Annotated in this window: 53 protein-coding genes and 1 riboswitch (2 of these 54 running past the window's edge); of the genes, 28 read left to right on the top strand and 25 right to left on the bottom strand. The window is 72.5% G+C overall.

What is annotated here, in order from left to right; all coding sequences use genetic code 11:
• The 6 genes from dgoD to ACGFIQ_RS06575 form a co-directional block, all read left to right on the top strand.
• Positions 1-1041, top strand: the 3' portion of a protein-coding gene (gene dgoD / locus ACGFIQ_RS06550; protein ID WP_393240037.1) for a galactonate dehydratase. The gene continues 105 nt to the left of window position 1, outside the view; the window shows 1041 of its 1146 coding nt (coding positions 106-1146); its start codon lies beyond the left edge, outside the window; the stop codon is at positions 1039-1041.
• Entirely contained in the window at positions 1035-1874 is an 840-nt protein-coding gene (locus ACGFIQ_RS06555) for a hypothetical protein (RefSeq protein ID WP_393240040.1), read from the top strand. Before dgoD ends, ACGFIQ_RS06555 begins: the two co-directional genes overlap by 7 nt.
• A gap of 11 nt (positions 1875-1885) precedes the next feature.
• Positions 1886-2506: a bifunctional 4-hydroxy-2-oxoglutarate aldolase/2-dehydro-3-deoxy-phosphogluconate aldolase gene (locus tag ACGFIQ_RS06560; protein WP_393240043.1), complete on the top strand. Its 621-nt coding sequence runs from the start codon at positions 1886-1888 to the stop codon at positions 2504-2506.
• The gene (locus ACGFIQ_RS06565) at positions 2503-3444 is read left to right on the top strand and encodes a sugar kinase (protein WP_393240045.1); all 942 of its coding nucleotides are present in this window, start codon (positions 2503-2505) and stop codon (positions 3442-3444) included. The genes ACGFIQ_RS06560 and ACGFIQ_RS06565 overlap by 4 nt, the downstream gene beginning before the upstream one ends.
• A gap of 20 nt (positions 3445-3464) precedes the next feature.
• The gene (locus ACGFIQ_RS06570) at positions 3465-4346 is read left to right on the top strand and encodes an SMP-30/gluconolactonase/LRE family protein (RefSeq protein WP_393240047.1); all 882 of its coding nucleotides are present in this window, start codon (positions 3465-3467) and stop codon (positions 4344-4346) included.
• A 94-nt stretch (positions 4347-4440) separates the two neighbouring features.
• Positions 4441-5544 carry an L-dopachrome tautomerase-related protein gene (locus ACGFIQ_RS06575; RefSeq protein ID WP_393240050.1) on the top strand — a complete coding sequence of 368 codons (1104 nt, stop codon included), beginning with the start codon at positions 4441-4443 and terminating at the stop codon, positions 5542-5544.
• 60 nt (positions 5545-5604) lie between these two features.
• Here the strand turns inward: ACGFIQ_RS06575 and ACGFIQ_RS06580 are convergent, their stop codons facing one another.
• Entirely contained in the window at positions 5605-5946 is a 342-nt protein-coding gene (locus tag ACGFIQ_RS06580) for a hypothetical protein (RefSeq protein WP_393240053.1), read from the bottom strand.
• Positions 5947-6318: 372 nt separating this feature from the next.
• On the opposite strand from ACGFIQ_RS06580, the gene ACGFIQ_RS06585 reads away from it, so the two are divergent.
• On the top strand, positions 6319-7068 hold the full coding sequence (locus tag ACGFIQ_RS06585) for a GntR family transcriptional regulator (protein ID WP_393240055.1): 750 nt from the start codon (positions 6319-6321) through the stop codon (positions 7066-7068).
• 99 nt (positions 7069-7167) lie between these two features.
• On the opposite strand, the gene ACGFIQ_RS06590 is transcribed toward ACGFIQ_RS06585, so the two are convergent.
• Entirely contained in the window at positions 7168-7923 is a 756-nt protein-coding gene (locus ACGFIQ_RS06590; RefSeq protein ID WP_393240058.1) for a dienelactone hydrolase family protein, read from the bottom strand.
• A gap of 144 nt (positions 7924-8067) precedes the next feature.
• Here ACGFIQ_RS06590 and ACGFIQ_RS06595 point away from each other — a divergent pair, with 144 nt between their 5' ends.
• From ACGFIQ_RS06595 to ACGFIQ_RS06610, 4 genes are all read left to right on the top strand, one after another.
• A complete protein-coding gene (locus tag ACGFIQ_RS06595; RefSeq protein ID WP_393240061.1) occupies positions 8068-9021 on the top strand; it encodes an SDR family oxidoreductase in 954 nt (317 codons plus the stop codon).
• Between the two features lie 106 nt (positions 9022-9127).
• Positions 9128-9538: a hypothetical protein gene (locus ACGFIQ_RS06600; RefSeq protein WP_393240063.1), complete on the top strand. Its 411-nt coding sequence runs from the start codon at positions 9128-9130 to the stop codon at positions 9536-9538.
• A complete protein-coding gene (locus ACGFIQ_RS06605; RefSeq protein ID WP_393240066.1) occupies positions 9535-10038 on the top strand; it encodes a universal stress protein in 504 nt (167 codons plus the stop codon). Before ACGFIQ_RS06600 ends, ACGFIQ_RS06605 begins: the two co-directional genes overlap by 4 nt.
• Positions 10035-10520: an SAV_915 family protein gene (locus ACGFIQ_RS06610; protein ID WP_393240069.1), complete on the top strand. Its 486-nt coding sequence runs from the start codon at positions 10035-10037 to the stop codon at positions 10518-10520. Before ACGFIQ_RS06605 ends, ACGFIQ_RS06610 begins: the two co-directional genes overlap by 4 nt.
• Here the strand turns inward: ACGFIQ_RS06610 and ACGFIQ_RS06615 are convergent.
• The 8 genes from ACGFIQ_RS06615 to ACGFIQ_RS06650 form a co-directional block, all read right to left on the bottom strand.
• On the bottom strand, positions 10421-12430 hold the full coding sequence (locus ACGFIQ_RS06615; protein ID WP_393240072.1) for an FAD-dependent oxidoreductase: 2010 nt from the start codon (positions 12428-12430) through the stop codon (positions 10421-10423). The genes ACGFIQ_RS06610 and ACGFIQ_RS06615 overlap by 100 nt on opposite strands.
• Positions 12431-12533: 103 nt before the next feature.
• The gene (locus ACGFIQ_RS06620) at positions 12534-13214 is read right to left on the bottom strand and encodes a response regulator (RefSeq protein WP_393240075.1); all 681 of its coding nucleotides are present in this window, start codon (positions 13212-13214) and stop codon (positions 12534-12536) included.
• Positions 13211-15763, bottom strand: a complete 2553-nt coding sequence (locus tag ACGFIQ_RS06625; protein ID WP_393240078.1) for a DUF4118 domain-containing protein — start codon at positions 15761-15763, stop codon at positions 13211-13213. Before ACGFIQ_RS06625 ends, ACGFIQ_RS06620 begins: the two co-directional genes overlap by 4 nt.
• A 73-nt stretch (positions 15764-15836) precedes the next feature.
• Positions 15837-16718 (bottom strand): potassium-transporting ATPase subunit C, encoded by an 882-nt coding sequence (locus ACGFIQ_RS06630; RefSeq protein WP_393240081.1) that lies wholly within the window; start codon positions 16716-16718, stop codon positions 15837-15839.
• The gene (gene kdpB, locus ACGFIQ_RS06635) at positions 16718-18913 is read right to left on the bottom strand and encodes a potassium-transporting ATPase subunit KdpB (protein ID WP_393240084.1); all 2196 of its coding nucleotides are present in this window, start codon (positions 18911-18913) and stop codon (positions 16718-16720) included. The genes ACGFIQ_RS06630 and kdpB overlap by 1 nt, the downstream gene beginning before the upstream one ends.
• Before the next feature lie 20 nt (positions 18914-18933).
• On the bottom strand, positions 18934-20589 hold the full coding sequence (gene kdpA, locus ACGFIQ_RS06640; RefSeq protein WP_393240086.1) for a potassium-transporting ATPase subunit KdpA: 1656 nt from the start codon (positions 20587-20589) through the stop codon (positions 18934-18936).
• A complete protein-coding gene (gene kdpF, locus ACGFIQ_RS06645) occupies positions 20589-20678 on the bottom strand; it encodes a K(+)-transporting ATPase subunit F (protein WP_036410889.1) in 90 nt (29 codons plus the stop codon). The genes kdpA and kdpF overlap by 1 nt, the downstream gene beginning before the upstream one ends.
• A gap of 432 nt (positions 20679-21110) precedes the next feature.
• Entirely contained in the window at positions 21111-22151 is a 1041-nt protein-coding gene (locus tag ACGFIQ_RS06650; RefSeq protein ID WP_393240089.1) for a TRM11 family SAM-dependent methyltransferase, read from the bottom strand.
• 72 nt (positions 22152-22223) lie between these two features.
• Here ACGFIQ_RS06650 and ACGFIQ_RS06655 point away from each other — a divergent pair, with 72 nt between their 5' ends.
• Positions 22224-23111 (top strand): zf-HC2 domain-containing protein, encoded by an 888-nt coding sequence (locus tag ACGFIQ_RS06655; RefSeq protein WP_393240092.1) that lies wholly within the window; start codon positions 22224-22226, stop codon positions 23109-23111.
• Between the two features lie 10 nt (positions 23112-23121).
• On the opposite strand, the gene ACGFIQ_RS06660 is transcribed toward ACGFIQ_RS06655, so the two are convergent.
• Positions 23122-23763, bottom strand: coding sequence for a TetR/AcrR family transcriptional regulator (locus tag ACGFIQ_RS06660; RefSeq protein WP_393240095.1), 642 nt, complete (start codon positions 23761-23763; stop codon positions 23122-23124).
• A 263-nt stretch (positions 23764-24026) separates the two neighbouring features.
• Between ACGFIQ_RS06660 and ACGFIQ_RS06665 the strand changes: the two genes are divergently transcribed.
• The 6 genes from ACGFIQ_RS06665 to ACGFIQ_RS06690 all read left to right on the top strand — a co-directional run bounded on the left by ACGFIQ_RS06665 (position 24027) and on the right by ACGFIQ_RS06690 (position 31376).
• The gene (locus ACGFIQ_RS06665; RefSeq protein ID WP_393240097.1) at positions 24027-25187 is read left to right on the top strand and encodes a peptidoglycan recognition family protein; all 1161 of its coding nucleotides are present in this window, start codon (positions 24027-24029) and stop codon (positions 25185-25187) included.
• A gap of 141 nt (positions 25188-25328) precedes the next feature.
• Positions 25329-26495: an acyl-CoA dehydrogenase family protein gene (locus ACGFIQ_RS06670; RefSeq protein ID WP_393240100.1), complete on the top strand. Its 1167-nt coding sequence runs from the start codon at positions 25329-25331 to the stop codon at positions 26493-26495.
• Complete coding sequence (locus ACGFIQ_RS06675; protein ID WP_393240103.1) at positions 26485-27699, top strand: acetyl-CoA C-acetyltransferase; 1215 nt, start codon at positions 26485-26487, stop codon at positions 27697-27699. The genes ACGFIQ_RS06670 and ACGFIQ_RS06675 overlap by 11 nt, the downstream gene beginning before the upstream one ends.
• 14 nt (positions 27700-27713) lie before the next feature.
• Complete coding sequence (locus tag ACGFIQ_RS06680) at positions 27714-29870, top strand: 3-hydroxyacyl-CoA dehydrogenase NAD-binding domain-containing protein (protein ID WP_393240106.1); 2157 nt, start codon at positions 27714-27716, stop codon at positions 29868-29870.
• The gene (locus ACGFIQ_RS06685) at positions 29867-30997 is read left to right on the top strand and encodes a CaiB/BaiF CoA transferase family protein (protein ID WP_393240109.1); all 1131 of its coding nucleotides are present in this window, start codon (positions 29867-29869) and stop codon (positions 30995-30997) included. The genes ACGFIQ_RS06680 and ACGFIQ_RS06685 overlap by 4 nt, the downstream gene beginning before the upstream one ends.
• Positions 30998-31088: 91 nt before the next feature.
• Positions 31089-31376: a hypothetical protein gene (locus ACGFIQ_RS06690; RefSeq protein ID WP_393240111.1), complete on the top strand. Its 288-nt coding sequence runs from the start codon at positions 31089-31091 to the stop codon at positions 31374-31376.
• Here ACGFIQ_RS06690 and ACGFIQ_RS06695 read toward each other — a convergent pair whose 3' ends face one another.
• Both ACGFIQ_RS06695 and ACGFIQ_RS06700 read right to left on the bottom strand, forming a co-directional pair.
• Positions 31377-32219, bottom strand: a complete 843-nt coding sequence (locus ACGFIQ_RS06695) for a cytochrome c oxidase assembly protein (RefSeq protein WP_393240114.1) — start codon at positions 32217-32219, stop codon at positions 31377-31379.
• Positions 32216-32689, bottom strand: a complete 474-nt coding sequence (locus tag ACGFIQ_RS06700; protein ID WP_393240117.1) for a DUF2243 domain-containing protein — start codon at positions 32687-32689, stop codon at positions 32216-32218. Before ACGFIQ_RS06700 ends, ACGFIQ_RS06695 begins: the two co-directional genes overlap by 4 nt.
• Before the next feature lie 277 nt (positions 32690-32966).
• Between ACGFIQ_RS06700 and ACGFIQ_RS06705 the strand changes: the two genes are divergently transcribed.
• The 3 genes from ACGFIQ_RS06705 to ACGFIQ_RS06715 all read left to right on the top strand — a co-directional run bounded on the left by ACGFIQ_RS06705 (position 32967) and on the right by ACGFIQ_RS06715 (position 36037).
• On the top strand, positions 32967-34229 hold the full coding sequence (locus tag ACGFIQ_RS06705) for a DUF2786 domain-containing protein (RefSeq protein ID WP_393240119.1): 1263 nt from the start codon (positions 32967-32969) through the stop codon (positions 34227-34229).
• Positions 34230-34406: 177 nt separating this feature from the next.
• On the top strand, positions 34407-34763 hold the full coding sequence (locus ACGFIQ_RS06710; protein ID WP_355027449.1) for a YciI family protein: 357 nt from the start codon (positions 34407-34409) through the stop codon (positions 34761-34763).
• A complete protein-coding gene (locus ACGFIQ_RS06715; protein WP_393240122.1) occupies positions 34760-36037 on the top strand; it encodes an RNA polymerase sigma factor in 1278 nt (425 codons plus the stop codon). Before ACGFIQ_RS06710 ends, ACGFIQ_RS06715 begins: the two co-directional genes overlap by 4 nt.
• 24 nt (positions 36038-36061) lie before the next feature.
• Here the strand turns inward: ACGFIQ_RS06715 and ACGFIQ_RS06720 are convergent, their stop codons facing one another.
• The 7 genes from ACGFIQ_RS06720 to ACGFIQ_RS06750 form a co-directional block, all read right to left on the bottom strand.
• Positions 36062-37510, bottom strand: a complete 1449-nt coding sequence (locus ACGFIQ_RS06720) for an alpha/beta hydrolase (RefSeq protein ID WP_393240125.1) — start codon at positions 37508-37510, stop codon at positions 36062-36064.
• 120 nt (positions 37511-37630) lie between these two features.
• Positions 37631-37900 carry a hypothetical protein gene (locus ACGFIQ_RS06725; protein ID WP_393240128.1) on the bottom strand — a complete coding sequence of 90 codons (270 nt, stop codon included), beginning with the start codon at positions 37898-37900 and terminating at the stop codon, positions 37631-37633.
• Complete coding sequence (locus ACGFIQ_RS06730; RefSeq protein WP_393240131.1) at positions 37897-38244, bottom strand: ArsR/SmtB family transcription factor; 348 nt, start codon at positions 38242-38244, stop codon at positions 37897-37899. The genes ACGFIQ_RS06725 and ACGFIQ_RS06730 overlap by 4 nt, the downstream gene beginning before the upstream one ends.
• 165 nt (positions 38245-38409) lie before the next feature.
• Complete coding sequence (locus ACGFIQ_RS06735; protein WP_110564605.1) at positions 38410-38583, bottom strand: CsbD family protein; 174 nt, start codon at positions 38581-38583, stop codon at positions 38410-38412.
• Positions 38584-38657: 74 nt separating this feature from the next.
• Positions 38658-40907 carry a heavy metal translocating P-type ATPase gene (locus ACGFIQ_RS06740; RefSeq protein WP_393240134.1) on the bottom strand — a complete coding sequence of 750 codons (2250 nt, stop codon included), beginning with the start codon at positions 40905-40907 and terminating at the stop codon, positions 38658-38660.
• 13 nt (positions 40908-40920) lie between these two features.
• Positions 40921-41877: a hypothetical protein gene (locus ACGFIQ_RS06745; protein WP_393240137.1), complete on the bottom strand. Its 957-nt coding sequence runs from the start codon at positions 41875-41877 to the stop codon at positions 40921-40923.
• A 14-nt stretch (positions 41878-41891) separates the two neighbouring features.
• Positions 41892-42101: a copper ion binding protein gene (locus ACGFIQ_RS06750; RefSeq protein ID WP_357072518.1), complete on the bottom strand. Its 210-nt coding sequence runs from the start codon at positions 42099-42101 to the stop codon at positions 41892-41894.
• A 96-nt stretch (positions 42102-42197) separates the two neighbouring features.
• Between ACGFIQ_RS06750 and ACGFIQ_RS06755 the strand changes: the two genes are divergently transcribed.
• From ACGFIQ_RS06755 to ACGFIQ_RS06765, 3 genes are all read left to right on the top strand, one after another.
• Entirely contained in the window at positions 42198-42494 is a 297-nt protein-coding gene (locus ACGFIQ_RS06755; RefSeq protein WP_030329541.1) for a metal-sensitive transcriptional regulator, read from the top strand.
• Between the two features lie 300 nt (positions 42495-42794).
• Positions 42795-44165: a YibE/F family protein gene (locus ACGFIQ_RS06760; protein WP_393240141.1), complete on the top strand. Its 1371-nt coding sequence runs from the start codon at positions 42795-42797 to the stop codon at positions 44163-44165.
• Between the two features lie 166 nt (positions 44166-44331).
• Positions 44332-44462: riboswitch (cyclic di-AMP (ydaO/yuaA leader) on the top strand.
• A gap of 4 nt (positions 44463-44466) precedes the next feature.
• On the top strand, positions 44467-45486 hold the full coding sequence (locus tag ACGFIQ_RS06765) for a coiled-coil domain-containing protein (protein WP_393240144.1): 1020 nt from the start codon (positions 44467-44469) through the stop codon (positions 45484-45486).
• Positions 45487-45613: 127 nt separating this feature from the next.
• On the opposite strand, the gene ACGFIQ_RS06770 is transcribed toward ACGFIQ_RS06765, so the two are convergent.
• On the bottom strand, positions 45614-46321 hold the full coding sequence (locus tag ACGFIQ_RS06770) for a carbonic anhydrase (protein ID WP_393240147.1): 708 nt from the start codon (positions 46319-46321) through the stop codon (positions 45614-45616).
• A gap of 228 nt (positions 46322-46549) precedes the next feature.
• On the opposite strand from ACGFIQ_RS06770, the gene ACGFIQ_RS06775 reads away from it, so the two are divergent.
• Positions 46550-46885, top strand: coding sequence for a helix-turn-helix transcriptional regulator (locus ACGFIQ_RS06775; protein WP_393240150.1), 336 nt, complete (start codon positions 46550-46552; stop codon positions 46883-46885).
• Between the two features lie 50 nt (positions 46886-46935).
• Entirely contained in the window at positions 46936-48177 is a 1242-nt protein-coding gene (gene mycP / locus ACGFIQ_RS06780; RefSeq protein WP_393240153.1) for a type VII secretion-associated serine protease mycosin, read from the top strand.
• A 129-nt stretch (positions 48178-48306) separates the two neighbouring features.
• Here the strand turns inward: mycP and ACGFIQ_RS06785 are convergent, their stop codons facing one another.
• The 3 genes from ACGFIQ_RS06785 to eccCa all read right to left on the bottom strand — a co-directional run bounded on the left by ACGFIQ_RS06785 (position 48307) and on the right by eccCa (position 53264).
• Positions 48307-48585 carry a WXG100 family type VII secretion target gene (locus ACGFIQ_RS06785; RefSeq protein WP_357072537.1) on the bottom strand — a complete coding sequence of 93 codons (279 nt, stop codon included), beginning with the start codon at positions 48583-48585 and terminating at the stop codon, positions 48307-48309.
• A 25-nt stretch (positions 48586-48610) separates the two neighbouring features.
• A complete protein-coding gene (locus ACGFIQ_RS06790) occupies positions 48611-48919 on the bottom strand; it encodes a WXG100 family type VII secretion target (RefSeq protein WP_088986628.1) in 309 nt (102 codons plus the stop codon).
• A gap of 379 nt (positions 48920-49298) precedes the next feature.
• The gene (eccCa, locus tag ACGFIQ_RS06795) at positions 49299-53264 is read right to left on the bottom strand and encodes a type VII secretion protein EccCa (RefSeq protein ID WP_393240156.1); all 3966 of its coding nucleotides are present in this window, start codon (positions 53262-53264) and stop codon (positions 49299-49301) included.
• A gap of 165 nt (positions 53265-53429) precedes the next feature.
• Between eccCa and eccD the strand changes: the two genes are divergently transcribed.
• On the top strand, positions 53430-54827 hold the full coding sequence (gene eccD / locus ACGFIQ_RS06800) for a type VII secretion integral membrane protein EccD (protein WP_393240159.1): 1398 nt from the start codon (positions 53430-53432) through the stop codon (positions 54825-54827).
• A gap of 9 nt (positions 54828-54836) precedes the next feature.
• Here the strand turns inward: eccD and ACGFIQ_RS06805 are convergent, their stop codons facing one another.
• Complete coding sequence (locus ACGFIQ_RS06805) at positions 54837-56024, bottom strand: type VII secretion protein EccE (RefSeq protein ID WP_393240161.1); 1188 nt, start codon at positions 56022-56024, stop codon at positions 54837-54839.
• Between the two features lie 161 nt (positions 56025-56185).
• Here ACGFIQ_RS06805 and eccB point away from each other — a divergent pair, with 161 nt between their 5' ends.
• Positions 56186-56357: the beginning of a type VII secretion protein EccB gene (gene eccB / locus ACGFIQ_RS06810; RefSeq protein WP_393240164.1), read on the top strand. The gene runs 1343 nt beyond the window's last position; 172 of the gene's 1515 nt are visible here — the first part of the coding sequence; it begins with the start codon at positions 56186-56188; its stop codon lies beyond the right edge, outside the window.

A 56357-nucleotide genomic window follows, 5' to 3' on the forward strand; every position in this document is an offset into this window, starting at 1 on the left:
GGGCGCGCCGAGGTGGTGCGCAGTGCCGTCGAGGTGCTCTCCGAACACCTGATCGGTGCCGATCCGCTGCGGATCGAGCAGCACTGGCAGGTGCTCACCAAGGGCGGCTTCTACCGGGGTGGCCCGATCCTCTCCAGCGCGGTCGCCGGCCTCGACCAGGCGCTCTGGGACATCGCCGGGCAGGCGTACGGCGCGCCGGTGCACGCGCTCCTCGGCGGGCCGGTGCGCGAGAAGGTGCGGATCTACTCGTGGATCGGCGGGGACGAGCCCGGCGAGGTCGCCGACGCCGCCGCCGCGCAGGTCGCCGCCGGCCTCACCGGCGTCAAGATGAACGCCTGCGGGCGACTCTCCCCCATCCCCACCTCCGCCGAGGTGGACGAGGTGGTCGGCCGGGTCGCCGCCGCCCGCGAGGTGCTCGGCGGAGACCGGGACATCGCGGTGGACTTCCACGGCCGGGCCGGGCTGGCCGCGGTCCGCCGGATCCTGCCCGAGCTGGCGCCCCTGCGCCCGTTCTTCGTGGAGGAGCCGGTCCTGCCCGACCAGGCCCACCACCTGCGCGACATCGTCGCCAGCACACCGATCCCGGTGGCCACCGGCGAGCGCCTCTACGGCCGCTCCGAGTTCCTCGGCCCGTTGCAGGCCGGGGTCGCCGTGGTCCAGCCGGACCTGTCGCACGCCGGCGGGATCTCCGAGGTCCGCCGGATCGCCACGCTGGCCGAGACGTACGGCGCGCTGCTCGCCCCGCACTGCCCGCTGGGACCGATCTCCCTGGCGGCCAGCCTCCAGGTGGCCTTCGCGACACCGAACTTCCTGATCCAGGAGCAGAGCATCGGCATCCACTACAACGCCGGCTCGGAGTTGCTGGACTACCTGGTCGACCCGGAGCCGTTCCGGTTCGTGGACGGGCACATCGCCCGCCTCGACCGACCCGGCCTGGGCATCACCGTGGACGAGGCCGCGGTCCGCAAGGCCGCGCAAACACCGCACGCCTGGCGCAACCCGGTCTGGCAGCACGCCGACGGGTCGTTCGCCGAATGGTGACCGGCGCGACGTCGGTGCCGCTGCGGGTGGCGTACGACGCGACGCACGGCGGCCGGTGGACCAGCCTGCGCGGCGGTGGCCGGGAGTGGCTCTGGCGCGGCCCGGAGCCCGGCCGAGACGAGGTACGCCCCGACGACGCGTTCGTCGACGCCGGCGGGCTGGAGGAGTGCCTGCCGACCGTGCGCGGGTTACCCGACCACGGCGAGGTGTGGTCGCGGCCGTGGCGCAGTGCCGGTCCCGGCACCGTGGTGATCGAGCGGCCGACGTTCACCCTGAGCCGCCGGATCACCGACTCCGGCGGTGTGGTGGTGGCCGACTACCGGCTGGCCGCCGAGCCCGGGCATCGGTTCGTCTGGGCCGCACACGCCCTGCTCGACCTGTCCCCCTCGGCCCGCCTCGACGCACCCGCCGGCACACCGACCCGGTTGCACCCGGAGGCCGCCGCGTTCCTGCCGCCGGGCACCTGGCCCACCGGCGAGCCGTGGTCGACCGGGGCGTGGCCGGCCCCGGCCGGGCTGACGCTCGACACGTTCGGCCCGGACGACGGGACCGCACTCGGCGCGGTGCTGCTCGACTGCCCACGGGTCCAGGTGCGCGACGGTGCCGACCGGCTGACCATGGCGCTGGAGTGCGCGGGCCAGCCCCGCAGCACCGCGCTCTGGCGCAACCTGGGCGGTTGGCCGGACGGCCGCCCCTACCGCAGCGTCGGCGTCGAACCGATGCTCGGCGCGGCCTTCGACCTGGCCGACGCCGGCCCCGCCGACGCGGCGACAGTTCCGCCCGCCGGTGAGGTCACCTGGCGACTCACCATCTCCGCCCACCGCATCCACTGAGGACATTCGCGATGAACCTGCTCGACGAGCTGCGTACCCACCGGCTGCTGGCCATCGTGCGCGGCCCGGACCCGGCCGCCGCACTGGCCGCCGTACTCACCCTGGCCGAGAGTGGCGTCGCCCTGGTCGAGGTCTCACTGACAGGTGCCGACGCGCTCGGCGTCATCCGACGCGCCCGGGCCGCCCTCGGGCCGGACCACGCCCTGGGCGCGGGCACCGTACTCAGCGCCGAGGACGCCCGCGCGGCGGCGGACGCGGGCGCCGGTTTCCTGGTCACCCCGGCGATCGCACCGAGCCTCGCCGAGGGTGGCCGGCTCGGGCTGCCGGTGCTGGCCGGGGCACTCACCCCCACCGAGGTGGTGCAGGCCACCGCTGGCGGGGCCACCGCCGTCAAGCTCTTCCCGGCCTCCCTCGGCGGGCCCGACTACCTCGGCGCGCTGCGCGACCCGTTCCCCGGCACCGCGTTCGTGCCGGTCGGCGGGATCGACGCGGACGGCGCGCGGCACTACCTCGACCGGGGCGCCGTCGCGGTCGGCGTCGGCTCGCCGCTGCTCGGTGACGCCGTCCGGGGCGGCGACCTGGCGGCGCTCCGCGAGCGCGCGGCCAGCTTCCGCGCGGCGGTGCAGCGGTGACCGACCTGCTCACGCTCGGCGAGACGATGGCGGCGTTCCGCAGCAGCGGCCCGCTGCGGCTGGGTGGCACCGCCGGGATCTCCGTCGCCGGCGCGGAGTCGACGGTGGCCATCGGGGTGGCCCGGCTCGGCCACCGCGCCGCCTGGGTCGGGGTCACCGGCGCCGACGAGCCCGGTGAGCTGGTCCGCCGTACGCTGCGCGCCGAGGGTGTCGACCTGACCTGGTCCCGGATCGACGCGACAGCGCCCACCGGGCTGATCCTCTTCGAGAACCGGGTCGCCGACATCAACCGGGTCACCTACCACCGCGCCGGATCGGCCGGCTCCCGGCTGCGCCCGACCGACGTGACACGTGCCTTCGACGCGCCCGGGTCACCACCCCGGCTGCTGCACGTCACAGGCATCACCTGCGCGCTGGGCGCCGAGCCGTACCAGGCGGTGGTGGAGGCCGTGCGGCGTGCCCGCGCGGCCGGCAGCACCGTCTGCCTGGACGTCAACCACCGGCAGCGGCTCTGGTCGGTCGCCGAGGCCGCCGCCGCGCTTCGACCGCTGCTGCCCGCGCTCGATCTGGTCGTCGCCTCCGACGACGAGTTGGCCGTCCTGACCGACGCGGCCGACCCGGTCGCGGCGCTCCTCTCGGCCGGCGTGACCGAGGTCGTGGTCAAGCACGGCGCCGACGGGGCGACCAGCCACCACGCGACCGGCACGGTGCACCGGCCGGCCCGGACGGTGCCGGTGGTGGACACCGTCGGCGCGGGCGACGCGTTCGTGGCCGGGCTGCTCTCCGCCTGGCTCGACGGTGCCGACGCGCCGACCCGGCTGGACCGGGCGGTCACCACCGGCGCGTTCGCGGTGGCCACCAGGGGCGACTGGGAGGGCCTGCCCGACCGGGCCGAGCTGGCGCTGCTCGACCACGGCCCCGGCGGTACGGTCCGCTGACGATCCCTTGGAGGAGCACCATGGAGCTGACCGAACCGACCGTCTGGAGCGGTGACCGGCTGGAGCTGGGCGAAGGGCTGCGCTGGGTCGACGACCGGCTGGTCCTCGTCGACCTGCTGGCCGGACGACTGCTGGAGACCGGCGGCGACGCCCCCGCCCCGCTGCGGGAGGTGCGCCGCCTCGACGTACCGCTCGGCGCGGTCGCCCCGGTGGCCGGCTCACCCGGTGACTGGCTCGCCGCCGCCGGCACCGGCGTCACGGTGCTGCCCGCCGGCGACGCCCCCCGGCCGGTCGCCGACCTGGTCGCGGACGCACCCGAGCCGACCCGGATGAACGACGCGGTCGCCGACCCGCACGGCCGTTTCTGGGCCGGCAGCATGACGTACGCGATGGTGCCGGGCGCTGGCACGCTGTTCCGACTGACCCCGGGCGCCGAGCCGGTCCCCGCGGTGACCGGGTTGACCATCCCGAACGGACCGGCGTTCGACGCGGCCGGCACCACCATGTACCTGGCCGACACGCCGCTGGGCGAGGTCGACAGGTTCACCGTCGACCCGGGCACCGGTGACCTGCACGGGCGGGAGCCGTTCCTGCGGTTGTCCCCCGCCGACGGCGCCCCGGACGGCATGACCGTCGACGCGGCGGGCCACCTCTGGATCGCGTTCTGGGGCGGCTCGGCGGTTCGCCGCTACCGGCCGGACGGCACCCTGGACCGGGAGATCCGGCTACCGGCGACGCAACCGGCCGGCATCTGCCTGGGCGGCCCCGACCTGCGCCGACTCTTCATCGGCACGGCTCGGGTGGGGCTGGACTCGGCGGCCCCGCAGGACGGCGCGCTGTTCGCGGTGGACGTCGAGGTCCCCGGCCTGCCCGCCGCGTACGCCGCCGCACCGGTGAGCTGACGGAGGCATATCGGACGCCAGGGCGGGAACAACCGCACCGGAGCGCGCAACCGACGGCAGGAGGCGAGACGGTGGGCATCGTGAGGTGGGCGTCATGAACGGGCCGGTGGGCGACGAGCCGGTGGGCGAGCTGGAACTGGTGCACACCTTCACCGGCCCGATGCCGACCGGGGTGAGCGTCTCGCACCGGGGCCGGATCTTCGTCAACTTCCCGAAGTGGGGCGACAAGGTGCCGGCCACCGTCGTGGAGCTGCGCGACGGCCGGGAGGTGCCCTACCCCGACCAGGCGTGGAACACCCCGTCCGGTGACGACGACGCGGGCGCGTTCGTGTCGGTGCAGAGCATCGTGGTGGATCCGGCCGACCGGCTCTGGGTGGTGGACACCGGCAGCCCGATGTTCCAGCCCACGAAGCCGGGTGGGCCGAAGCTGGTGCGGATCGACCTGGACACCGACACGGTCGCCCAGGTGATCACCTTCCCTCCGGACGTGGCGCTACCGACGACGTACCTCAACGACGTCCGCTTCGACCTGCGGCGGGGCGAGGCGGGGGTCGCGTACATCACCGACTCGGCGGACTCCGGGCCGAACGGGATCATCGTGGTGGACCTGGCCAGCGGGGCCTCCTGGCGGCGGCTGCACGACCACCCGTCCACGAAGGCGGAACCGCTGAAGAACTACCGCCCCTTCGTCGAGGGCCGGCCGCTCCTGACCCGCCCGAAGGACGGGCCGCCGAAGCCGCTGGCGATGGGCTCCGACAGCATCGCGATCTCGGCCGACGGCAGCCGGCTGTACTACTCGCCGCTGATCTCCCGACGCCTGCACAGCGTGTCCGCCGAGGCGCTGGCCGACCCGTCGGTCACCCAGGAGGCGGTGGCCGCCACGGTCGTGGACGAGGGGGACAAGGCCACCGGGTCGGACGGCTTGGAGTCCGACGACGCGGGGCGGCTCTACCTCACCTCGTACGAGCACAACGCGGTGCTGCGGCGGCACCCGGACGGCCAGTACGAGACCCTGGTCCACGACCCCCGACTGCTCTGGCCGGACACCATGTCGGTGGCCACCGACGGGTACCTCTACGTCACCGCCAACCAGCTGCACCGGCAGCCGCAGTACCAGCGGGGTCAGGACCTGCGACGCAAGCCGTACGCGCTGTTCCGCACCCGCATCGACGCCGGCCCGGTGCTGCTGCGCCGCTGACCATGGCGCCCGCCCCCACCGCGAGCGAATGATGAAAGGCAGCCCCACGGAACCCCAGACCTACCTCTCGTCACCTGGAGATGATGCCAGGTGGGATGAGGTGTTCGAGGTGATGAAACGTCGGACCCAGCCGACGATCCGCTCGTACAACTCACCGGGGTCGTCGGCAGGCCGCTCGGCGACGGCCACGTAGTAGAGGGTGCCCGCGTATCCGGCGAGTCCGACGCGATCCGAGCCGTACGCCTCGGCGATCTGGTTCTGGGCCGGTGCGCAGGGCCAGTACGCGCCGGGCTCGCATGCCTGGCAAGTCCACGACGGCCGGTCGGGCAGGTGCCCGTCAGCTCCGATGCGCTGATGCATCTCCGCGACGTCGCGGGTCGCCCGGATCTGTGGAGTGCTCACTCGGCCGGCAAGCCGTCGAGGTGCCAGGCCCGGCGCCGTCGCGCCGACTCGGGTTGTCGTCGGTCCTCGACGGGTTGGCCGGCTACTACCCGCCGGCGAGCTGAAGCGTGCATTGGGATGCGCGCTCGATGGGGTTGGCGATCGATCGGTCTGGGCCACATCGACATCCTCAGAAGACGGTGGATCGCGGCGAAGGCCTTCTGCCTGCGGCGATGGGACTTCCTGCTGACGCTTGCCCTTGGATGCTGACCGGAGCCAGGCGACGACGGGGAGCTAACCAAAAGCTAGTGCACTAGCTCTGCCTGAGCAAGGAAACTTGGCACACCAGGTTGTGTGTGATCGACTGGTCGGGCTGACCGGAGGTTCATTTCCATGCCGAAGAAGCCTGCCTACCTGGCGATCGCGGCACATCTGCGTGCAGCGATCCAATCCGGCAGCCTCCCCGCAGGAGCGAAGCTGCCCAGCGAGACGCAACTGATGCGCCAGTACGAGGTCAGCCGGACTGTCGCCAAGTGGGCGATCAGCGTCCTCAAGGGCGAAGGAGTCGTCGAAGGTCGGGCCGGCTCGGGCGTCTACGTGCGGGCTGCCCGTCAACTGGTACGCCAAGCGCCAGGCCGCGAGCTGCGAACGACATCGGGTTCGACGTCCCCGTTCGCCCGGGACGCGGGCCGTGCCGGGCAACAAGCCACCTGGGAGCACGACAGCCGCCACGACCTGGCCGATGACCGGATCGCTGCTCGGCTGGGTGTGGAGCCGGGCGCACCAATCATGCGGACGACGTACCGCTTCCTGGCTGACGGCGAACCGATCCAACTGTCGACGTCGTATGAGCCGCTGAACATCACCGGGGGCAGCCCCGTGGAGTGGCCGGAGGCCGGGTCCGCCGTCGGCGTGGTGGCCCGGATGGACGCGATCGGGATCCGAATCGACGAATTCGTGGAGCGAGTCACCCTGCGGGCGGCGCTGGAGGCCGAGGCAGAAGCACTTGCCCTGCCCGCGCGAGCCGCGTTCGTCCACGTGATCGAGCGGACCTACTACGCCGGTGAGATGCCCGTCGAGACGGCGGACATCGTCCTGCCGGGCGGCCGGTACGAGTTGGTGTACCGAATTCCGGTGGAGTAAGCCCGCCACCCCGATATCCGACGCAATCTTGGACAGTTTCCGTTACGCGTTAACGGAAACTGTCCAAGATTGCCGGAGTGGAAACGGTCAGCCGACTTGTCAGGTAGCCGGCAGGGCGCGGTCCAGGAGGTCGAAGAGGGCGGCCCAGTGGCGTTCGGCGGCCTGCTCGTCGTACGCCGGGGTGTCGGCCATGGTGAAGCCGTGGTGGGCACCCTCGTACACCTCGGAGCGGTAGCGCACGCCGGCGGCGTCCAGGGCCTTCTCCAGCGTGGCGATCTGCTCGGGTGTCATCGACCGGTCGGCGTCGGCGTGCCCGAAGTACACCTCGCCGGTGATCGAGCCGACGCCCAGGTGCGGGCTGTCCGGCGCGTCGGTGGCGAGGTACCCGCCGTGGAAGCTGGCGATCGCGGCGATGCGGTCCGGGTGCGCCTCGATGGCCCGCAGCGCGTTCGTGCCACCCAGGCAATAGCCGGTGATGGCGACCGGGCCCGGCCGGACGTCGTCGCGGGCGCCCAGGAAGTCGAGGTACGCGGTGGTGTCCCGGTCGAACACGTCCGGGGTCAACGCGCCGACCAGCGGCATGATCTTCTCGAAGAGCGCGCCGCGCTGGTCGGCCTCGCCGAGGCGGGACAGGTCGAACAGCGGTGCCCGGCCAGCCCGGTAGAAGAGGTGGGGTGTCAGCACCAGGTAGCCCCGGGCGGCGATCCGCTCCGCCATCTCGACCAGGCGTGGGCGCGGCCCGAAGGCGTCCATGAAGAGCAGCACCGCCGGGAAGGGGCCGTCGCCGTCCGGCCGGGTCAGGGACGCGTCCGCGACCCCGTCGCCGGTCGGGATGTCCACAGTCGTCGTCCGCACCGCGCCTCCTCGTCCGAAAGTCCTTGATCGTCGGGAACGTTACCCGCCGGGCAGCCGACCCGTCCGCCACCCAGGGACCGCCGATCCCTGGATAAGACGGCCCTGGGTGGTCGTCGGCGACCGACCCAGGCTTGGCGGTGACCGATGAGGGACACCGTCGACCTGGGAGATGTTGTGCTCGACCTGACAGTTCCGAACCTGACCGGAAAACTCGCAGTCGTCACCGGCGGCAGCGACGGCCTGGGCCTCGGCCTGGCCACGCGGCTGGCGCGCGCCGGGGCCGAGGTGGTGCTGCCGGTCCGCAACCCGGCCAAGGGCGCCGCCGCGCTGGACGCCGTCCGGGCCGCCGCGCCGGGTGCCGTCGTCTCGACGCGGGAGCTGGACCTCGCCTCGCTGGACTCGGTGGCCGCGCTGGCCGGCACGCTGCTCGCCGAGGGCCGACCGATCCACCTCCTGATCAACAACGCGGGCGTGATGACGCCGCCGACCCGGCACGCCACCGCCGAGGGCTTCGAGCTGCAGTTCGGCACCAACCACCTCGGGCACTTCGCGCTGACCGGGCGGCTGCTGCCGCTGCTGCGGGCCGGACGGGCCCGGGTCACCACCATGTCGAGCAGCGCCGCCCGTTCCGGCCGGCTCGACTGGGACGACCTGCAGAGCACCCACCGGTACGCGGCGATCCGCGCCTACAACGCCTCCAAGCTGGCCACCCTGCACTTCGGGTTGGAACTTGACCGACGCAGTCGGGCCGGCGACTGGGGCATCGTCAGCAACGTCGCCCATCCGGGCACGACGATGACCAACCTGTACGCGTCCGGTCCCAACCTGGGTCGCGGCCGACCCTCGCCACACCACTCGATCATGAGCCGGCTGGCCCGCTGGGGCGTCCTGGTGCACTCGGTGGACGCCGGCCTGCTCCCCGCCCTCTACGCCGCCACCAGCCCACAGGCGCAGGGCGGCCGGTTCTACGGCCCGGACGGGCTGGGGCAGTTCACCGGCAAACCGACCGAGCTGGCCGTGTACCGCTCCGCGCGCGGCACTGGTGACGCGGCACGGCTGTGGACGGTGTCGGAGCGGCTGGTGGGCGTCGAGTTCTGAGCCGGAAGCGCCCCAGCGTGAACGGGGCGTCAAGAAATGGCGGCGGCCCGTCGAAACGGCGTATCGAGGGGGTGCTGCGGCGTCGCCCGGTGGTGACGATGGGCCCATGAGTCCTTGGCGGATGACACGCTGGGAACGCGGAGACCTCCCACCCGGCAGCGACACCGACAGCAGCCCCAGCGAACCCGCGACCTGGGCGGACGAGCCGGAGCGTCGGCACGAGGCGCTGGTCAGCGTCCGGCTCGGCCCGTCCGCGCCCGGCAGTCACCTGGTGGAGTACCTGCGGCACGAGCCGTGCGCCGTCGCGGCGTGGTGGATCGCCGCCGACGTCGACGCCGTGGTCCGCCTCTCCGCCGGCAGCATCACCGTGCTGCACCGTGCTGTGGCCGATCTGCGCCTGCGCGCCGGAGTGGAGGTGGCGGAGGCCAACTACGTCCTCCGCGCGCTCGACCTGACCACGCCGGCCGGCCCGCGTACCGCGAAGGGCACCTCGGCCTGGGTGGTGTCCGCCGCATGAGCCGCCCCACCGGCGCCCGCCGGGTCGTGGTGGGAGTCGACCGCTCGTTCGCCGGGATGCAGGCGCTGCGCCGGGCCATGCAGCTGGCCCGCCGTGACGGCGCGCAGCTGGACGCGGTCCGCGCGTGGGTCTTCGCGCCGACATGGCGGCCCGGCACCCTGACCTGGCGCTGGCAGGACGAGTGCGACAAGGCGGCCCTGGTCTACCTGCGCGGCGTCTTCGACGCGGCGCTTGGCGGGATGCCCCGGGACGTGACCGTGCGGCTGGTGGCGACCCAGGGGTACGCCGGGCAGGTGCTTGTCGACCACGCGCACCGGGACACCGACCTGCTGGTCGTCGGCAGCCCGGATCGCGGCCGGTTCGGTCGGTCCCGCGGCCACGTCACCCGGTACTGCGTGACGCGTGCGGTCGTGCCGGTCGTCGCGGTGCCCGCGCCGTCCTGGGCGCGGGCCGCCACGATCCGCCGCTTCGCCCGCGACCTCGAACAGTTCAGCCGATGACCGCCGCAGCCGCGGCCCAGCCGGCATTCGCCGCAACCGCGACACCTGTGGAAAGGACCAACCCGGCCATGGATGAAGTCCCGATAGTCTTTGCCGTTCCGGTGCGCGATCTGCCGGGACGGCTGGTGCGGACGGTGCGAACCGGCCGTTCGCCGCAGGGGCAGCGGGTGGGCATCGCCTTCACCCGACCGGAGCTTCTGGTCGCCGCGATGGGCGCGGATCAGCACTGGGAAGAGCTGTGCGAGTCCGCGCTGCGCGGCATGTTGCGCCCGCTCGGCATCGACGTGATCCAGGTCGATCCGCTGCTGGTGGCACCGCCGCTCGACCCGAGCAGCGGCGACCGGGCCGCGCCGACAGTGCCGGCCCGCGCACCGGCCGCCGGTCAGGCGCGGACGAAGCGCACCGCGTCCGCGACCACGTGGCCGTCGGTGTCCTCGGTGCGGATCAGCACGCTTCCGTCGCTGCCCGCCGTGAACGGGTAGGTGCCCAACGCCACCCACTGGCCGCCGGCCTGCCGCTGGTCCACCGTGCGGGTGACCAGCCCGCCGGAGTATTCGATGTCGACAGGCACGTTCGTCGCCCGGTTCGGGTTGGCGGTCCAGCGTAGGTGTACGGTCCACGACCCGGCGGCGGGCAGCGTCGGGCGGAACCGCAACCGGTTGACGCCCTTGGCGGTGTTGCCGTCGTGCTCGTAGTCCGGGCCGTAGTAGCCGCCGACGCTCGTGCTGCGCAGCCACGTGCCGGCCCGGGTGATCCCGCTGCTCGCCGCGTTGTCCAGGATCACCTCGCTCGTCGAGCCCCACTCCAGCACCGCGCCGTCCTGCCGCAGCCGGGCCTGGAGGGTGGGCACGGGCACCTCCTGCACGGCGAGGTTCCCGGCGAGGGCCAGCGACGCGGCGGTGGCCGCCGCCTGGCCGAGGATCATGAACACGGGTTCCATCCGGATCGAGCCGTACGCGATGTGGCTCGCCGAGAGACAGACAGGCACCAGCAGGTTGGCGCACTGCGCCTGGTGCGGCACGATCGCCCGGTAGCTCACCGGGTACGGCGCCGGCACGCCGATCTGCACGTCCCCCTCGTTGCGGACCCGACCGTTGACGACCACCCGCTGGCAGTTGTGCGAGTCCATCGTGTAGCTGGCCAGGCCCACCGAGTCGGTGGCGCGTACCCGGCCCCGACAGTCGGCCTCGGTCAGCACGTACGCGGAGACCATCCGGCGGGCCTCGCGGATGTAGAGCAGCGGCGGCCAGCCACCGGTGGAGGTGAACTCGTCCACCGGCAGCCCCCACCGGGCGGTCGAGTCACGTACCGATGCCGGCAGCCGGGGGTCGTTGGCCAGGAACCACATCAGCCCCTGCTGGTAGGTGCGGTGTTCGGCGATGATGCTCTCCCGCGTGGCCCAGCTGGCCGTCGGGTACGCGTGGTTGAAGCCGATGTTGTCGGTGGACACGGCACCGTTGTTGTTGGAGTCGGTCTTCCCGCCGCCGATCGAGTGCGTGGTGAAGTACGGCCCGGCGTAGCCGGCCTGGATGTGGCGCAGCAGCAGCTCGTACCGGATCGGGTCGTAGCCGGACGGTTTGCCGAACGGGATCCGGTTGGCCGCCTGGGTCAGGCACATCCGGAAGCAGTACGCCTGGATCCGGTCGTCGGCGCTGCCGCGCGGTGCGAGCGGCGTGGCGGAGATGCCCGGCAGCAGGCCGCTGGCGGGCGAGCCGGCAGTCACGTACGGGTCGACGGGGTAGGCGAACTGGTGGGTGTTGCCGGACTGCACCCCGTTGATCGTCTCGCCGTACGTGTCGTTGGACTCCCGCCCGACGGTGAAACTCACCCCGGCCATGGCCAGCAGGTCACCCTCGTAGGTGGCGTCGACGAACGCCCCGCCCCGGTAGATCGACCCGTCCTCGGTGCGCAGCTCGGTGATCCGGTCACCGCTGCGGCCGACGCCGCTGAGCCGGGCGTCGACGATCACCGGCACGCCCGCCTCGGCCAGCAGGTCGGCGAAGACCTCGGCGGCGACGTGCGGTTCGAAGGTCATCCGCAGCGGTGACGTCGGTGTGAGGGTTCCGCCGTGGTACTTGACGTACACCCGGCGGTAGAACTCGGCGGCAAGCCCGCCGATGGACGCCTGGACGCCGGTGTCGGTGGCGCCCAGCCCGGCGGTGCTCAACCCACCGACGTGGCTGGTGGGCTCCACCACCACTGCGGTGCGGCCGAGCCGGCGCATGGTGACCGCGGCGGCCAGTCCGCCGGAGGTGGCACCGTAGACGACCAGGTCGGCGGTGGTGACCGCGGCTCGGGCGGGGTCGGCCCGGAACGGGTCGGTGAGACCGGCCAGGACGAGGCCGGCACCGCCGGCGGTCAGCAGCCGACGACGGGACAGGGGAAGGGACACGGCGGAGCTCCCGAGGGGTAACCGGTGGAGGGGACGGTTACAGAAGCACGCCGCTGCCGCTGCTAGCGAAATTCTTCAATCTCTGCCGGCGGGTGTCAACGGGTCAGGGTCGGTAGCGGTAGCCCATTCCGGGCTCGGTGATGAGGTGGCGGGGGCGGGCCGGGTCGTCCTCCAGCTTGCGCCGCAGCTGGGCCAGGTACTGCCGCAGGTAGTTGGTCTCGTTCTGGTATTCCGGCCCCCACACGTCCTGGAGGAGCTGACGCTGGCTGACCAGCTTGCCGGGGTGGCGCAGCAGCTTCTCCAGCACGCTCCACTGGATCGGGGTCAGCTTGACCTCGGTGCCGTCGTCGCGCCGTACGCGGTGGTCGGCCAGGTCGACGGTGTGCTGGCCGATCCGCAGCGCGGGCAGCGCCTCGCTGGGTCCGCCGAGCCGCCTGGTCACCGCGCGGATGCGGGCCAGCAGCTCCTCCACCCCGAACGGCTTCGTCACGTAGTCGTCCGCGCCCGCGTCCAGGGCGGCGACCTTGTCCTCGCTGCCGGCCCGGCCGGAGAGCACGATGATCGGCACGGTGGTCCAGCCGCGCAGGCCGCGGATCACCTCCACGCCGTCGATGTCGGGCAGGCCGAGGTCGAGGACCACGAGGTCGGGCGGGTGGCTGGCGGCTGCCTTCAACGCGGCGGCGCCGGTCGCGGCGATGTCCACGTCGTACCGGCGGGCTCGCAGGTTGATCCGCAGCGCGCGCAGGATCTGCGGTTCGTCGTCGACGACCAGGATGCGCGTCATTCCCGCGGCCCCTCCGAGCTGGTCTGCGCGGCGGCCGGCAGCCGCAGCACCATGGTGAGGCCACCGCCGGGGGTGGTCTCCGGGGTGATGCTGCCACCCATCGCCTCGGCCAACCCCCGGGACAGGGCGAGCCCGAGACCGACGCCGGTCTGGTTGTCCCGGTCGCCGAGGCGTTGGAATGGCAGGAAGACGTGCTCCCACTGGTCCTCCGGGATGCCCGGCCCCCGGTCGATCACCCGCAGCTCGACCTGGCCGGCGTGCGCGCTGGCGGTCACGGTGGGCGGTTGGTCGGGCGGGCTGTAGCGCAGGGCGTTGGCGATGATGTTGACGAGCACCCGTTCCAGCAGGCCCGGGTCGGCGGTGGCCGCCGGCAGGTCGGCCGGGATGTCCGTGCCGACCGTCGCGGCCGAGGGGCCAAGTTCGTCCAACGCCAGGGGTACGGCGTCCTCCAGGCCGATCGCCGTCGCGGAAATGCCCAGGACGCCCGCCTGGAGGCGGCTCATGTCCAGCAGGTTGCCGACCAGCCGGGCGAGCCGGTCCAGCGACTCCTCGGCGGTCTCCAGCAGCTCCTCGCGGTCGGACTCGTCGAACTCGATGTCGTGGCTGCGCAGGCTGGTCACGGCCGCCTTCGCCGACGCCAGTGGCGTACGCAGGTCGTGGCTGACCGCGGCGAGCAGCGCGGTGCGCATCCGGTCGGCGGCGGCGAGGGGCCGGGCGGTGGCGGCCTCCTCGGCGAGGCGTTCCTGGCGCAGCGCGACGGCGGCCTGGGCGGCGAACGCCTCGACGATGCGCCGGTCGGCGGCCTCCAGTCGGCGGCCGCAGAGCACGACGGTGATCCGGTCGTCGACGGGTACGGCGGTCTCACCGCTTTCCGGGGTGCAGGGCGGCTGATCGCCGACGCTGGCCACAACAGACCAGGCGTGCTCCTCGCGGGCCCGCTCCGGGCGCCCGCTGGCGTCCGCGGCCAACTCCAGCACGCTCACCGCACGCAGCCCGAAGGTTTCCCGGAGCTGTTCCAGCAGGGCGGGCAGGGGGCGTTCACCGCGCAGCACGCCACCGGCGACGGCGGCGAGGGTCTGCGCGTCCGCGGCGGCGCGGGCGGCCTCCCGGGTACGGCGGGCGGCCACGTCGACGATCCAGCTCACCGCCAGTGCCACCCCGACGAAGACGGCCAGGGCCAGCAGGTTGTCCGCCTCGGCGATGGTCAGCGTCCGGTACGGCGGGGTGAAGAACCAGTTGAGCAGCAGCGACCCGCCGAGCGCGGCGACCAGGGCCGGCCACACCCCGCCGACGAGCGCGACCCCGACGACCCCGGCGAGGAACAGCAGGATGTCGTTGGTCAGCGTCAGGTCGGGCAGCGTCTTCAGCAGCAGGGTGAGCAGCGGCATGCCCAGCACTGCCAGGCCGAAGCCGAGCAGCCGTCGACGTCGGGACAGCGCCGCCGGTACCGCTGCCGCCCGACGGCCCTTGCCGGCCTGCTTGTGGGTGACCAGGTGTACGTCGATAGAGCCGGACAGCGCGGTGGTGGTGACCCCGACGCCCCGGGCGAAGATCTGCGCGAGGCGACCCCGCCGGCTGGCCCCGAGCACCAGCTGGGTGGCGTTCACGCCCTGGGCGAAGTCCAGCAGTGCGGCCGGCACGTCGGTGCCGAGCACCTGGTGGTACGTGCCGCCCAGGCTCTCCACGAGGACCCGCTGGCGGGCCAGTTGGGCCGGGTCGGCGCCGGCCAGGCCGTCGCTGCGGGCCACGTGCACGGCGAGCAGGTCGGCGCCCTTGCTGCGGGCCGCGACCCGGGCCGCGCGCCGGATCAGCGTCTCACCCTCCGGACCTCCGGTCAGCGCCACCACGACCCGTTCCCGGGCCTCCCAGGTGGCGGCGATGCCCTGTTGGCTGCGGTACCTGTCGAGCTGCTCGTCGACCTTGTCAGCAAGCCAGAGCAGCGCCAGCTCACGCAGTGCCGTGAGGTTGCCGACCCGGAAGTAGTTGCCGAGCGCGGCGTCGATCTTGTCGGGTCGGTAGATGTTGCCGTGCGCCATCCGCCGGCGCAGCGCCTCGGGGGTCATGTCGACAAGCTCGACCTGTTCGGCGGCGCGGACGATCTCGTCCGGCACGGTCTCCCGCTGGGTGGTGCCGGTGATCTGCGCGACGACGTCGTTGACCGACTCCAGGTGCTGCACGTTGACCGTGGACAGCACGTCGATCCCCGCGTCGAGCAACTCCTGGACGTCCTGCCAGCGCTTGTCGTGCCGGGAGCCGGGCACGTTCGTGTGCGCCAACTCGTCGACCACCGCGATCTCCGGTCGGCGGGCCAGGACCGCGTCCAGGTCCATCTCGGTGAACTCGGCGCCGCGATAGTCCATCGTGCGGCGGGGCACCTGCTCCAGGTCGCCGAGCATCGCGGCGGTGTGTTGGCGGCCGTGGGTCTCCACGAAGCCGATCACCACGTCGGTGCCGCGCGCGGCCCGCCGCTGGGCCTCCTCCAACATGGCGTACGTCTTGCCGACGCCGGGGGCGGCCCCGAGATAGATGCGCAGTTCTCCGCGTGGCACGGGACCCATCCTCCCTGGTCAGGTCGGCGGGCGGGGCCGTGCCCGGTCGGCTCGGCCCCGCCCGCGAGTGTGCTCAGCGCGCGGCGAACCGCTTGTCGAGGGCGAGGTTGAGCTCCAGCACGTTGACGCCGGGCGCACCCATGAACCCGAGCCCCCGCCCGCCGGTGTGTTCCTTGACCACCTTGCGGACCGCCGCCGGGTCCGCGCCGCGCTCGCGCGCGACCCGGTTCACCTGCAACTCGGCGTACGCCGGGCTGATCTGCGGGTCGAGGCCGCTGGCGCTGGCGGTGACCGCGTCGGCGGGGACCGCCGGGTCGGCGGGCGCGTCGCCCCGGATCGGGGTGACCACCCCGCCGGCGGCCACGTAGTCCTCGCCGGGCTGGGCCGGCTCCACGGCGACCCCCTGGTACTCGGTGACGAACGGCGTCGCCGGGGCGGCCTGGTTGACGCTCACCACCCGGGTGACCGGGCCGGTCAGACCGTCGGCGCGGAAGACCGCGAGCACGGCGCCCACCCCGTCGTCGGTGCAGTACGGGCGTCGGCCGTCGACGCCGTTCAGCTCGCCGATCTCCCTGCTGCGCCCGCAGACCTGGGTGAGCAGGCTCTCGCTGGACTCCTCCGGGTCGGTGGCGAGGGTGTCGACCACGCTCTCCGGGCCGAGGTTGCTGGCCGAGGTGGACGTCGGGTCGTAGCCGTCGCCGGCGGCCGAGGGGCGGGACTGGAAGTAGCGGGCGATCGGGTTGCCGTCCGCGTCGGTGAAGGACTGGCCGATCAGCGCACTGCCGACGGTCGTCCCGCCCGAGGAGATGAGCGAGCCGTCGGCCTTGTGGTTGAGGCCGGGTAGCTGACCGAGCGCTACCAGGGCCAGCGGGTAGACCAGGCCGAGCAGCACCGTGAAGACGAGTACGGCGCGCAGGGCGGCGAGGTGTTGGGCGATCCAGGTGGGTAGGCGCATCACGAAATCCCCGGGACGAACTGGATGAGCAGGTCGATGAGCTTGATCCCGATGAACGGCACGATGATGCCGCCCAGCCCGTAGACCAGCAGGTTGCGGCTGAGCAGCTTCGACGCGGCGGCCGGCCGGTACCGCACGCCGCGCAGGGCGAGCGGGATCAGCGCGATGATCACCAGGGCGTTGAAGATGACGGCGGACAGGATCGCCGACTCCGGGCTGGCCAGCCGCATGATGTTCAGCGCGTCCAGGCTCGGGTAGAGGCCGGCGAACATGGCCGGGATGATCGCGAAGTACTTCGCGATGTCGTTGGCGATGCTGAACGTGGTCAGCGCGCCCCGGGTGATCAGCAACTGCTTGCCGATCTCCACGATCTCGATCAGTTTGGTCGGGTCGGAGTCGAGGTCGACCATGTTGCCGGCCTCCTTGGCGGCCGACGTACCGGTGTTCATCGCCACCCCGACGTCGGCCTGGGCGAGCGCCGGTGCGTCGTTGGTGCCGTCACCTGTCATCGCGACCAGCCGGCCACCCTCCTGCTCCCGCCTGATCAGCGCGAGCTTGTCCTCCGGCGTCGCCTCGGCCAGGAAGTCGTCCACCCCGGCCTCGTCGGCGATGGCCTTCGCGGTCCGCGGGTTGTCACCGGTGATCATCACGGTCCGGATGCCCATCCGGCGCATCTCGTCGAACCGCTCGCGCATGCCGGACTTGACCACGTCCTTGAGGTGGATGACGCCCAGGGCGCGGGCGGGTTCACCGTCGACGTGCTCGGCGACGACGAGCGGGGTGCCGCCGGTGCCGCTGATCGCGTCCACGATCTCGCCGACCTGCTCGGTCGGGTGGCCGCCGTTCTCCCGTACCCACTTCATCACCGCGGCGGCGGCGCCCTTGCGGACCCGGCGGGCCGTGCCCACCGCGCCGCCGTCCACGCTGGCGTCCGGGGTCAGGTCGACGCCGCTCATCCGCGTCTGCGCGGTGAACGGTACGAAGGTGGCGTGCGGCATCACGCCGGGCTCGCGCTCGCGCAACCCGAACTCGTTCTTCGCCAGGACGACCACCGAGCGCCCCTCCGGGGTCTCGTCGGCCAGGCTGGACAACTGCGCGGCGTCGGCAAGTGTCGCGGCGTCGGCCCCCTCGACCGGTACGAACTCGGCGGCCTGCCGGTTGCCCAGCGTGATGGTGCCGGTCTTGTCCAGCAGCAGGGTGTTGACGTCACCGGCCGCCTCGACGGCCCGGCCGCTCATGGCCAGCACGTTGCGCTGCACCAGCCGGTCCATGCCGGCGATGCCGATGGCGGAGAGCAGCGCGCCGATGGTGGTGGGGATCAGGCAGACCAGCAGCGAGACCAGCACCACCCCGGTGACGCCGGAGCCGGTGATCGCCCCGCTGTCCGGGGCGGCAGCCTGGTACGCCTTGCTGAAGATCGCCAGCGGTTGGAGGGTGACCACGGCCAGCAGGAAGATGACGGTGAGCGCGGCGAGCAGGATGTTCAGCGCGATCTCGTTCGGCGTCTTCTGCCGGTTGGCGCCCTCGACCAGGGCGATCATCCGGTCGATGAAGCTCTCCCCCGGCTTCTGGGTGATCTTGACGATGATCCGGTCGGAGAGCACCTTCGTGCCGCCGGTGACCGCGCTGCGGTCACCTCCGGACTCCCGGATCACCGGGGCCGACTCGCCGGTGATGGCCGACTCGTCGACGCTGGCGATGCCCTCGACGATGTCGCCGTCACCGGGGATGATGCCGCCGGCCTCGACCAGTACGACGTCGCCCTGGCGCAGCTCCGGCGCGGGCACCGCCTCGTCGCGGTAGGTGTTGGCCCGGGCGCCCGGCTTCCAGTCGACCAGCCGGGTGGCGATGGTGTCCTTCTTCGCCTGGCGCAGGGTCGCGGCCTGGGCCTTGCCCCGGCCCTCGGCGACCGCCTCGGCCAGGTTGGCGAAGACCACTGTCAGCCAGAGCCAGATGGTGATCGCCCAGGCGAACACCGACGGGTCGAGCACCGCCAGGACTGTGGTGAAGGCCGCGCCGACCTCGACGATCAGCATCACCGGGTTGCGCCACAGCGTGCGGGGGTCGAGCTTGCGTGCCGCGTCGGGCAGGGACCGGATGAGCTGCTGGGGGTCGAGCAGACCCCCACCGATCCGGTTGCCCTGGGTGGCCGGTGTGCCGGGGAGTTGCTCTGTCGGAGCGGAGGTGACGGACATTGCTTCGTTCCTCATGGTGGTCAGAGCCCCTCTGCCAGCGGGCCGAGCGCGAGCGCGGGCAGGAAGGTCAGCGCGACGAGGACGACCGTGACGCCGACGACCATGCCGATGAACAGCGGTCGGTGGGTCGGCAGGGTGCCCTCGGACGCGGGGGTGGGTGCCTGGCGGGCCAGCGAGCCGGCCAACGCGAGCACGAAGATGAGCGGCAGGAACCGGCCCAGCAGCATGCACAACCCGAGCGCGGTGTCCCACCAGGTGGTGTTGACGGTGATGCCGCCGAAGGCGGAGCCGTTGTTGTTGCTGGCCGAGGTGAACGCGTACAGCACCTCGGAGAGGCCGTGTGGGCCGACGTTGAGCGCCGTGGAGTTGTTGCCGGTGCCGAACGCCGCAGCCGTGCCGACGAGCACCAGGATCGGCGTGATCAGGAAGTAGAGCGAGGCGAACTTGATCTCGCGTGAGCCGATCTTCTTGCCCAGGTACTCGGGGGTGCGGCCCACCATCAGACCGGCCACGAAGACCGTGATCACGGCGAGGATCAGCAGTCCGTAGAGACCCGAACCGGTGCCGCCCGGCGCGACCTCGCCGAGCATCATGTTGACCATCGTCATCATGCCGCCGAGCGAGGTGAACGAGTCGTGGAACGAGTTGACCGCACCGGTCGAGGTGAGCGTGGTGGCAGCGGCGAAGGTGGCCGAGTTCGACACGTCGAACCGCACCTCCTTGCCCTCCATCGCCGCGCCGACCGCCTGCGGTACCGTGCCGTGGCCGGCCAGCTCGAAGATGTTGGTGAGGGCGACGCTGAGGAACGCGAGGATGCCCATCACCGCGGCGATGGCGTAGCCCTGCCGGTTCTGCCCGACCATCCGGCCGAAGACCCGGGGCAGGCTGAACGGGATCAGCAGGAGCAGGAAGATCTGCAGCCAGTTGGTCCAGGTGGTGGGGTTCTCGAACGGGTGGGCGCTGTTGACGTTGTAGAAGCCGCCGCCGTTGGTGCCCAGCTCCTTGATCGCTTCCTGGCTGGCGACCGGGCCGCCGGTGATGGTCTGGGTGCCGCCGGTCAGCGTGTTCACGTCGGTGCCGCCGGACAGGTTCTGCACCACCCCGCCGATCATCAACACGATGGCGCCGAGGACCGCGATCGGCAGCAGGATCCGCAGCACGATCCGGGTCAGGTCGACCCAGAAGTTGCCGAGCTGCCCGGTGCGGCTGCGGGCGAAGCCGCGGACCAGCGCGACCGCCACCGCGATGCCGACCGCCGCCGAGACGAAGTTCTGCACGGCCAGGCCGGCCATCTGCACCAGGTGGCCCATCGTCGACTCACCCGAGTACGACTGCCAGTTGGTGTTGGTCACGAACGACACGGCCGTGTTCCACGCGCCGTGCGGCACCACCGGGTCGAACCCCAGGGACAGCCACAGGTGGTTCTGCACCCGCTGGAACAGGTACAGGAACAGGATCGAGACCGCGGAGAATGCCAGCACACTGCGGGCGTACACACCCCAGGTCTGTTCGGCGGCCGGGTTGACCCCGACCAGCCGGAAGACGCCCCGCTCGACCCGCGACTGCCTCGTGCCGGCGACCGCCCGGAACATGTGGTCGCCGAACGGCTTGTAGACGGCGACGAGGACCGCCACCAGCGTCACGATGAAGATGACGCCCGCTGTTGTCATGGTCATCAGAAGCGCTCCGGAAACAACAGGGCGAACACCAGGAACGCGCCCAGGACGACCGCGAGCACCAGACCGACGGCGTTTACCGCGTTCACAGCTTCTCCACCGCCCGGACCACCAGGGCGAGCACTGCGAACAGCGCCACCGTCAGGACCACGAACACCACGTCAGACACGCTGACTCCTCAGCCGGAAAGGTTCGTCGCGACCGCCTTCCGGTCGCGCCGGGCAAGCAAAGCCCCACCAACAGCCGGACGGCAGGGGTCATAACGCGACCATGACGGCGGCGAACCTTTTCTTGACGTGGTTTTCACACCCGTGCACTGAACAGGTGAAATGCGGCACATAACCCCCGGTGGTCCGCGAGGTCAAGACCAGTTGTCCGCCCTTTGCTCTGCACCCGCGGACGCACCAGCTACAGACCGTGAGCGTCGCCTCCGCGGGTGCAGAGCAAAGGGCACGCGAGAGGCATGCGCGCCCCGGAGGGGGTGGCGCAGGGCGTGGCGGGAGCGGAGGTGCGAGGCCCGGTCAGGCTGGGCGGCGGGCCACCAGCACGTCGCGCATGATCGACTGGTCGACCCGGTGCCGCAGCGCGCGGTAGGGCTCCTCGTCGACCACGGTCAGGCCGGCGTCGGCAAGCGCCGCCGCCGCGTCCTCGCGGCTGGCCACGTGGGTGTTCCAGGAGATACCGAGGGCACCGCCGGGACGCAGCAACCGCGCCCAGACCGGCGCGGCGTCCGCGAGCAACGCCAGCGGATCACGGGTCAGGCCCTTCTCGGCCGTACGGCTGCCGTGCTGCACGCCGTACGGTGCGTCGGCGACGATCAGGTCGACGGTCTCCGGGCGGAAGAACTCCGAAGAACGGACCGTGTCGGCGTTGACCACGTCGAGCAGTTGGGTCTGGCCGGCCTTGTGCTCCTCGCGGGTGGGCGCCAGCTCGATCCTCACCCGTCGGCCGACCACCTTGCGTTCGCGCCGCACCGGCCCCGACTCCAGCACCCGGTGCTTGACCCGCTTCTGCTTCAGCCAGGTGGTGATGAACGTCCGGTACGCCTCGACGTCCTTCTGGTCGCGCTCGATGCCGGCGGCGTCGAACCCGTACATCAGGGCCTGGTTGAGGGTGGTGCCCCGACCGCAGAGCGGGTCGAGCACCCGGAACCGCCGGCTGGTCAGCTCGCCGGCCCAGTCCGAGGCGAGCAGGGTGACGTTGAGCAGCAGCTTGGTGAACTGCTCGTTGGTCTTGCCGGGGTACTTCTGGATGGTGAGCAGGTCGTCGTCGTAGCGGTCCAGTCGGCTCCACTCGATCGGCCGCAGCAGCTCACCGACGATCTCGAACAGCGCGTACCCCGCGGAGAGGTTGCCCAGGACGGCCAGGTCACGTTCGGTCAGCCCGTCACCGGTGAAGGTGACGTAGGACGCCCCTCCGACGACCTCGGTGTCCAGCTCGCCGACCCGGCCGTTCAGGGCCGAACGGCCGAAGATCTCCAGCTCGGCCCGGGTGAGGTCGACGGCGGAGCGGGCGTACACCCGGTTGGTGGCGGGCAGGATCAGCAGGCCGTAACGCGTCATGATCCGGCGAGTATTCCACAACCCGCCACGGTCGCCGGGAACCGGAGCGGTCGCTGGAGCGACTACCGGTACATGGGGTGTGAGCAGTGGCGGGAGGTCCTGTCCGCGCAGTTGGACGGGGAGGAGACCGCCGCCGAACTGGCGGCGGTGCAGGGGCACCTCGACGGGTGTGCCGAGTGCCGGGCCTGGTTCACGGCCGCGGCCGCGGTGACGCGTCGGGTCCGTACCCGGTTGGTCGCCGATGTGCCCGACCGCACCGCGGCGATCCTGGCCGCCGTCGCGGCCGAGCCGACCCGCCGATCGCGGTGGCGGCGCGGCGGCTCGGTCGCCGGGCTGCGCGCGGCGTTCGGGCGCGCCGGTTTGGTCGCCGGACTGCGCCAGGCATTCGGGCGCGGCAAGCTGGTCGCCGGGCTGCGCGCGGCGCTCGGGCTGCTCGGCGCGGTGCAGTTGGTGCTCGGCCTGGCCCAGGTGGGCCGGGGCGCGACCGCCGACCACCTGCACCCGACCGGCCAGCACCTGTGGCACGAGTCGGCCGCGTGGAACGTGGCGGTGGGTGCCGGCTTCCTCTTCGTCGCGGTACGCCGCAGCCCGCCGGCCGGGCTGCTGCCGATGCTCAGCGCGTTCGTCGGCACGTTGCTGCTGCTCTCGGTCAACGACCTGGCCACCGGCTCGGTGGGCGGGGAGCGGTTGGTCAGTCACGGCTTCCTGGTGGTCGGTTACCTGATCACGGTGGTGCTGTCCCGGCCCGGTCTGCGCCCCGGTGGACCCGCGCCGCAGCGGCAGCCGGCACCGTCACGCTGGCGGTTCGGGGCCGACGAGGTGGACCGGCCACTGCGGGTGGTTCGCCCCGAGTCGTACCCGGCGCAGGCCGCCGACCGCTATGCCGCCCCGGCGGCACGCGCCGGTCAAGCCGCCCCGGCGGCGCGCGCCGGGCGGGCCGGCGGACGCCGCGCCGCCTGAGCGGGCTCTGTCAGCCCTCCGGTCGCGCCGGTTCGCCGCCGACGGCCTGCGGGATGACCTGTTCGACGATTGTCAGCAGGGTGGTGGCGAGCAGCAGGTGCACCTGGGCGCGCGTCAACGCACCGCGCTGGAGCCACTCCCGGGCGGTCGACGTGGCGAGCCCGCCGTACGCGCGAGCCATGGCACGCAACTCCTCCCGATGCCCTGCCTCGCCGGCCAGGCCGACGGCGACGAGCATGCGGTCCGCCGCGACCTCCTCGGCCTCGGCCAGCACCCGCTCCACGTCGGCGTCGCCGCCCATCCCCCGGGCGGTGACCGCCGCCAACCAGGAGGTGCTGTGCCGCGACACCACGTCGAGAAACCAGGAGACGCTCGCGTCGACCCGGGTCCGCAGGTCACCCTTGGGCAACCGTTCGAGGGCGACCTCCGGGATGGTCACCATGACCCGGACGACCTCCAGATAGAGGTCCTTCTTCGCACCGAAGTAGTGGTTGACCAGACCGCGAGCGACACCCGCCTCCCGGGCGACGTCGGTGGTCGACACGTCCGCGTACGGGCGTTCGCCGAACAGCCGGACCGCGCAGGCCAGGATCTGCCCGCGCCGGGCGTCCGGCTCCAGACGGCGGCGGCGCGGAGCCGTCTCGACACTCATCTGCCCGACCCTATCGAGCGCCACCCGCCCGCACCCTGATCAGGTGATGGAAAGTAGGTGCCAGGGCGGTCTCTGACCTACTTTTCATCACCTGATCAACGGACCGGCCCAGCGGGCACTCCCCGGGACGGGGTACGCCCTTCGAGCGGCCTGCGGTGATCCACCTTCTGCTCTACCCTTGCCACGCATCAGTGACAGTCCGACCGGCCCGGCCTCGCCGTGGATGCCATCGGACCGGATCAACTGAGTAAGGGAGCGAAGTCTTGGTTTCTCGACGTCGATTGTTGTCTGGCGCGGCCGGTGCGGCCGTCGGCCTGTCGGCCGCCGGTGCGTTCGGCGGGTCGGCGACAGCGGCCCCGTCCACCTCCACGGTGACGGCGCCGCTCGCGGCCCGCCGTGGTCGACTGATGAGCCGAACGGTGGTGACCGCTCCGGCCATCCCGTTGACTCACCTGTCCGTCGCGCACAGCGGCCCGGCGGCGGCGGTACGCCTGCGTACCGGCAAGGGGTGGAGCGACTGGCTGGAGATCAGCGCGTGCCCGAACGGTCGGGACGGTCGGGCGGTGTCGGCCCGGTCGGACATCGTGGTGGCCAACGGCGCGACCGGATACGAGGTCCAGGTCGGCGACGGCTCGGCCGCCACAGTTGTCGAGCTGAACATGGTCGACGGGGCTCGGCAGACGGTCGCGAACGCGGAGACGAACAGCCTTCCGCTGCCGCCCGGTGCCCCGCGGCCGCCGACGTATCTGCCACGGTCCGGCTGGGGAGCTGACGAGTCGTTGCGGGTCGGCCCGAACGGCAGCGTGCTGTGGCCGGGCGAGTTCTACCCGGTGCAGACGCTGACGGTGCACCACAGTGGGGTGTACGAGCACAACGAGGACCCCGATCCTGCGGCCACGGTTCGCGCCATCTACTACGACCAGTGCGTACTGCAGGAGTTTGGCGACATCGGCTACCACCTGCTGATCGACGAGGGCGGACGGGTCTACGAGGGCCGCTATTCCGACCCGGGGCCGCAGCCGGTCTACGGTCCGGGGGTCGGCAGCGACGGTCGGCCACTCATGGTCAACGCGGCGCACGTGGGCGGTTTCAACGCGGGCAACATCGGCGTCTGCCTGTTGGGCCGGTACACGTCCCGCCTGCCCAGCCCCGCCGCGCAACGGTCGTTGGCCCTCGTCCTGGCGGGGCTCAGCCTCACGAGTCGACTCAACCCCACGGGTCGGACCGGATACGTCAATCCGGTCAGCGGGGCAAGTGGCAACGTGGCGGTCATCTCGGGCCACCGGGACTGGGCGAGCATCGGGGGCGATCCGACGGAGTGCCCGGGCGACTACTTCCACCCCTACCTCGGCCAGCTACGCCAGGAAGTGGCGACTCTGGCCGCGATGCGCCCGACGCCGCCGCCGCGGCCGCCGAGGCGCTAGTTCACCGCCCCTGCCACGCCGCCCCCAGTCAGTGCGTCCGCCGCGCTGGTGGGGGGCGGCGCCGCATCCTGCCGCCGCGCCCTCGGGGCCACCGATCGAGACTTATTGACATGCTGCCAACAGCGCGCGAGGGTGGTGCACATGCCGACGCCCCCGCTCGACGGATCTCCCTCAGCCTGGCGCGAGCCCGAGCACGACGACCTCGCCGACCTGGCGCGCACCTTCTTCACCAAAGAGGTGCTGCCGCACACCGACCGCCTGCTGGCGCAGGGCCATCCGGACCGCGAGCACTACCGGCGTGCCGGTGAGCTGGGGCTGCTGGGCCTGTCCGTCCCGGAGGAGTACGGCGGCGGAGGCGGCCAGTTCACCCACGAGGCAGTGCTGCTGCACGAGCAGACGTACACCGGGGAGAGCAGCCTCGGGCTGGCCGTCCACAGTGGCATCGTCACCGGCTACCTGGTGGCGTACGGCAGCGCGGAGCAGAAGCGGCGGTGGTTGCCCGGCCTGTGCAGCGGTGCACTGGTCGGCGCGATCGCGATGACCGAGCCGGACGGCGGCTCCGATCTCCAGGCGATGCGGACCCGGGCGGTCCGCGACGGCGACGACTACCTGGTCACCGGCGCGAAGACGTTCATCACCAACGGCGGCCTGGCCGACCTGATCATCGTGGCCGTGAAGACCGACCCCGAGCAGCGGGCGGCAGGTGTCTCGCTGCTGGTCTGCGAGGTGAGCGGCGACCCGGAGGGCTTCCGTCGGGGCCGACTGCTGTCCAAGATCGGGCTGCACGCCAACGACACCGCCGAGTTGTTCTTCGACGAGTTCCGGGTGCCGGCGGCCAACCTGCTCGGCGACGCCGAAGGGCTGGGCTTCATCCAGCTCATGCGGCAGCTTCCGCAGGAACGGCTGGTCATCGGCGTCGGCGCGGTCGCGGCCATGGAACGGGCCGTCGAGCTGACAGTCGCGTACGCCAAGGAACGCACCGCCTTCGGCAAGACGCTGATGGGCCACCAGAACACCCGGATGGTGCTCGCCGAGTGTGCCACCCGCACCCGGGTCAGCCGGGTCTTCCTGGACGACTGCATCGTCCGGCACACGCGCGGCGACCTGGACGTGGCGACCGCGGCGATGGCGAAGTCCTGGCTCACCGACGGGCAGTGCGAGGTCGTCGACAGGTGTCTGCAGCTGTTCGGCGGCTACGGCTACACGACGGAGTACCCGATCGCCCGGATGTACGCCGACGCCCGGGTCCAGAAGATCTACGGCGGCACCAACGAGATCATGAAGGAGTTGATCGCCCGTGCCCTCTGAGGCGTACGTCTATGACGCGGTCCGCACCCCGCGCGGACGCGGCCGGGACACCGGGGCGCTGCACGGGGTCAAGCCGATCTCCCTGGTGGTGGGCCTGATCGACGCGTTGCGCGAGCGCAACCCCGGCCTGGACGTGGGCCGGCTGGAGGATCTGCTGCTCGGCATCGTGACCCCGGTCGGCGAGCAGGGCGGCGACCTGGCACGCGCCGCCGCGCTGCTGGCCGGGCTGCCCGACGAGGTGGGCGGGGTGCAGCTCAACCGGTTCTGCGCCTCCGGACTGGAGGCGGTCAACTCGGCCGCCGCGCGGGTCCGCTCCGGCTGGGAGCACCTGCTGCTCGCCGGCGGGGTCGAGTCGATGTCCCGGGTGCCGATGGGCTCCGACGGCGCGGCCTGGGCCACCGATCCGCAGACCGCGCTCGCCACGTCCTTCGTACCGCAGGGGGTCAGCGCCGACCTGATCGCCACCCTGGAGGGCTTCACCCGCGACGACGTGGACGGCTACGCGCTGCGGTCACAGGAGCGAGCCGCCAAGGCCTGGGCCGGTGGGCACTTCGCGCGCTCGGTGGTGCCGGTCCGTGACGGCAACGGGCTGGACATCCTCACCGTGGACGAACACCCGCGCCCGGAGACCACCCGGGAAGGGCTGGCCCGACTGACCCCGTCCTTCGCCACCATGGGCGAGGCCGCCGGCTTCGACGCGGTCGCCCTCCAGAAGTTCCACTGGTTGGAGGCCATCGACCACGTCCACCACGCGGGCAACTCGTCAGGCATCGTGGACGGCGCCGCGCTCGTACTGATCGGGTCGGAGGAGGTGGGCCGGGACCTCGGCCTGACCCCGCGGGCCCGGATCGCCGGCGCGGCGGTCACCGGCGCGGACCCGACGCTGATGTTGACCGGCCCGATCCCGGCCACGCACAAGGCGCTCGCCGTCGCCGGGCTGACAGTCGACGACATCGACCTGTTCGAGATCAACGAGGCGTTCGCCGCGGTGGTCCTCAAGTACGTCCGCGACCTGGGCCTCGACCCCGACCTGGTGAACGTCAACGGTGGCGCGATCGCGCTCGGCCACCCCCTCGGCGCGACCGGTGCGATGCTGCTCGGCACGGCGTTGGACGAGTTGGAGCGCCGCGACCTGCGTCGCGCCGTGGTGACCCTCTGCATCGGCGGCGGCATGGGCGTCGCCACAGTTCTCGAGCGCTGCTGACCCGGGGGACGACCATGACCAACACCATTCGGTACGACCGCGACGCCGACGGCATCGTCACGCTCACCCTGGACGACCCCGACCAGTCCGCCAACACCATGAACCGGACGTACGCCGCGTCGATGAGAGCCGCACTGGACCGGCTGGAGGCCGAACGCGATCTCCTCGGCGTGATCGTGACAAGCGCCAAGTCCACCTTCTTCGCAGGTGGCGACCTGCCGGAGATGGTCCGGGCCACCCGCGCCGACGCGCCCGAACTGACCGAGCTGCTCAACACCATCAAACGGGACCTGCGTCGGCTGGAGACGCTCGGCCGACCGGTGGTCGCCGCGGTCAACGGCTCCGCGCTCGGCGGTGGCCTGGAGATCGCGCTCGCCTGCCACCACCGGATCGCGCTGGACGTGCCGGCCAGCCGGCTCGGGCTGCCCGAGGTGACCCTGGGCCTGCTGCCCGGGGCCGGCGGTGTCACCCGGACGGTACGGATGCTCGGCCTGGCCACGGCGCTGACCACGGTGCTGCTCACCGGCCGACGGATGCGCCCCGCCGACGCGCTGGCCGCCGGGCTGGTCGACGAGGTGGTGGCCACCGAGGCGGAGCTGCTGGACCACGCCCGCGCGTGGATCACCGCCAACCCGCAGGCCAGCCAGCCGTGGGACCGGCCGGGCTACCGGATGCCCGGCGGCACCCCGGCCAGCCGCTCGTTGGCCGCCCAACTGCCGGCCTTCCCGGCCACGCTGCGCAAGCAGCTCAAGGGCGCCCGGCTACCCGCACCGGAGGCGATCCTGGCGACCGCCGTCGAGGGCGCGCAGGTCGACCTGGAGACGGCGTTCACCGTGGAGACCCGGCACCTGATCGGCCTGCTCACCGGGCAGGTCGCCAAGAACATGATCGGTGCGTTCTTCTTCGACCTGAAGGCCGTCAACGGCGGCGCGGCCCGACCGACCGACGTGCACGCCCCGCCGGTGCACCGGGTGGCGGTGCTCGGCGCCGGCATGATGGGCGCGGGCATCGCGTACGCCTGCGCCAGCGCCGGGTTGGACGTGGTGGTCAAGGACGTCACGCCGGAGGCCGCCGGCCGGGCGCGGGAGCACGCCGAACGGTTGCTGGCCCGCACGGTACGCAAGGGCCGCGCGACGGAGACGGACGCCCGAGCCGTCCTGGACCGCATCACCACCACCGACCAGGTCGACGCGTTGGCCGGCTGCGACGTGGTGATCGAGGCGGTCTTCGAGGACCCGGCGCTGAAGAAGGCGGTCTTCGCCGAGGTGCTGCCGGTGTTGGCGCCGGGCGCGCTGCTCGCCTCCAACACCTCCACCCTGCCGATCACCGGGCTGGCCGAGGGAGTGGACCGGCCGGCCGACTTCATCGGCATGCACTTCTTCTCCCCGGTGGACCGGATGCCGCTGCTGGAGATCGTGGTCGGCGCGCGAACCAGCGACGCCGCCCTGGCAAGGGCGTTCGACCTGGGCCGGCGGATCGGCAAGACCCCGATCGTGGTCAACGACGGTCGGGGCTTCTTCACCAGCCGGGTGATCGGTCGGTTCCTGGACGAGGCGGTCGGCATGGTCGCCGAGGGTGTCCCCGCCGCGTCGGTGGAGCAGGCCGCGTTGCAGGCCGGCTACCCGACCGGGCCCCTCGCGCTGGCCGACGAGGTCAGTCTCACCCTGATCCAGCGGATCCGCCGCCAGTTCGAGGCGGCCAGCGAGGAGTACCTGCCACTGCCCGCGCACCGGCTCGTGGACGAGCTGGTCGACGCGTACGACCGGTCGGGGCGTACCGCCGGTCGGGGCTTCTACTCCTACGACGACGGCACCCGCGGCCGGTTGTGGTCCGGCCTCGCCGACCTGGTCACCGACGCCGGCCGGGCGGTGCCGTTCACCGACCTCCAGGAGCGGATGCTCTTCGCCGAGGCGCTGGACGCGCTGCGCTGCCTCGACGAGGGGGTGCTGCGCACCGAGACCGACGCCAACATCGGCTCGATCTTCGGCATCGGCTTCCCCGCCTGGACCGGCGGGGTCATCCGCTACGTCCGGCAGTACGCGGGCGGTCCCGCCGGCTTCGCGGCCCGCGCCGCCGAGCTGGCCGAACGGTACGGCGACCGGTTCACGCCCCCGGCCGACCTGGTCGACCGACTCGCGGCCCACCCCGTCGAACCGGTGGGCGTCGCGTGACGGCGGCGCGCGGTGGGCCGTTGGCCGGGGTGCGGGTGGTGGAGTTGGCCAGCCTCGCGCCGGCGCCGTTCGGCTGCATGGTGCTCGCCGACCTCGGCGCGGACGTGGTGCGGGTGGACCGGCCGGGAGGCCCGGGTGCGGGGCGGCTGGCCGCGCCGACCGGTGGGCCGTTGCAGCGCGGTCGACGGGTGACCGCACTGGACCTGAAGTCCCCGACCGGGGTGACCGACCTGCTGCGCCTCGTGGACCGGGCGGACGTGCTGGTCGAGGCGTACCGGCCGGGGGTCGCCGAACGGCTCGGCTTCGGCCCGCAGGTCTGCCAGGCCCGCAACCCCCGACTGGTGTACGCGCGGATGACCGGCTGGGGCCAGGACGGCCCGCTGGCGTCCCGCGCCGGGCACGACATCGACTACATCGCGGTGGCGGGGGCGTTGGAGCCGCTGGGTCGGGTCGGCGAGCGCCCGTACGCGCCGATGAACCTCCTCGCCGACTTCGCCGGAGGGGGCATGCTGCTCGCCGTCGGCGTGTTGGCCGCGCTGCTCGAACGCAAACGCTCCGGCGTCGGCCAGGTGATCGACGCGGCCATGGTGGACGGGTCGGCGCTGCTCACGTCGTTCCTGCACGGGCTGCTCGGCAGTGGCCTGTGGTCCGCGCCGCGTGGCCGCAACCTGTTCGACGGCGGAGCGCCGTTCTACGACACGTACGCCACCGCCGACGGCGGATTCATGGCCGTCGGCGCGATGGAACCGGCCTTCTACGCCGTACTCCTCAGTGGCCTCGACCTCGCCGACGACCCGGACCTGCCCGCCCAGTACGACCCGAGCGGCTGGGACGAGCTGCGCCGGCGCTTCACCGAACGGTTCGCCGAGCGCACCCGGGACGAGTGGACGGCGGTCTTCACCGACCTGGACGCCTGCGTCGCGCCGGTGCTCGCCCCCGGTGCGGCGCACCAACACCCACATAACGCGGCGCGGGGCACCTTCGTCGAGGTCGGCGGCGAGATCCAACCGGCCCCGGCACCCCGCTTCGACCGTACGCCGACCGACCGACCAACCCCGGCGCCGGACCCGGAGAGGGACGTCCAGCCGGCGGCGGCGATTCTCGACACCTGGCCGCGACGGACCTGACGGCTCTGCAGGTCCCGGAAAGTGATGGCAGGCTCGGCAGAGCCGGATCCCGGCCGGGACGGCAGCCACTTCTTCCAGGGAGTCGACGAGCATGGCCACGGACCTGTGGAAGGGCCACATCAACGGAATCCTCTACGGAATCCAGTTCGAGCAGGTGCTTGACGACTCGGTGGTGGCCTGGGTCGCCCGTGGCGTGATCGACGGGCGCTACCCGGGCGACCGGACCGCGACGCTGGACGCACTGGACCAGGCGCTGCGCTCGGAGGTCCCGCTCAACGACGAGATCGAAACCCGGCACAGCGAGGAGAGCATCCGCACGTTTATCCAGCGCCTCTCCGCCGCCCTCCAACCGCGCACCTCCGACCCCCGGCCCCGTTGATCAAGAGCTTCCCGCGAACCTCTTGGCCAACGGACGGAGGCGGTGCGGGTGCCGGTGGTACCAGGTGGCGAAGAGGGCTGTTGCGAGCAGGAGTTCGGCCAGGTCCCCGCCGTAGTACATGAGCTGGGCGGCGGCGCGGAACGCCGCCGGATCCGGGTTGTCGAGGCCGGGCGGAAGGATGCCGGCCCGCGCGTACAGGTACTTGGCCAGCACGGCGTGGCCGGCCGCCGCACCGAGTAACGCGCCGACCCGTACCGCCAGGCCCGGCCGGCGCGGCGCCGGGTCCGGCCCGGCCAGGGACCAGGCGAAGAGGTAGCCGGCGGCCAGGTAGTGCAGGTGTACGGCGTGGTGCAGCACGGGCTGCCGCTCGGCCGCCGCGTACAGCGGGGTGAGCAGCACCAACGCCAGCCCACCCGTGCTGAGCAGCGCCGCGGTGACCGGGTGCGCGATCAGGTGCAGCGGGCGGGCGCGCAGCAACCGGCCCACCGTCCGGCGTACCGGTGTCGGCGCGACCCGCAGTAGCAGGGTGACCGGGGCGCCGAGTACCAGCCCGAGCGGGGCCAGCATGCCGAGCAGCAGATGCTGCGCCACGTGCCCGCGCGGGTCGTCCGGAAACTGGGCCAACGGCCCGACGGCGACCGCCAGCATTGCGCACCCGACCAGCCAGGCGGCGGTACGCCGATGGTCCCAACCCCGGGGGTCACGCACGGCGGCCAGCAGGTAGCCGCCGGCCAGCAACGCGACCGGGAACAGCGGAAGCCAGGCCGGCCCACCCGCGGCGTCCCCGCCGTGCGCGAACGGCGCAACGGACCAGGCGGGCGGACCGGGCAGGAGCACCGTCATCGGCGGCGCTCGCGCGACCGGGCGCGCCGGACCAGCAGGGCGCCGGCCAGCAACAGGGCCGCGCCGGCCACGTTCCACACCACGTCGTACGGCACGAGGTGCACCCCGTAACGGATCTGGTGCAGCCGCAGGACCTTGTGGTCGATCAGCCCGTCGAAGAGCTGGAACCCTCCGGCGCCGAGCAGGAAGCCACCCCAGGCGAGCCGGGCCGACAGGGCGTGCCGCCGACGCAGGTCGGCGAACCAGAAGAACCCGCCGACCAGGGCGATCACCTCGGCGGCGTGCAGCAGCCCGTCCGAGAGCAGTGCCACCATGGGGGTCGACCGGTCGTAGAAGTGGTGCCAGGCCAGCAACTGGTGGAAGACGATCTCGTCCACCGCCGCCATGATCGCGATGCCGAGCAGGACGCCGACGAGGGTGGAGGAACGAGCGTCGACGATGTGGTGGCTCGACGGGCGTGAATCGGCCATCACACACCTCGCATCCACGTCAGGCTGGCCTCAAATTACCCCGGAACGGACGAACCATGCCGCTGAAGCCGATGACGGGCGCCCACCCGGGCGTGATCAACACGAGTTTGGCGAAACCGGGGTGTCCACCCGGGTGGGATACCGCGACTTTCGGAAAGCCGTGTTGATCAAGGCTGGGTGAGCAATCACCTCCCGTTTCGTGACTCCCGGGCCACGAGCGGCATGATCATGGAGCCTGGAGGGGCAACGACAGTCAGATCCCGAGAAGGAGGTGCCCGTGCCGGACGCGGACGAACTCGTCGCCAACGCACTCGCGGCGGTGCGCGGCACCGACGTACGGCAGGCCGAACGGCAGCTGGACCAGCTGATGGTCGGCACCGGCGCGACGGACGGCACCACGGCGGTGGACGCGGCTCTGGTGCGTCGTCTGGTCCGCGGCCTGGCGCGACTCTGGCCGCGCGGCTGGCAGCCGGTCGACGTGGACCGGCTCACCGCGCGGCGGCTCGACGCCCGCGCGGCGCGGCTGGTCCGCGACGCGATGGCCGTGCAGCGGCGCGCGCAGTCGGATCCGGTCCCGGCCTGGTTCGACGAGCAGTTGCGCGCGTTGGCCGCCGAGGTCCGCGCGGACCACGAGAGGGTGCTGTCCGGCTGGTCCGCCCGCGAGTCGCTGGACCGGGTCGACGCGCTCCGCGCGGCCGTGGACGTCCTCGCGCTCGTGGAGAGCCTGCCGCCGATCGCGGTGCTGCGCCCGCCACCCGGGTCGAGCGGGGCGGTGACCGCCCGGTCGGCCGGTACGGCGCGCAGCGGGTCGCCGATGCTGGACCGGGTACGGGCGCTGCTGGCCAAGGCCGAGTCGACGACCTTCCCGGCCGAGGCGGAGGCGCTGACCGGCAAGGCGCAGGAGTTGATTGCCCGGCACAGCATCGACGAGGCGTTGCTGGCCGCCGGGTCGGAGCGCGGCGACGTGCCCGGCGGGGTACGCCTGAGCACCGACACCCCGTACGCGGGTGCGAAGGCACTGCTGGTGCAGGAGGTGGCGGCGGCGAACAGGTGTGAGGCGGTCTGGTCCGACGATCTCGGCTTCGCCACAGTGCTGGGCTGGCCGGCCGACCTGGTGGCGGTGGAGTTGCTCTACACCTCGCTGCTGGTGCAGGCCACCGCCGCCATGTTGCGGGGTCGGGCCGAGCGGCGGGCCGGGTCGGGGCGGCGGACGAAGGTCTGGGACGAGTCGTTCCTCAACGCGTTCGCGCTGCGGATCGGCGAGCGGTTGCGCGCGGCGACCGAGGCGGCCACCGACGCGGCGGACCGGGCAGCGGCCGAGACGGCCGGGGCGGAGCGGCTGTTGCCGGTGCTCGCCGCCCGGGGCGAGGCGGTCCGGGAGCGGCTGGACACGCTCTTCCCGGGCGTCACCCGGCACCGACTCAGCGTGCGCGACGCCGAGGGCTGGTCGTCGGGCACCTCGGCCGCCGACCGGGCGTCGTTGGACGTCGGCGGCGGGCGCAAGCCCCGCCAGGTGCCCGGCCGACCCGATCGGCGCTGAGCCACCTCGCGCCGACCCGATCGGCGCTGAGCCACCCGGCGTGGGACCGCCACCGGCGGAGATATCTGCGATCTCCTTCGGTACGCCGTAGGGATCGGGTTGTCGGCTCCGACCCTCCGGTGAGTCGCGCCCCGACCGGGGTGCGAGCAGAGCCCGAGGAGCGTCGCCGTGAAGTACATGCTGCTGATCTGGAACCGGCCCGGCTTCACCGAGGAGCTTTCCGAGCAGGACCGCACCGCCCTGTTCGGGGAGGTCGACGAGATCATGAAGGAGTTGACCGAGACCGGCGAGTTGATCGGCGGGCAGGCGCTGGCCAATCCGTCGCAGACGTTGACGGTCCGGGCCGTCGACGGCCGGGCCGAGGTCATCGACGGGCCGTTCATGGAGAGCAAGGAGCAGTTCGCCGGTTACCTGGCGGTCGACTGCGACAGCCCGCAGCGGGCCGCCGAGATCGCCGCCCGCTGGCCGGACGTGCGCTTCGGCGGTGCCATGGAGGTCCGCCCGATCATGGACGAGGCCGGAGCGGAGATGTGACAGACGACCGGACGGTCGAGGACCTGCTGCGCACGATCGCGCCGCAGGTCCTCGGCCTGCTGGTCCGCCGGCACGGCCAGTTCGACAGGTGCGAGGACGCGGTCCAGGAGGCGCTGCTCGCCGCCGCGACGCAGTGGCCCGCGCAGGGCGTACCGGACAGTCCGCGCGCGTGGCTGCTCACCGTGGCCACCCGCCGGCTCACCGACGAGTGGCGCAGCGAGAGCGCCCGCCGGGACCGGGAGCTGGCGGTGGCGCTGCGCGAGCCGGCGTACGCCGCGGTGGCGCCGGCGGCCGACGCGGAGCCCGCGGCGGCGGACGCCGACGACACCCTCACCCTGCTGTTCCTCTGCTGCCACCCGGCGTTGACCGGTTCGGCGCAGGTGGCGCTGACCCTGCGGGCGGTCGGCGGTCTCAGCACCGCCCAGATCGCCCGGGCGCACCTGTTGCCGGAGGCGACGATGAGTCAACGGATCCGCCGGGCGAAGCAGCGGATCGAGGCCGCTGGGGCCCAGTTCACCATGCCCGGGCCGGCCGAGCGGGACGAGCGGCTGCGCACGGTGCTCCGCGTGCTCTACCTGATCTTCAATGAGGGTTACACCGCGTCCAGTGGCCCGGACCTGCACCGGTCCGAGCTGACCGGCGAGGCGATCCGGTTGACGCGCGTCCTGCACGGGCTGCTGCCCGACGACGGCGAGGTGGCCGGGTTGCTGGCGTTGATGCTGCTCACCGACGCGCACCGGGCGGCCCGGCTCGGCCCGGACGGTGAGTTGGTGCCGCTCGCCGAGCAGGACCGCGGCCGGTGGGACGCCGCCGCCAGCGCGGAGGGGATCGCGTTGATCACCGACGCGTTGACCTGGTCGCCGCCCGGCCCGTACCAACTCCAGGCCGCGATCGCCGCGGTGCACGCCGAGGCGCCGACGGCGGCGGAGACGGACTGGCGGCAGATCGTCGCCCTCTACCGGCTGCTGGCCCGGATCGCGCCGAACCCGCTTGTCACTCTCAACCAGGCGGTGGCGGTTGCCATGGTGGACGGGCCCCGGGCCGGGCTGGCCCTGCTCACGTCCCTGGACGCCGACGAACGCACCGCCGGGCACCACCGGCTCGCCGCCGTCCGGGCGCACCTGCTGGAGCTGGCCGGGGAGGCCGGCGCGGCGCGGGACGCGTACCTGGCGGCGGCCCGAGGCACCACGAGTCGGCCCGAGCAGCGGTACCTGGAGCTGAAGGCCGCCCGGCTGGCGGGAGTGCGACATCCGCCGACCGCCGGGCAGCTCTGACCCCGGCGGTCGGCGGCGGCGCGGTCACACGTCGGGGTCGACGGCCGGGCAGGTGGTGCCCGGGCTCGGCACCTTCTGGTCGATCAGGTAGGCGTCGACGGCCCGCTCGACACACGGGCTGGTGGTGTAGCTGCCGTGCCCCCACCCGTCGTAGGTGAGCAGCACGCCGTGCCGGCCCAACTGCCGCGCCACGTTCGTGGCCCAGTTGTACCCGCTGGCCGGGTCGTGCACGGTGGCGGCGATCAGCAGCGGCACGTCGGTACGCACCCGCAGCCGGTGCTGCGGGTTGGCGACCGGCGTCGGGGTGCCCAGGCAGGTCGCGAGGGCGAACACCGCCGTCGGATACCGCAGGTCGGGCGCGAGCCGGGCCACCCGGCGCAGGTGTTCGTCGTACTCCCGGTAGTCGCGGACGGGCAGGCTCCAGTCCTGGCAGAAGACCGCGAAGGGGTACGGTGCCACGGCGTCGCCGGTCGACGGTCCGGCGCTTCGCACGGTGGTTGGGGCATCCATGTCTCCCAACCACTCGGCGAGCCCCGGCCAGCGCCGGGTGTCGTAGAACTCCCGGTGGGTGAGACGGCTCAACTCGAACGGGGTCAGCACGACCCCGGGCCGTTTCGGGTCGGTGAGCGTGCCGGCCTCGGCCCGGGCGCGCAGCCCCTCCCAGAGAGCCCGGAAGTCCCGGCCGTGCAAGGCGCAGGCGGCGGACCTGTCACACCAGGCGACGAACTCGTCGAACGCGTCCTGGGAGGTGACGGCCTGGGTGTCCAGGAACGCGCGGGTGCCGACGCTGTGGTCCACCGCGGCCTCCAGCACCATGGCCCGGACCCGGTGCGGGAACAGTTCGGCGTACTGCTCACCGAGCAGGGTGCCGTACGAGCTGCCGTGGAAGGTCAACTGCCGCTCGCCGAGCGCGGCGCGGATCGCGTCCAGGTCGCGGGCGGCGCTGATGGTGTCCACATGGTCGTAGAGCGGCCCGGTGCGCGCCCGGCAGTCGGCCCGCAGCAGCGCGTTGCCGGCCAGTGTGGCGTCGAACTGGGCCTGGTCGGCGATCAGTTGCGGCTGCTGGGCGAGCAGGGCCCGGGAGCAGACCACCGGGTTGCTGCCGCCGGTGCCGCGCGGGTCGAAGCTGACGATGTCGAACCGGCGGCGCAGGTCGGCGCTGAACCGGGAGCTGCCGTTGACCACCCGGTCGACGCCACTGTCACCCGGGCCGCCGGGACCGAAGACCAGCGTGCCCTGGCGGGTGGCCGGCGTGGCGACCCGGCGGGCCAGCGCCAGGTCGAAGCGCTCCCCCCGGGGCCGCGCCCAGTCGACAGGCAGTGACAGGGTGCCGCACTCGGCGGAGTCGTCGGCGGCACAGGGATGCCAGTCGATCGTGGGGTGGGCGGCGGCCGGGCTCGCCGGGGTCAGGCCGGCGGCCGTAAGGGCCAGGGCGACCACCCAGCCGACCGCGGATTTGCGTACGCGCAGCATGAAGTGCTGTCCTCTCCTCGAAGGAGCGTTGCCGGTGAAACTCGCCCACCGGGCGAGGTGATGCTGCTTCCACCCGGGCCGTCGAGTAGCCGCTCGACGGCCCGGGGCCTTCGGCCGTGGTCAGTCGACCTCGACCAGGACGCGTTCGACACTTGTCATCCGGGTCTCCATCCCGGCGAGCCGGCCGTCCATCGCCGCGAGCAGTCGGGCGTTCTCCGCCTGCGCCTGGGCGGCCGTCTCGGCGAGCTGGCGGTAGTCGTCCGCGCGGGACGCCTCGTAGCGGGCCCGCCGGGTCTTGGCGACCTGCACGACTGTCACCGTGACCACGCTGACCAGGAAGGCGAAGATGCCGATCGCGCCGACCACCTCGGTCCAGTCGTGCTCGCTCATCGGTCCGCTCCTGGCTGCTCGGCCGAGTCGGGCACGGTCAGCGTCTCGACCGCCGCCGCGATGATCTCGGGGGTGAGGGTGAGCACGAACGGCTGCACCTCGTAGTAGTTCATGGCCTTTCCGTCCTCCGACAACTCCAGGCTCGCGGTGACCAGCCCGGCCGCCGCCAGCTTCCGTAGGTGGACCTGCAACAGCGCTCGGCTGATGCCCAGTTGCCGGGCCAGCCCGCTGACGTAGGCACGCTCGCGGGCCAGCGCGGCGACGATCCGCAGCCGGTGCGGGTTGGCCAACGAGGCCAGCACCCGCACCAGGTCGTCGCCGATCGGCGGTGGAGCACTGCTCACAACCGGCCCTCGCACATGCAAATAGAAGTTAGCAGGTATGCCCGCGCGGCGGTACGGCCGGAGGACGGAATCAGGGGGTTCTCAGGGTCACGGAACAGGGCCGGAGACACGGACACGCCGGGCCGGTGAATGATCACCGGCCCGGCGTGCGGGGTACGTCGTACGTCAGCTCTTGAAGGCGTCCTTGATCTTCTCGCCGGCCTGCTTGAGCTTGGCGGTGGACTGGTCGGCGCGACCCTCGGCCTCGAGCTGCTCGTTATCGGTGGCGCGACCAGCGCCTTCCTTCAGCTTGCCGGCCGCGTCCTCGGTGGCGTTGTTGATCTTGTCGTCGATACCCATTGCCAACCTCCATTGCAAGCGTCGCTACGACAGGGCCAGTACCCCCACCATCGGCGGTCCAACCATTACCGCCGTCACAGTCCGCGATCGCCCGCCGGCCGGAACCGGCGCAGTCGCAGGCTGTTGGCCACCACGAAGACCGAGGACAACGCCATCGTGGCGCCGGCGATCATCGGGTTGAGCAGCCCGGCGGCAGCCAACGGCAGGGCCGCCACGTTGTAACCGAACGCCCAGAACAGGTTGCCCCGGATGATGCCGAGCGTGCGTCGGGACAACCGGATGGCGTCCACCGCGGCGTCCAGGTCGCCCCGGACGAGGGTGAGGTCGGACGCCTCGATCGCGACATCGGTGCCGGTGCCCATCGCCAATCCCAGGTCGGCCTGGGCCAGCGCCGGGGCGTCGTTGACCCCGTCGCCGACCATCGCCACCGAGCGCCCCTGCGCCTGGAGCCGCTTGACCACGTCGACCTTGCCGGCCGGCAGCACCTCGGCGATCACCTCGTCGATGCCCACCTCGGCGGCGATCACGCGGGCCACAGTGGTGTTGTCCCCGGTCAGCAGGATCGGGGTGAGCCCCAGCGCCCGCAGCCGGGCCACCGCCGCCCGGCTGGTCGGCCGGACCACGTCGGCGACCGCGAGCACGCCCCGGGCCCGCCCGTCCCAGCCCGCGACGATCGCCGTACGCCCGGCGGCCTCCGCGGCAGCGACGGCCGACTCGACCTCCGGCGGCACCTCGATCTCCCGCTCGCGCAGTAGCCGGGCCCGACCGACGAGCACGGCCCGCCCGTCGACAGTGCCGGTCACGCCCAGCCCTTCGAGGTTGCGGAAGCCCGTCACCGGGGGCAGCGACCCCGCCTCGCTCGCACCCGCGGCGACCGATCGGGCGATCGGGTGCTCGGAGGCGGCCTCCACCGCCCCGGCGAGCCGGAGCAGTTCGGCCCGCTCCTCGCCACTCGCCGGCACCACGTCCACCAGGGTCATCCGGCCGGTCGTCACGGTGCCGGTCTTGTCCAGCACCACGGTGTCCACCCGGCGGGTGGACTCCAGCACCTCCGGCCCCTTGATCAGCACACCCAGTTGGGCACCTCGACCGGTGCCGACCAGCAGCGCGGTCGGGGTGGCCAGGCCGAGCGCGCAGGGGCAGGCGATGATCAGCACGGCGACGGCGGCGGTGAACGCGGCGGTCGGGCCGGCCCCGGTGCCGAGCCACCAGCCGAGCGTGCCGACGGCCAGGGTGATGACGATCGGCACGAAGACACCGGAGATCCGGTCCGCCAGCCGCTGCACGGCCGCCTTGCCGCTCTGCGCCTGCTCGACCAGGTCGGCCATGCGGGCGAGCTGGGTGTCCGCGCCGACCCGGGTGGCGCTGACGACCAGCCGTCCGCCCGCGTTGATGGTGGCGCCGACCACGCCGTCCCCCGGGCCGACCTCGACCGGCACCGACTCACCGGTGAGCATGCTGGCGTCGACGGCGGAGGTGCCCTCCTCGACCACCCCGTCGGTGGCGATCTTCTCGCCGGGTCGGACCACGAACCGGTCGCCGACGACGAGCCGATCCACCGGGAGCAGGGTCTCCACCCCGTCGCGCAGCACCGCCACCTCCCTGGCGCCGAGTTCGAGCAGGGCGCGCAGGGCCGCACCGGCGGTCCGCTTGGATCGGGCCTCGAAGTAGCGACCGGCCAGGATGAACACCGTCACCCCGGCGGCCGCCTCCAGGTAGATGTTGCCGGCGCCGTCGGTGCGGGTGATGGCGAAGCGGAACGGGTGCGTCATCCCGGGCATGCCGGCGTCACCGAGGAAGAGCGCCCAGAGCGACCAGCCGAACGCGGCAAGCGTGCCGAGCGAGACCAGCGTGTCCATCGTCGCCGCGCCGTGCCGCAGGTTGGTCCAAGCGGCCCGGTGGAACGGCAGCCCACCCCAGACCACCACCGGGGCGGTCAGGGTCAGCGACAGCCACTGCCAGTAGTCGAACTGCCAGGCCGGGACCATGGCCAGCAGGACCACCGGCACGCTGAGGGCCACCGAGACCCAGAGCCGGGTACGCGGACCGCGTAGCGGATCCGCCGGCTCCTCGGCCGTCGGCGCGGCCGGTAGCGCCGCCGTGTACCCGGTCTTGCGCACGGTCTCGATCAGGTCGTCCGGCGTGACGCCGTCGGCGTACCGGACGGACGCCTTCTCGGTGGCGTAGTTGACGGCGGCGCTCACCCCGTCCATCCGGTTGAGTTTCTTCTCGATTCGGGCGGCGCAGGCGGCGCAGGTCATCCCGCCGATCGCCAGCTCGATCCGGTTGGGTGCCTCGGGCAGCGGTCTGCTGGTGGTGGTCATCGTCTTCGTCCCGTCAGTTGTGCCCGTGCCCGGGGGTGCCGTGGTCGGCACCGCCGCTCGGCGCGGGTCCGCTCGGGTTGCTCCCGGCTGTCGGGGCGTCGGCCGGCGGGGTGCCGGTCACGACTGTGAACTCGGCGGTGTGCACCGCCCCGCCGTGCCGGAAGTCGAGGTAGAGCCGGTAACTCCCGGTCGAGGGCACGTCGGCGAGGAAGGTGACGGCCGGGCCGGGTTGGGTCCGCCCGTCGCCGGGCGTCCCGTCCGGGTGCACGTGCAGGTACGCGAGGTCACCCCGGCGCAGTGCCACCAGGTGCCCGTACGCGCCCAGGTAGGGCTCCAGGTCGGTGACCGGCCGCCCGTCCCGGCTGACGGTGAGGGTGAGCGGGGAGGTGCGGCCGGGCTGCGGCGCGCCGGCCAGGGTGACCGTGTAGCCGTCGACGGTGGTGCTTGTCGCCGGGGCGGGCAGCTGTCGTTCGGTCAGCGCACCGGGGACTGTCACGTCCACGCCGAGCGTCAGCGGCTCACCCCCGGTCGGGGTGAAGTCGGCGAACGCCCGCCACTGCCCGGGGCCGGCCAGCGGTGTGCCGACCCGCCAGGTGCCGTCCGCGGCCAGGTCGGGGTGCACGTGGCGGAAGCCGGACAGGTCCCGGCGGGCCACGATCAGGTGCATCCGCTTGTCGTGTGCCACGTCGTACCGGGTCACCGGCTGGCCGTCCGGACCGGTGATCCGGAAGGCGAACTGGTCGGCCGGGGCGGCGACCGGGTCGAGGGTGTAGCCGCGGTCGGAGACGAGCAGCCCACCGGGAATCCGGTCGGCCGGCTCGCCGCGTTCTTCCGTCGTGTGCACGGCGTCGCCGTCATGCCGGTCCTCGACGACCGGGGTGCGGTCGGCCACCCGGCCGACCGTGTACGTGGCGCCGAAGATCGCCGCGAGGCCGACAGCGAATCCGGCAAGTCTCGTCACGGTACGCATGCCGGCCCCCGCGCTCACGCGTCGACGAGGTCGTAGCCGGCCTCGTCGACGGCGGCCCGGACGACCTGCACGTCCAGCGGCTGCTCGCTGCTCACGTTGACCTGGCCGGTCGCGAGGTCGACCTGGACGTCTCGCACGCCCGCGATGGCGCCGACCTCGGCGCTCACCGCGCTGACGCAGTGCCCACAGGTCATGCCCTGCACCTGGAACGTGGTGTTGACCATCGGATCGTCTCCTTTTCCGTTACCGGTACCCGGTGGGGGTATCAGGTCCAGGAGTGACCGTACCATACCCCCACGGGGTAGGCTATCCTGGTCGACATGACCGCACCCACCCCGATCCGCGGGTACACCGCCAGCAAGGACCAGCTGCTCGCGCGGCTCCGCCGAGTCGAGGGCCAGGTCCGCGGGATCGAGAAGATGGTCGACGACGACCGCTACTGCATCGACGTGCTCACCCAGATCTCCGCGATCCAGGCCGCCCTCGACAAGGTGGCACTGGGGCTGCTCGACGGGCACGCCCGGCACTGCATGCACGAGGGAGCCGCCGAGGGGCGGGCCGACGAGATGGCCACCGAGATGATGGCGGCCGTCGGCCGGCTGATGAAGCGCGGCTGACGCCCCGCACCCCGACGCCGGCCCCGGCCCCGGACCGACGACACCCCGTCACGACCTGCGCCCCCGGGCCGGGCTGGTTAGCATTCCCCACGATGACCCCCCGCATGCCGCCGCGCGAACGGGCACCGGCGTCGCCACGCCGTGGCGTCGCCGCTGGCCGCCCGGGCCGGGCACTGACCATCCGTGATCAGGTGGTCGCCGGTCAGCGATCCACCGCGTCTCCCGCCACGATTCCACGGTGCGGATGAACCGACCGGCTCACTGACACGTACCCCGCACCGGATCGTTGGGAGTCTCGCCTTGGGTTCCGACCACACCCGCTCTGCTCCGTCCGCCCCGCCCCGGGTGCGGCGGCTCCTCGTCGTGACGGTGGTGCCCCTCTTCGTCGCCACCGTGCTCGCCGCGGCGCTGCTCTGGCCGCGCGGCGGGACACCGCAGACCGATGGCGGGGCGGACGTGCCGCGCTACGGCGGCACGGTGACCCGGGTGGTGACCGAGGCGTGCCCGCCGCTGCCGTCGAGCCCCGAGGGCACGCCCCGGGTCGGCGGCGGGCCGTGCGGCACTGTCGACGTCCGGGTGGACGACGGGCCGACCGCCGGCCAACAGGTACGGACACCGATCCCCGACGGGCCCGGCGCGCCACGGGTCGAGGTCGGCGACGAGGTCATCCTCGTCGAGCTGACCGATCCCGTCGATCCCAGCACCAGCAACTGGAACATCGCCGAGCACCAGCGCGGCACCCCGATGCTGTGGCTGGCGGTGATCTTCGCCGCGGCGATCGTCGCGTTCGGTCGGTGGCGGGGTCTGGCCGCACTCGCCGGGTTGGCAGCCAGCTTCACCATCCTGCTCACGTTCGTGCTGCCGGGCATCGGCGCCGGCGGGTCACCCCTCCTGGTGGCGGTGGTCGGCGCGGCGCTGATCATGTTCGTGGTGCTCTATCTGACGCACGGTGTCACCGCACAGACCTCGGTGGCGGTGCTCGGCACCCTGGGCAGCCTGGTGCTGACCGGGGTGTTGGCCACCATCGCCACGGCCGCGACCCACCTCACCGGCTTCGGCAGCGAGGACGCGACGACACTGTCGATGTTCCAGGCCGACGTGGACCTGCACGGCCTGCTGCTCGCCGGGATCATCATCGGTTCGCTCGGAGTGCTCGACGACGTGACGGTCACCCAGGCGGCCACCGTCACCGAGCTGGCGCACGCCAACCCCGGGCTGACCCGGTTGCAGCTCTACCGTGCCGCGACCCGGGTCGGCCGCGCGCACATCGCCTCCACTGTGAACACCATCGTGCTGGCGTACGCGGGCGCGTCGCTGCCCCTGCTACTCCTACTCACCGCCGACTCGCGGCCGATCGGGCAGATCCTCACCAGCGAGTTCCTCGCGCAGGAAATCGTCCGCAGCGCGGTCGCCACGCTCGGTCTGATCGCCGCCGTGCCACTGACCACCGGGCTGGCCGCGATCGTGACCGCCGCCGGGCGGGCCGACGCCACGCCGCCCGCCGACGCCGCCCGGCGGCCACCGGAGCCGGACCGGGCGGAGGCCCTGGCCGCCCTCAGCTCACCGCGAACGTCTCGCCCCGACGAGTCGGACCAGACGCGGACCCCGCCCCCATCCACGGCCACCGACGGGTGGCCGGAGTCGAACAGGAGCACGGAAACGGCATGGTGACACTCCTCAGCGTGACCAGATCGGGTCTCCACCCTGAGAACCGCGTCACTGATCACCCAGCGCTATGGCGAATTGACACTTTTGGTAGGCATCCAGGCGTAGCTCACGCGGTCGACTCTCGGGTAACCTCGCTGCCGGTTACCGATGAAGGCGCGAAGCGGCGCCTGCGGTGCCACCGCCCAATCGCCAACCGGCGAGCCGGGGACCCAGGTACGTGGGGTGAATCCGCGTCAGCGGTAGGGGCCACTTCCGCCCCGAACCCGTCAGCTAACCCGGTCGGCGGTCGACGGAAGGGAACATTGTGACGGCACCCCTACGCCGCTGGTTGACACCCGTGGTGGCCGTGATCGCCGCACTGACCGTGCTCGCCGGGCCCCTGCCGGCCCACGCCGCCCCGACGACCCCGACACCGTCCGGGCACGAGGAGGACGGCGAGCCGAAGCTGCTCAACGACGTCATCGAGCAGGCCAACCGGGACTACTCCGCCGCCAAGTCCAAACTGGACAAGTCCAAGAAGCGTCAGCTGGAGCTGGCGCTGGAGGTGGACCGGGCCAAGGCCGACCTGGACGCGTTGGCACCACAGGTCGGGCAGATCGCCGCCCAGTCGTACCGGACCGGTCGGATCGGCGCGCTCGCGATGCTGCTCGAAAGCGACGCTCCCGACACCTTCGTGCAGCGCGCCGCGCTGCTCGACGAGATCAACATGGTGAACGAGAACAAGCTCGCCGAGGTCAACGCGGTGAAGGCCCGCGCCGAGAAGGCCAAGTTCCTCCTCGACACCGAGGTTCGCGAGCAGCAGAAGCAGACCGCCGTGATGGCCAAGCGCAAGAACGAGGCCGACAAGGCGCTCTCCCTGGTCGGCGGCAAGGGCTTCACCGGCGGCCTGGTGGACGCCACCTCGCCGGTCGCCAAGATCGGGCCGGGCCGCACCGCCGACGGCGACTGGAAGGCGCAGTCGTGCAGCGAGAACGACCCGACCACGTCCGGCTGCATCACGCCGCGCACGCTGCACGCGTACAAGGAGGTCAAGCGGGCCGGCTTCAACCGGTTCGTCGGCTGCTACCGCCCCGGTGGGCCCTGGGAGCACCCGAAGGGCAAAGCCTGCGACTGGTCGCTACAGAAGAGCGGCTTCGCGCCCTGGCACAACGAGGACACCCGGACGTACGGCAACAACGTCGCCGCGTTCCTCATCCGTAACGCCGACCGGCTCGGCATCTACTACGTGATCTGGAACCGGCAGATCTGGTTCCCGGCGAGCGGTTGGAAGTCGTACAGCGGGCCGTCGAACCACACCGACCACGTCCACATGTCGATGCTCTGACCCACCGGATCCTCCGTCGAGGGCCTGTTTCATAAGGGCGGCCGAGTCGAGGCGGAGTCCGGGCGGCCAGCTCTTATGAAACAGGCCCGAGGGCCGCTCCGCCTCGTGCGGGGCGGCCCTCGACGTGTCAGGCGGCCGACCCGGCCGGCACGTCGAGCGTCGCGAAGCCGGCCGGCACGGCCGCCACCGGGCGCACCACGCCGGCGGCGAGCCGGTACGACACACCCACCACCGCACACCGCCCCTGCGCCACCGCGTCGGCCAGCACGGGCGACTGCCCCAGCAGCGTCTCGACGGTCTGCGCGATGTGGATGTCGACGATGCCGTCGATGTCCTCCACACCCTCGGCGCGGGCCCGGGCCAGACTGGGCAGCACGGCATCGACCACCGCGCCCAGGTGCCCGGGAGGCTGCGTGCCGGTCGCGGCGGACTCCCGCGCCGCCTGCACCGCCCCGCACGAGTCGTGGCCGAGCACCACCACCAGCGGGGTGCCGAGGACTGTCACCGCGTACTCCACGCTGCCCAGCACCTCCGGACCGGCGGTGTGCCCGGCCGTGCGGACCACGAACAGGTCACCAAGCCCCCGGTCGAAGATGATCTCAGCGGCCAGGCGCGAGTCCGAGCAGCCGACGATCACCGCGAACGGGTGCTGCCCGTCGGCCACGGCGGCCCGGCGCCCGGCGTCCTGGTTGGGGTGGCGCGGGGCGCCGCTGACGAAGCGCCGGTTTCCGGCGGTCAGCTCGGCGTACGCCTGGACCGGATCGCTGATCGCGGACGCCCGGTCGGTGCTCCGCTGCGGACCCGGCTGCCCGCCGGGCGTTCCGGGAAGACTCATCCCCGCACCTCGTATTCACGCGTTTGACCTGGTCAACCGGCTTGTCAGCCGGGCCGGCGGCGGGCGCTGGCTCGGGCTCAACCGTCACACGCACGGTAAGATGCGTCAAGGTATGCGTGATTTAGATTTCATACGTTGACTCCGGATCGACCCCGGGGCGACGCACCGGGGGCGGGGCGGACGAGACTGCCGGGGGCAGGGCGGACATCCGAAAGAGGCGATCACACCATGGCGAGCACTGCGACGGGCGACACCGGCGGCGGGCGGAACTGGACGTTCCTCACCAACCACGGGCACGTTCTGCTGGCCATCGCCCGCGACCCCACCGCCCGGCTACGCGACGTCGCGGCCGAGGTCGGCGTGACCGAACGGGCCGCGCAGGCGATCGTCGCCGACCTGGAGGCGGGCGGATACCTGCACCGCACCCGCGTGGGCCGGCGCAACGAATACACCCTCAACCCGTCCGGCCGGTTCCGGCACCCCGCCGAGGCCGACCGCCAGGTCGGCGACCTGCTCGCGCTGTTCGCCGAGACGCCCACCGCGGAGGTCAGCCCGCCGGCCTGACCCAGGTCGCCGGGCCGCTGCCCGACGGGGCGCAGCGGTAATCTCTGCGAGTGCGCGAATGCCCGCCGTTGAGCGCGACCAACCCGTTCCGCCGCAGTGGCCGTGCCGCTCGCGGTGTCCTCAGTGCAGCCCTGGCTGCCCTGCTGGGCAGCGCACTTGTGGCACCCGTGCCGGCGCGGGCGGCACTGCCGGCCTGCGGGCCGGTCAGCGAGGAGGGCCTGACGGCGATGCCGTGGGCGCTGCGCCGACTGGAGCCGTCCGCGGCGTGGCCGCTGTCCCGGGGCGCCGGCGTGACGGTGGCAGTGATCGATTCCGGGGTCTCCGCGGTCCATCCGCTCCTCGCGGGCCAGGTGCTCGAGGGTCGCGACTTCAGCAACCTGGCAGCCAACCAGGGCCAGTGCGACCTGGTCGGGCACGGCACGATGATCGCCGGCATCATCGCTGGCCGGGAGGGCACCGGCGCCCCGTTCAGCGGGGTCGCCCCGGCGGCCCGCATCCTGCCGATCCGGGTCCTGCCGGACCTCAAGGACACCAGGGACGCCCAACTTCCGGTGCAGATCGCCGCGGCGATCGACTGGGCGGTCGAGCAGGGCGCCGATGTGATCAACCTGTCCCTCACGACAATTCCCGGCCCCGAGCTGACGGCGGCCGTCGACCGTGCGCTGGCCAGGCAGGTGGTGCTTGTCGCCGCCGCCGGCAACCGGGTGGAGAACCAGCAGGACCGGCCGGGATACCCGGCCGCGTACCCCGGGGTGATCGCCGTCGGCGGGGTGGACGAGCAGGGCGGTCACGTGGGCAGCTCGATCAGCGGCGACTACGTCGACATCGCCGCACCGGGGTTGAACATCATCGGGCCGGCACCCCAGGGCTCCGGCTACCGCGCCGAGCCGACCGGCGGCACCAGCTTCGCCGCCGCGTACGTCTCGGGGGTTGCCGCGCTGGTCCGGGCCGCCTACCCCACCCTCACCCCGCGCCAGGTCGCCGAACGGCTGGAACGCACGGCGGACAACCCACCGGGGGGCCACAACGCCGACATCGGTTACGGCGTGGTCAACCCGTACCGGGCGGTGTCGAGCCTGCTGGGCACCCGGGAGAACCCACCCGCCGGCGCGCTCCCGGCGCCCGTCGCGCACGACGACCCCCTGGGCTGGCAGCGCACCGCCGCTATCTGGGCGGCGGCGGTCGGCGGGCTGCTCACCGTGCTGCTGCTGATCGCACGACCGATCGTGGCCCGGGGCCGCAAACGCGACTGGCGCCCGGGCCGACGCCCGGACGCACCGGCGGCCAGCTGACCGGGTGGATGGTGGTGGCCGCCGATCGAGCCGGCCGCACGTCGCCCCGCTGCCGCCGCGACACGCACACCACAGACCAATGCGGCTCCGGCCCGGACGAACCGGACCGGAGCCGCACCGGCGAATACGTCAGCTCCACACCTTGGAGTTGCTCATCTCCGTGGTGAGGTAGTTTTCCCGGGCGATGCCGACGGCACCGCCGATCTCGTTCAGGATCCGGTTGATGTCCCCAACCGCCGCATCCCACTTCGCCTGGTGCTGCTCGTAGGCAACCCGGTCCTCGCCGTCCCAGTGGAGCTTGGTCAGCATCGCCCGAAGCGTGTCGAGCTTTTCCTCGAGCGTCTTCGAGATGGCCTGCATCTGCTGATTGCTGCTCTCGAGGACCGCGTAGTCAACCTTGATCGTCACGATTTCCCCCTCTGCTGCCTGCGGATCACGGGTTGAGAGCAGAGTGGAACTTGTCCAGCATCTGCTGCTGCTCTTCGTCGTTGACCTGATGCGTCGTACCCGACTTGTCGAGCAGGTCAGCGATGTTGTCCATCGCCGTCAGCAGTTTGACGGTGTCCTCGTTCCAGCGCGTCATCAGCGACTGGAAGCCCGTGGACGCCTGACCCTTCCACGCCATGGCCAGGTCGTCGACCACGTTCCACAGCTTCTTGAGCTCGCCGTCGACCTCGCTGCGCGTGGACCGCACGTCACTCGCGGCGGTATGCAGAGTCGCAGCTTCGACCTCGAACGCCATGCTTCACACCCTTCCGTCATGTTGTGGTGGCGGCTTTGCCGCACCCCTCCCCCGCGGCAAGGCAGCAACACCCCACCGACGGACACTCCAGTGAAGACCGTAGCGGAATACGACCAGCCCTCGCAGCCCTGGCCGACGCCGTCCGATGGATGCCGGTGAATCGGGTCAGGACGACCGAGAACAGGAGCGGACGTGCAGCACCGCGCCGATCACGACGATGGCCACCAGCAGCGCCACGGCCAGCCAGAGCGCCGGCACGTCGAGCGCGCGGTGCAACACCAGTGCCGGTGGCAGCCCATCCCGATGTGCCCACAGGATTCTCCCATCGGATGTGGCGGTAGGCCGCGCGTTACCGGACCAGCCGGCCCTGACCGTCCCGTCAGGACGGCTCGGACCAGGCGGTCTGGATCAGCTGTTGGCCGTCGCGTCGGCGGACCAGGGTGCCCCGGCCCGGCGGTTGCGGGCTCGGCCGCAGGGTGCCGAAGACGGCGCCCTCCTCCCGGTTGCCGGACATCAGCAGGCCCGGCGAGTCCAGCTCGCGCAGCCGCTGGAGCACCGGCTCGTAGAGCGCCCTGGACACACCACCGACGCGACGCGTGACGATCAGGTGCAGACCGATGTCGCGCGCCTGCGGCAACAACTCCTGCAGGGCGCTCAACGGATTGCTGCCACCGGAGGCCACCAGGTCGTAGTCGTCCACCAGGATGTACAGGTCCGGGCCCTTCCACCAGCTACGATCGCGCAGCTGGGCGGTGGTCACGTCCGGGCCGGGCAACCGGTTGGACAACGCGCTGCGGATCGACGCGAGCCCCTGGGCGAACGCCTGGTTGGACGGCGCGTAGTCGAGCAGGTGATCGCCCTCCACCGCGCCCAGCAGGCCACGCCGGTAGTCGGCGATCACCAGCCGCGCCTGGGCGGGCGTGTACCGCTCGGTGATGCCCCGGGCGATCAGCCGCAGCAGGTTGGTCTTGCCGCACTCGGCGTCGCCGAAGACCGTCAGGTGCGGCTCGTTGGCCAGATCCAGGTAGACCGGCGCGAGCGCCGACTCGTTGACACCGATCGGCAGACCGGGCGCCGACCGGTCGATGATCCGGGCCAGCTCGGCCACCGGCAGCCGGCGCGGCAGCAGCCGCACCTTCGGCGCCGGACGACCCGGCCAGTTGGCGGCCACGTGCCCGGCCAGGGCCACCGACGCCTCGCCCAGGTCGTCGATGTCCCGACGACCGTCGAGCCGCGAGACGGCGGTGAGGAAGTGCAGCTTGTCCCGGGTCAGGCCACGGCCGGGCGCCTTCTCCGGCACGTTCATCGCCGCGCGGCGGTCGATCTCGGACTCGGACGCGTCGCCGAGACGCAGCTCCAGCTTGGTGCCGAGCAGATCGCGCATGTTGATCCGGATCTCCGCCCACCGCACCGCGGTGAGCACCACGTGCACACCGAAACCGAGGCCCCGGTTGGCCAGCGTGGTGATGGTCTGCTCCAGCTCCTCGTACTCCTGGCGCACCGTGTTCCAACCATCCACCACCAGGAACACGTCACCGAACGGGTCGTCGGCGAACTCGCCGGCCGCCCGTCGGCGACGGTAGCTGGCCACCGAGTCGATGCCGTGCTGGGCGAAGCGCGTCTCCCGGTCGTCCAGGATGGCGACCACCTCGGCCACCGTCCGGCGGACCGCCTCGACGTCCCGCCGACCGGCCACCCCGGCCAGGTGCGGCAGGCGTTCCAGGCTGCGCAGCGCGCCTCCGCCGAAGTCCAGGCAGAAGAACTGCACCTCACGTGGTGTGTGGGTGAGCGCCATCGAGGCGAGCAGCGTACGCAGCATCGTGCTCTTGCCGCTCAGCGACCGGCCGACGATGACCACGTTGCCACCGGCCCCGGCCAGCTCGACCATCATCGGGTCACGGCGCTGCTCGTACGGGCGGTCCACCACCCCGACCGGCACGGACAGCCGCCCGCGACCCGGCCAGGACGCGGTGCACAACCCGAAGGTCGGGTCGACGGTCAGCGGGCCGAGCAACTCACCCAGGCCCGGCGGGTCGGCCAGCGGTGGGAGCCACACCTGGTGCGCCGGGCGGCCTCGACCCTTGAGCTGGCCGATCAGCACGTCGAGCATCGCCACGGCCTTGCCGTCGGCCGGCTGCTCGGGCTCCGGCGCGGTGTCCACCGGCAGCTGCGGGAGCTGTGCCGCGACGAAGTCCAGGCCGTACGGCACGATCCTGCGCTGCACCAGCGCCTGCGACGCGGCGGCCTGCTGCCCCGGCGGCCGGTACGCCCCGGACACGTACGCGGCCCGGAACCGCAGCATGGTGCTGGTGTCCGTCTTCAGGTAACCGTGCCCCGGCGCGTTCGGCAGTTCGTACGCGTCCGGCACGCCGAGCACGATCCGGCTCTCCACGGCCGAGAAGGTCCGCAGACCGATCCGGTACGACAGGTGGGTGTCCAGGCCACGCAGCTTGCCCTCTTCGAGTCGCTGACTGGCCAGCAGCAGGTGCACGCCCAACGACCGACCCAACCGGCCGATCATCACGAACAGGTCGATGAAGTCGGGTTTGGCGGCGAGCAACTCGCTGAACTCGTCACAGATGATCAGCAGGCTGGGCATCGGGGCCAGCGGTTCACCTGCCGCCCGCGCCTTCTCGTACTCGAAGCGGGAGACGTAGTTGCCCGCCGCCCGCAGCAGCTCCTGCCGACGCACCATCTCGCCGGCGAGCGCGTCGCGCATGCGGTCGACGAGCGGCAGCTCGTCGGCCAGGTTGGTGATCACCGCGCTGGTGTGCGGCAGCGCCTCCAACGAGGCGAACGTCGCGCCACCCTTGAAGTCCACCAGGACGAAGTTGAGCTCCTCCGACGAGTGGGTCACCGCCAGGGCGGCCACCACCGTCCGGAGCAGCTCGCTCTTGCCGGAGCCGGTGGCACCGATCACCAGGCCGTGTGGGCCCATGCCCTCGTGCGCCGACTCCTTGAAGTCGAGCTCGACCACGTTGCCGTCCGGGCCGACGCCGAGCGGGATGCGCAGCCGGTCCCGGTGACCGCGCGGGCGCCAGGTGTGCTGCACGTCCACCGTCGCGGCGTCGCCCACGCCGAGCAGGTCCGGCAGCTCCGTGCTGCGGGCCAGCGGCTCGTCGCTGCTGGCCTGCTGTTGGGAGAGCCGGTAGGGGGCGATCTGCCGGGCCAGCCCCTCGGCCGCCTCGGCGCTGAGCTGGTCGGGGCGACCCAGTGGCGACGACGAGCTGCCGCGCACCAGGTCGAGCGACCTGCCATCGGCCGCGTCGAGGCAGAGCAGCCAGCGACCGGCATCGCGGGGCACCGTCCCGGAGAGGTCGATCACCGTGGTGCCGAGCAGCCCCGGACCCACCAGTTGGCAGGTCGGCGAGACCTCGCCACCGTCGATCACCACGACCAGGTGCGGTGCGGTGGTCAACGGCTTGGCCTCGGGCGCGAACCGGGGTCGACCGGCCAACTCGGCGGCCAGCGACGCCTCGGCCTCGGCGAGACTGGCGAAGACCAGCCGGCGGGCACCGGCGGCGTCGGTGCGGGCACTGTGGTGCGCGTGCGGCAGCCACTTCACCCAGTTCCAGGAGGGTTGCCGGTCGGGGGCGGCGACCACCGCGACCATCAGGTCGTCCGGGGCGTGGAAGGTGGCCAACTGCCCGAGCGCCGCCCGGGTCAGGTCGAGCACGGGCGCGCGGTCGCCGCGCAGCACCACCCGGCTGAACGCGCGCACCGACAGCGCGGTCGGCAACTCGGGAACCGTGGAGTGGGCGCGGACGAACCGGCGCAGCGCGATGGCGCTCATCGGCTCCAGGTCCTCCACCGGCTTCGTCTCCGGCGGGACGATCTCCACCGCCAGGCGCTGCGGGCCGAGCGCGATCCGGGTCTCGCCGAAGTCGTCCTCGGTGGTCCGTCGCTCCCAGAGCCGCCGGGACGCCGCGATCGACCAGAGCGCGTCGGGCTCCGGGTGCCGCCAGGTCATCGCCGCCCGCTGCTGCTCCGCGGCGCGCCGGGTGCGCTTGCGCATCTGGGCCAGGTAGCGCATGTAGTCGCGCCGGTCGGCGTTCAGCTCGGCCTTGTCCTTGCCTCCGCTGTTGGCCAGCGAACCGATCGCCATGCCGAGCATCGAGACGCCGAAGAGGCCACCGGCGACGTACGTCATCATGCCGCCGCCCTTGCCGGCGTAGAGGAACGCCATCGCGCCGACCCCGCAGAACATCGGCAGGATCATGAGCAGCTGCCCCATCCCGCGGGGCGTCGGCTCGGGCAGCTCGGGAGGGGACTCCAGCAGCACCTCACCGCGCGGTAGAGCCGGTCCCGGCTGACGCGGGAGCCGGCGGAACACCACAGTGCTCACGGCTGTCTCCTCCCCAGAAGCGGCCTGATGACGTGCCGCCGCGGGCCGGAGCCCGCGGGTGGGCATCGTACGTGCCCGCCATCGTAGGTAATCTGCCGTGGGCGCGGTGGTCCCGGAGCGCGGCATCGCGGCCAGCCGAGCATCGACGCACACCTGGAGGCCACTGTGGCGACGAAGACGGCGACCGGTGGGCTGAGCCGGATCACCATCGTGGCTCCGCGTACCCGGATGGACCTGGCCCTGCCGTCGGACGTGCCGATGGCCGACCTGCTCCCCACCCTGCTGCTCTACGCCGGCGAGGACATGGCCGACGAGGGGGCGCGGCACGGCGGTTGGGCACTGTCCAGGTTGGGTGGTGCGCCGCTGGACGGTGGTCGTACCGCCGCGCAGCTCGGTGTCCGCGACGGCGAGGTGCTCTACTTCAACCCCCGGTCCGCGGCCGCCCCGGAGATCGTCTTCGACGACGTGGTGGATGCCGTCGCCACCGCGACCAACCAACGCCCCGGTGCCTGGCAGGTCGGCGCGACCCGGTCCTTCGCGGTGGTGTTCGCGGCGTCGGCGCTCGGCGTCGGTGCGCTCGCCGCGCTCTTCGCCGGCCCGCCGCACCTGCCCGGCGCGCTGGCCGCCCTGCTGGTGGCGGTGGCGTTGCTGGTCGGCTCGGCGGTGCTGTCCCGGGCCGCCGGTGACAGCCGCACCGGCGCGGTGCTGGCCATGGTCGCCCTGGGGTATGCCGCCGTCGGCGGCCTGTTGCTGCTCGCCGGCGATCGGCCACTTGCCGAGATGGCCAGCCCGCACGTCCTGCTCGCGGCGACCGCGGCGGTGGTCGCCGGTGCGGTCGCCGTGCTGGCGGTCGGCGACCGTTATCCGCTCTTCTTCGCCGCGATCGGGGTGGGGGCCGCGACCGGGTTGGGCGCGTTGCTCTGCCTGGTCCTCGACCTCGACGCGCCGGCCTCCGCCGCGGTGGTGGCGGCTGTCGCGTTCGCCGTGGTGCCGGCACTGCCGATGGCTGCCTACCGGCTGGCGCGACTGCCGGTGCCCTCGATCCCGACGGGTCCGGAGGATCTGAAGACCGACAGCGAGTCCGTCGACGGTCGGCAGGTGCTCCAGCGCAGCGAACGCGCCGACCAGTTCATGACCGGTCTGTTGTGGACCTTCTCGGTGCTGGTGCTGGGCGCGCAGTTCGTGCTCGCCCTGGACGGGCGGGTGTCGGCGGTGCTGCTGTGTCTGGTGCTGGCCCTGCTGTCGCTGCTGCGGGCCCGCCCGTTGCTGGGCCGCGCCCAGCGCACCCCCGTGCTGCTGGCCGGCACCGTGGGGCTGGGTCTGGCCGCCGCGGCCACCTTCGCCGGCGGGTCGCTGCCGGTCCGACTGGGCCTGATCCTCGGCGGGCTGGTGTTGGCCGCCGTGGTCAGCCTGATCTACGGCCTGACCGTCGCCGGCAAGCGCATCTCGCCGGTCTGGGGTCGGCTGCTCGACATCGCCGAGATCATGCTGATCATCTCGCTGGTCCCGCTCGCCTTCTGGGTCTGCGGCCTCTACGGCTGGATCGTCAACCTTCGGCCCTGACCGCCCCGGTCAGCGCTGTTGCGGACGGGTGGTGGCACCCAGCGTCGACGCGACCGGCGCGGTGGCGTAGACGCCCGGTCCGTGCTGACCGTCCATGGCCCGGGTGGACGTGCCGGTGCGTCGCGCGATGTCCCGGACGACCTTGACCAGCGCCTCCACGTGGTTGTCCATCGCCGCGACCCGCAGCAGCGGCGACGCCACCCGACCGTCCGCCGACACCGTCGTGGCCACCGTGTGCGACGGTGCCGAGGTCGCGGTGATCGCGTCCACCAGCGGGCCGAGCGGCACGTCCGTTCGACCACGCAGCACCAGGCAACGGTGGGTCCAGCCGCCGCCGCGCAGCCCCTGCCAGGTCTCCGCCGGCACCTCCGGCCCCAGGTCCAGGCCGGCGGCCGAGACGATGGCCGCGCGCAGCTCGTCCCGGGTGAGCGGCCGATGGGTCAGGCCCGCCGAGGTCAGCGCCTTACCCAGCCGACCGATCCCGGCGGCCACCGTCCGGTGCACACCGGGGAGCCCGCCGCCCCGGCTCACCGCCTCCGCCCGCGCGTCGGCGACGGTCAGCCGCAGCGCCACCCAGACGGTCCGGTGTGCCGCCGGCGGAGCACCGGGCGCCGGATACCAGACCAGGGTGTGCGCGACCACCTGGGTGCGCGAGACCGGGGCACTGAAGTCCGTGAGCACCCGCAACACCTCGTCCACGGTGGACGCACCCACCGAACCGGCGGTCGCACCGCCGGTGGGCTGTAGCGCGACCGCCGCGAACCAGCCGTCGTCGTCGCGCCCGATGCCGAGCCGGGTGCCGCGGTCGGTCAACTCGATCACGCTCAGCTCGGGGGCGAGTGCGGCCAGCCGCGGGTCGCCGGCCGTGCCGCCGCCCGACGCGGCCGACGCCCGCTCGCCGCGCCGCCGCAACCGCCCACGCAGCAGCAGGTCCTCGAACCACCACAGGCCCCCTCGGCGGGCGAAGGTCGCGGCGAGGACCAGCACCGCGACAGCGGTCGCCGTGCCGAGCAGCCAACTGGGCCCGGCCGACGCGGCCCACACGCCGACCACACACAGCTCCAGCACGACGAGCTGCCCGACGAGCACCGGACCGACGCGTCCACGGCCGGGTCGGTCGATCGGCGGCGCCGGTCGCGTCGCCCCGTCGGACGGGGCCGTGGCCGCTCGGGCGGGTCGCGCCTGAACCTGCGTCATCGCTGACTGTCCCTCCTGCACGGTACGGCTGGGCGCCGGGTCGGTCCGGTGCCGGCCACGAGCGGCGGTCCCGAGGAACCTCCGTCGGCCCCTTATCGTAGGGAAGCCCGCGACGGCACCCCGACCTGATCGTCGCGGATCCACCCCGCCGGAGGTAAGTCATGCGGACCCGCCGCGATCAGGTGCAGGCGTACCGCTTCGTCACCCGCCGGATCGTCTCCGCGCTGCTGTCGGGCGACCCGGAGACCACCAACCTGCCGATGCGACGGCTCGGCATGGCCGTCTTCGGCAGTGTCATCACCGCGGCCGTCGTGCTGGGTGGGGTTGGTGCCT

It is taken from the genome of Micromonospora sp. NPDC048898 (assembly GCF_043198035.1).
GTDB lineage: Bacteria > Actinomycetota > Actinomycetes > Mycobacteriales > Micromonosporaceae > Micromonospora.

Bases quoted from the DNA above. Each gene is read 5' to 3' on its own strand.
- ACGFIQ_RS06555 (WP_393240040.1), top strand. From the start codon at position 1,035: ATGGTGACCGGCGCGACGTCGGTGCCGCTGCGGGTGGCGTACGACGCG.
- ACGFIQ_RS06560 (WP_393240043.1), top strand. From the start codon at position 1,886: ATGAACCTGCTCGACGAGCTGCGTACCCACCGGCTGCTGGCCATCGTG.
- ACGFIQ_RS06570 (WP_393240047.1), top strand. From the start codon at position 3,465: ATGGAGCTGACCGAACCGACCGTCTGGAGCGGTGACCGGCTGGAGCTG.
- ACGFIQ_RS06575 (WP_393240050.1), top strand. From the start codon at position 4,441: ATGAACGGGCCGGTGGGCGACGAGCCGGTGGGCGAGCTGGAACTGGTG.
- ACGFIQ_RS06585 (WP_393240055.1), top strand. From the start codon at position 6,319: ATGCCGAAGAAGCCTGCCTACCTGGCGATCGCGGCACATCTGCGTGCA.
- ACGFIQ_RS06595 (WP_393240061.1), top strand. From the start codon at position 8,068: ATGAGGGACACCGTCGACCTGGGAGATGTTGTGCTCGACCTGACAGTT.
- ACGFIQ_RS06600 (WP_393240063.1), top strand. From the start codon at position 9,128: ATGAGTCCTTGGCGGATGACACGCTGGGAACGCGGAGACCTCCCACCC.
- ACGFIQ_RS06605 (WP_393240066.1), top strand. From the start codon at position 9,535: ATGAGCCGCCCCACCGGCGCCCGCCGGGTCGTGGTGGGAGTCGACCGC.
- ACGFIQ_RS06610 (WP_393240069.1), top strand. From the start codon at position 10,035: ATGACCGCCGCAGCCGCGGCCCAGCCGGCATTCGCCGCAACCGCGACA.
- ACGFIQ_RS06620 (WP_393240075.1), bottom strand. From the start codon at position 13,214: ATGACGCGCATCCTGGTCGTCGACGACGAACCGCAGATCCTGCGCGCG.
- ACGFIQ_RS06630 (WP_393240081.1), bottom strand. From the start codon at position 16,718: ATGCGCCTACCCACCTGGATCGCCCAACACCTCGCCGCCCTGCGCGCC.
- kdpB (WP_393240084.1), bottom strand. From the start codon at position 18,913: ATGTCCGTCACCTCCGCTCCGACAGAGCAACTCCCCGGCACACCGGCC.
- kdpA (WP_393240086.1), bottom strand. From the start codon at position 20,589: ATGACCATGACAACAGCGGGCGTCATCTTCATCGTGACGCTGGTGGCG.
- ACGFIQ_RS06650 (WP_393240089.1), bottom strand. From the start codon at position 22,151: ATGACGCGTTACGGCCTGCTGATCCTGCCCGCCACCAACCGGGTGTAC.
- ACGFIQ_RS06655 (WP_393240092.1), top strand. From the start codon at position 22,224: ATGGGGTGTGAGCAGTGGCGGGAGGTCCTGTCCGCGCAGTTGGACGGG.
- ACGFIQ_RS06660 (WP_393240095.1), bottom strand. From the start codon at position 23,763: ATGAGTGTCGAGACGGCTCCGCGCCGCCGCCGTCTGGAGCCGGACGCC.
- ACGFIQ_RS06670 (WP_393240100.1), top strand. From the start codon at position 25,329: ATGCCGACGCCCCCGCTCGACGGATCTCCCTCAGCCTGGCGCGAGCCC.
- ACGFIQ_RS06680 (WP_393240106.1), top strand. From the start codon at position 27,714: ATGACCAACACCATTCGGTACGACCGCGACGCCGACGGCATCGTCACG.
- ACGFIQ_RS06690 (WP_393240111.1), top strand. From the start codon at position 31,089: ATGGCCACGGACCTGTGGAAGGGCCACATCAACGGAATCCTCTACGGA.
- ACGFIQ_RS06695 (WP_393240114.1), bottom strand. From the start codon at position 32,219: ATGACGGTGCTCCTGCCCGGTCCGCCCGCCTGGTCCGTTGCGCCGTTC.
- ACGFIQ_RS06700 (WP_393240117.1), bottom strand. From the start codon at position 32,689: ATGGCCGATTCACGCCCGTCGAGCCACCACATCGTCGACGCTCGTTCC.
- ACGFIQ_RS06710 (WP_355027449.1), top strand. From the start codon at position 34,407: ATGCTGCTGATCTGGAACCGGCCCGGCTTCACCGAGGAGCTTTCCGAG.
- ACGFIQ_RS06720 (WP_393240125.1), bottom strand. From the start codon at position 37,510: ATGCTGCGCGTACGCAAATCCGCGGTCGGCTGGGTGGTCGCCCTGGCC.
- ACGFIQ_RS06725 (WP_393240128.1), bottom strand. From the start codon at position 37,900: ATGAGCGAGCACGACTGGACCGAGGTGGTCGGCGCGATCGGCATCTTC.
- ACGFIQ_RS06735 (WP_110564605.1), bottom strand. From the start codon at position 38,583: ATGGGTATCGACGACAAGATCAACAACGCCACCGAGGACGCGGCCGGC.
- ACGFIQ_RS06740 (WP_393240134.1), bottom strand. From the start codon at position 40,907: ATGACCACCACCAGCAGACCGCTGCCCGAGGCACCCAACCGGATCGAG.
- ACGFIQ_RS06745 (WP_393240137.1), bottom strand. From the start codon at position 41,877: ATGCGTACCGTGACGAGACTTGCCGGATTCGCTGTCGGCCTCGCGGCG.
- ACGFIQ_RS06750 (WP_357072518.1), bottom strand. From the start codon at position 42,101: ATGGTCAACACCACGTTCCAGGTGCAGGGCATGACCTGTGGGCACTGC.
- ACGFIQ_RS06755 (WP_030329541.1), top strand. From the start codon at position 42,198: ATGACCGCACCCACCCCGATCCGCGGGTACACCGCCAGCAAGGACCAG.
- ACGFIQ_RS06770 (WP_393240147.1), bottom strand. From the start codon at position 46,321: ATGAGTCTTCCCGGAACGCCCGGCGGGCAGCCGGGTCCGCAGCGGAGC.
- ACGFIQ_RS06775 (WP_393240150.1), top strand. From the start codon at position 46,550: ATGGCGAGCACTGCGACGGGCGACACCGGCGGCGGGCGGAACTGGACG.
- ACGFIQ_RS06790 (WP_088986628.1), bottom strand. From the start codon at position 48,919: ATGGCGTTCGAGGTCGAAGCTGCGACTCTGCATACCGCCGCGAGTGAC.
- ACGFIQ_RS06805 (WP_393240161.1), bottom strand. From the start codon at position 56,024: ATGACGCAGGTTCAGGCGCGACCCGCCCGAGCGGCCACGGCCCCGTCC.